This window comes from Georgenia deserti, assembly GCF_042680605.1.
In the GTDB taxonomy this organism is placed as follows: domain Bacteria; phylum Actinomycetota; class Actinomycetes; order Actinomycetales; family Actinomycetaceae; genus Allobogoriella; species Allobogoriella deserti.
Genome location: NZ_JBHUEE010000005.1, coordinates 110,469 through 164,636, shown reverse-complemented (window position 1 = coordinate 164,636; position 54,168 = coordinate 110,469). Strand labels below are relative to the sequence as shown.

The 54,168-nt window shown below is 70.4% G+C and carries 60 protein-coding genes and 1 tRNA gene (2 of these 61 running past the window's edge); 30 read left to right on the top strand and 31 right to left on the bottom strand.

Annotated features, from left to right (window positions below):
* Nucleotides 1-394 carry the final stretch of an aminodeoxychorismate synthase component I gene (gene pabB / locus ACFSE6_RS10900; protein WP_388006451.1) on the top strand. 1,409 nt of this gene lie to the left of the window's left edge, so 394 of the gene's 1,803 nt are visible here — the last part of the coding sequence; the start codon falls outside the window, past its left edge; it ends in the stop codon at nt 392-394.
* On the opposite strand, the gene ACFSE6_RS10895 is transcribed toward pabB, so the two are convergent.
* Nucleotides 378-1,325 (bottom strand): NAD(P)-dependent alcohol dehydrogenase, encoded by a 948-nt coding sequence (locus tag ACFSE6_RS10895; RefSeq protein ID WP_388006448.1) that lies wholly within the window; start codon nt 1,323-1,325, stop codon nt 378-380. The genes pabB and ACFSE6_RS10895 overlap by 17 nt on opposite strands.
* 101 nt (nt 1,326-1,426) lie before the next feature.
* Between ACFSE6_RS10895 and ACFSE6_RS10890 the strand changes: the two genes are divergently transcribed.
* The 3 genes from ACFSE6_RS10890 (at nt 1,427) to ACFSE6_RS10880 (ending at nt 3,413) form a co-directional block, all read left to right on the top strand.
* Nucleotides 1,427-2,080 carry a TetR/AcrR family transcriptional regulator C-terminal domain-containing protein gene (locus ACFSE6_RS10890; protein WP_388006445.1) on the top strand — a complete coding sequence of 218 codons (654 nt, stop codon included), beginning with the start codon at nt 1,427-1,429 and terminating at the stop codon, nt 2,078-2,080.
* 89 nt (nt 2,081-2,169) lie between these two features.
* Nucleotides 2,170-2,760, top strand: coding sequence for a TetR/AcrR family transcriptional regulator (locus ACFSE6_RS10885; RefSeq protein ID WP_388006442.1), 591 nt, complete (start codon nt 2,170-2,172; stop codon nt 2,758-2,760).
* Nucleotides 2,757-3,413 (top strand): hypothetical protein, encoded by a 657-nt coding sequence (locus ACFSE6_RS10880; RefSeq protein ID WP_388006439.1) that lies wholly within the window; start codon nt 2,757-2,759, stop codon nt 3,411-3,413. The genes ACFSE6_RS10885 and ACFSE6_RS10880 overlap by 4 nt, the downstream gene beginning before the upstream one ends.
* 176 nt (nt 3,414-3,589) lie before the next feature.
* On the opposite strand, the gene ACFSE6_RS10875 is transcribed toward ACFSE6_RS10880, so the two are convergent.
* The gene (locus tag ACFSE6_RS10875; protein WP_388006436.1) at nt 3,590-4,336 is read right to left on the bottom strand and encodes an ABC transporter permease; all 747 of its coding nucleotides are present in this window, start codon (nt 4,334-4,336) and stop codon (nt 3,590-3,592) included.
* On the bottom strand, nt 4,333-5,256 hold the full coding sequence (locus ACFSE6_RS10870) for an ABC transporter ATP-binding protein (protein ID WP_388006433.1): 924 nt from the start codon (nt 5,254-5,256) through the stop codon (nt 4,333-4,335). The genes ACFSE6_RS10875 and ACFSE6_RS10870 overlap by 4 nt, the downstream gene beginning before the upstream one ends.
* Before the next feature lie 103 nt (nt 5,257-5,359).
* Here ACFSE6_RS10870 and ACFSE6_RS10865 point away from each other — a divergent pair, with 103 nt between their 5' ends.
* Entirely contained in the window at nt 5,360-5,998 is a 639-nt protein-coding gene (locus ACFSE6_RS10865; protein ID WP_388006430.1) for a TetR/AcrR family transcriptional regulator, read from the top strand.
* Nucleotides 5,999-6,070: 72 nt separating this feature from the next.
* On the opposite strand, the gene ACFSE6_RS10860 is transcribed toward ACFSE6_RS10865, so the two are convergent.
* Nucleotides 6,071-6,143: transfer RNA gene (locus ACFSE6_RS10860), tRNA-Ala, on the bottom strand.
* Nucleotides 6,144-6,293: 150 nt separating this feature from the next.
* On the opposite strand from ACFSE6_RS10860, the gene ACFSE6_RS10855 reads away from it, so the two are divergent.
* Together ACFSE6_RS10855 and ACFSE6_RS10850 are read left to right on the top strand one after the other, a co-directional pair.
* The gene (locus ACFSE6_RS10855) at nt 6,294-7,007 is read left to right on the top strand and encodes an SOS response-associated peptidase (protein WP_388006427.1); all 714 of its coding nucleotides are present in this window, start codon (nt 6,294-6,296) and stop codon (nt 7,005-7,007) included.
* 168 nt (nt 7,008-7,175) lie between these two features.
* Nucleotides 7,176-7,607 (top strand): DUF4383 domain-containing protein, encoded by a 432-nt coding sequence (locus ACFSE6_RS10850; RefSeq protein ID WP_388006424.1) that lies wholly within the window; start codon nt 7,176-7,178, stop codon nt 7,605-7,607.
* Nucleotides 7,608-7,715: 108 nt separating this feature from the next.
* On the opposite strand, the gene ACFSE6_RS10845 is transcribed toward ACFSE6_RS10850, so the two are convergent.
* The 5 genes from ACFSE6_RS10845 to ACFSE6_RS10825 all read right to left on the bottom strand — a co-directional run bounded on the left by ACFSE6_RS10845 (nt 7,716) and on the right by ACFSE6_RS10825 (nt 11,405).
* Nucleotides 7,716-7,964, bottom strand: coding sequence for an acyl carrier protein (locus ACFSE6_RS10845; protein WP_388006421.1), 249 nt, complete (start codon nt 7,962-7,964; stop codon nt 7,716-7,718).
* A 43-nt stretch (nt 7,965-8,007) separates the two neighbouring features.
* Nucleotides 8,008-8,751 (bottom strand): MBL fold metallo-hydrolase, encoded by a 744-nt coding sequence (locus ACFSE6_RS10840; RefSeq protein WP_388006418.1) that lies wholly within the window; start codon nt 8,749-8,751, stop codon nt 8,008-8,010.
* A 6-nt stretch (nt 8,752-8,757) separates the two neighbouring features.
* Nucleotides 8,758-9,639 (bottom strand): manganese catalase, encoded by an 882-nt coding sequence (locus ACFSE6_RS10835; RefSeq protein ID WP_388006415.1) that lies wholly within the window; start codon nt 9,637-9,639, stop codon nt 8,758-8,760.
* Between the two features lie 225 nt (nt 9,640-9,864).
* Nucleotides 9,865-10,926: a cation diffusion facilitator family transporter gene (locus tag ACFSE6_RS10830; RefSeq protein ID WP_388006412.1), complete on the bottom strand. Its 1,062-nt coding sequence runs from the start codon at nt 10,924-10,926 to the stop codon at nt 9,865-9,867.
* On the bottom strand, nt 10,923-11,405 hold the full coding sequence (locus ACFSE6_RS10825; protein ID WP_388006409.1) for a transporter substrate-binding domain-containing protein: 483 nt from the start codon (nt 11,403-11,405) through the stop codon (nt 10,923-10,925). Before ACFSE6_RS10825 ends, ACFSE6_RS10830 begins: the two co-directional genes overlap by 4 nt.
* 115 nt (nt 11,406-11,520) lie before the next feature.
* Here ACFSE6_RS10825 and ACFSE6_RS10820 point away from each other — a divergent pair, with 115 nt between their 5' ends.
* The 7 genes from ACFSE6_RS10820 (at nt 11,521) to ACFSE6_RS10790 (ending at nt 18,862) form a co-directional block, all read left to right on the top strand.
* On the top strand, nt 11,521-11,925 hold the full coding sequence (locus tag ACFSE6_RS10820; protein WP_388006406.1) for an ankyrin repeat domain-containing protein: 405 nt from the start codon (nt 11,521-11,523) through the stop codon (nt 11,923-11,925).
* A gap of 231 nt (nt 11,926-12,156) precedes the next feature.
* The gene (locus tag ACFSE6_RS10815) at nt 12,157-13,494 is read left to right on the top strand and encodes an extracellular solute-binding protein (RefSeq protein WP_388006403.1); all 1,338 of its coding nucleotides are present in this window, start codon (nt 12,157-12,159) and stop codon (nt 13,492-13,494) included.
* A gap of 111 nt (nt 13,495-13,605) precedes the next feature.
* A complete protein-coding gene (locus ACFSE6_RS10810; protein WP_388006400.1) occupies nt 13,606-14,742 on the top strand; it encodes a carbohydrate ABC transporter permease in 1,137 nt (378 codons plus the stop codon).
* Nucleotides 14,739-15,650, top strand: a complete 912-nt coding sequence (locus ACFSE6_RS10805; RefSeq protein WP_388006397.1) for a carbohydrate ABC transporter permease — start codon at nt 14,739-14,741, stop codon at nt 15,648-15,650. Before ACFSE6_RS10810 ends, ACFSE6_RS10805 begins: the two co-directional genes overlap by 4 nt.
* A gap of 83 nt (nt 15,651-15,733) precedes the next feature.
* Complete coding sequence (locus ACFSE6_RS10800) at nt 15,734-17,278, top strand: glycoside hydrolase family 1 protein (RefSeq protein WP_388006394.1); 1,545 nt, start codon at nt 15,734-15,736, stop codon at nt 17,276-17,278.
* Between the two features lie 28 nt (nt 17,279-17,306).
* Nucleotides 17,307-18,320: a LacI family DNA-binding transcriptional regulator gene (locus tag ACFSE6_RS10795; RefSeq protein ID WP_388006391.1), complete on the top strand. Its 1,014-nt coding sequence runs from the start codon at nt 17,307-17,309 to the stop codon at nt 18,318-18,320.
* Between the two features lie 86 nt (nt 18,321-18,406).
* The gene (locus ACFSE6_RS10790; protein ID WP_388006388.1) at nt 18,407-18,862 is read left to right on the top strand and encodes a DUF6098 family protein; all 456 of its coding nucleotides are present in this window, start codon (nt 18,407-18,409) and stop codon (nt 18,860-18,862) included.
* A 12-nt stretch (nt 18,863-18,874) separates the two neighbouring features.
* On the opposite strand, the gene ACFSE6_RS10785 is transcribed toward ACFSE6_RS10790, so the two are convergent.
* Genes ACFSE6_RS10785 through ACFSE6_RS10765 form a run of 5 tightly spaced genes read right to left on the bottom strand, consistent with a single transcriptional unit; the run spans nt 18,875 to nt 22,273 of the window.
* Nucleotides 18,875-19,492, bottom strand: a complete 618-nt coding sequence (locus ACFSE6_RS10785; protein WP_388006385.1) for a histidine phosphatase family protein — start codon at nt 19,490-19,492, stop codon at nt 18,875-18,877.
* Nucleotides 19,489-19,887, bottom strand: coding sequence for a ribosome silencing factor (gene rsfS / locus ACFSE6_RS10780; RefSeq protein WP_388006382.1), 399 nt, complete (start codon nt 19,885-19,887; stop codon nt 19,489-19,491). Before rsfS ends, ACFSE6_RS10785 begins: the two co-directional genes overlap by 4 nt.
* Nucleotides 19,888-19,921: 34 nt before the next feature.
* The gene (locus tag ACFSE6_RS10775; protein WP_388006379.1) at nt 19,922-21,391 is read right to left on the bottom strand and encodes a hypothetical protein; all 1,470 of its coding nucleotides are present in this window, start codon (nt 21,389-21,391) and stop codon (nt 19,922-19,924) included.
* The gene (nadD, locus tag ACFSE6_RS10770) at nt 21,388-22,095 is read right to left on the bottom strand and encodes a nicotinate-nucleotide adenylyltransferase (RefSeq protein ID WP_465254142.1); all 708 of its coding nucleotides are present in this window, start codon (nt 22,093-22,095) and stop codon (nt 21,388-21,390) included. Before nadD ends, ACFSE6_RS10775 begins: the two co-directional genes overlap by 4 nt.
* 10 nt (nt 22,096-22,105) lie before the next feature.
* Nucleotides 22,106-22,273: a hypothetical protein gene (locus tag ACFSE6_RS10765; RefSeq protein ID WP_388006374.1), complete on the bottom strand. Its 168-nt coding sequence runs from the start codon at nt 22,271-22,273 to the stop codon at nt 22,106-22,108.
* 235 nt (nt 22,274-22,508) lie between these two features.
* Between ACFSE6_RS10765 and ACFSE6_RS10760 the strand changes: the two genes are divergently transcribed.
* On the top strand, nt 22,509-22,928 hold the full coding sequence (locus tag ACFSE6_RS10760; RefSeq protein ID WP_388006371.1) for a pyridoxamine 5'-phosphate oxidase family protein: 420 nt from the start codon (nt 22,509-22,511) through the stop codon (nt 22,926-22,928).
* Nucleotides 22,929-22,942: 14 nt separating this feature from the next.
* Here ACFSE6_RS10760 and ACFSE6_RS10755 read toward each other — a convergent pair whose 3' ends face one another.
* A complete protein-coding gene (locus ACFSE6_RS10755; RefSeq protein WP_388006368.1) occupies nt 22,943-23,509 on the bottom strand; it encodes a winged helix-turn-helix transcriptional regulator in 567 nt (188 codons plus the stop codon).
* 54 nt (nt 23,510-23,563) lie between these two features.
* On the opposite strand from ACFSE6_RS10755, the gene ACFSE6_RS10750 reads away from it, so the two are divergent.
* Together ACFSE6_RS10750 and ACFSE6_RS10745 are read left to right on the top strand one after the other, a co-directional pair.
* Entirely contained in the window at nt 23,564-23,980 is a 417-nt protein-coding gene (locus tag ACFSE6_RS10750) for a nuclear transport factor 2-like protein (protein WP_388006365.1), read from the top strand.
* A 70-nt stretch (nt 23,981-24,050) separates the two neighbouring features.
* Nucleotides 24,051-25,181, top strand: coding sequence for a DNA glycosylase AlkZ-like family protein (locus ACFSE6_RS10745; protein WP_388006362.1), 1,131 nt, complete (start codon nt 24,051-24,053; stop codon nt 25,179-25,181).
* Nucleotides 25,182-25,212: 31 nt separating this feature from the next.
* On the opposite strand, the gene ACFSE6_RS10740 is transcribed toward ACFSE6_RS10745, so the two are convergent.
* The 3 genes from ACFSE6_RS10740 to ACFSE6_RS10730 form a co-directional block, all read right to left on the bottom strand.
* The gene (locus ACFSE6_RS10740; protein WP_388006359.1) at nt 25,213-25,983 is read right to left on the bottom strand and encodes an LLM class F420-dependent oxidoreductase; all 771 of its coding nucleotides are present in this window, start codon (nt 25,981-25,983) and stop codon (nt 25,213-25,215) included.
* 128 nt (nt 25,984-26,111) lie between these two features.
* Nucleotides 26,112-27,266, bottom strand: a complete 1,155-nt coding sequence (locus tag ACFSE6_RS10735; RefSeq protein WP_465254144.1) for an MFS transporter — start codon at nt 27,264-27,266, stop codon at nt 26,112-26,114.
* Between the two features lie 52 nt (nt 27,267-27,318).
* A complete protein-coding gene (locus ACFSE6_RS10730; RefSeq protein WP_388006353.1) occupies nt 27,319-27,819 on the bottom strand; it encodes a MarR family winged helix-turn-helix transcriptional regulator in 501 nt (166 codons plus the stop codon).
* Between the two features lie 576 nt (nt 27,820-28,395).
* On the opposite strand from ACFSE6_RS10730, the gene ACFSE6_RS10725 reads away from it, so the two are divergent.
* Together ACFSE6_RS10725 and ACFSE6_RS10720 are read left to right on the top strand one after the other, a co-directional pair.
* Nucleotides 28,396-30,090, top strand: coding sequence for a sensor histidine kinase (locus ACFSE6_RS10725; protein WP_388006350.1), 1,695 nt, complete (start codon nt 28,396-28,398; stop codon nt 30,088-30,090).
* A complete protein-coding gene (locus ACFSE6_RS10720; RefSeq protein WP_388006347.1) occupies nt 30,087-30,752 on the top strand; it encodes a response regulator transcription factor in 666 nt (221 codons plus the stop codon). The genes ACFSE6_RS10725 and ACFSE6_RS10720 overlap by 4 nt, the downstream gene beginning before the upstream one ends.
* A 55-nt stretch (nt 30,753-30,807) precedes the next feature.
* Here the strand turns inward: ACFSE6_RS10720 and ACFSE6_RS10715 are convergent, their stop codons facing one another.
* From ACFSE6_RS10715 to soxR, 4 genes are all read right to left on the bottom strand, one after another.
* A complete protein-coding gene (locus tag ACFSE6_RS10715; RefSeq protein WP_388006344.1) occupies nt 30,808-31,644 on the bottom strand; it encodes an SDR family oxidoreductase in 837 nt (278 codons plus the stop codon).
* Complete coding sequence (locus ACFSE6_RS10710; RefSeq protein WP_388006341.1) at nt 31,641-31,919, bottom strand: hypothetical protein; 279 nt, start codon at nt 31,917-31,919, stop codon at nt 31,641-31,643. The genes ACFSE6_RS10715 and ACFSE6_RS10710 overlap by 4 nt, the downstream gene beginning before the upstream one ends.
* Before the next feature lie 68 nt (nt 31,920-31,987).
* Nucleotides 31,988-32,317: a DUF3140 domain-containing protein gene (locus ACFSE6_RS10705; protein WP_388006338.1), complete on the bottom strand. Its 330-nt coding sequence runs from the start codon at nt 32,315-32,317 to the stop codon at nt 31,988-31,990.
* An 80-nt stretch (nt 32,318-32,397) separates the two neighbouring features.
* Complete coding sequence (gene soxR / locus ACFSE6_RS10700) at nt 32,398-32,868, bottom strand: redox-sensitive transcriptional activator SoxR (RefSeq protein WP_388006335.1); 471 nt, start codon at nt 32,866-32,868, stop codon at nt 32,398-32,400.
* A 54-nt stretch (nt 32,869-32,922) separates the two neighbouring features.
* On the opposite strand from soxR, the gene ACFSE6_RS10695 reads away from it, so the two are divergent.
* Nucleotides 32,923-33,948 (top strand): zinc-binding dehydrogenase, encoded by a 1,026-nt coding sequence (locus ACFSE6_RS10695; protein ID WP_388006332.1) that lies wholly within the window; start codon nt 32,923-32,925, stop codon nt 33,946-33,948.
* An 18-nt stretch (nt 33,949-33,966) separates the two neighbouring features.
* Here the strand turns inward: ACFSE6_RS10695 and ACFSE6_RS10690 are convergent, their stop codons facing one another.
* Entirely contained in the window at nt 33,967-34,401 is a 435-nt protein-coding gene (locus ACFSE6_RS10690) for a VOC family protein (protein WP_388006329.1), read from the bottom strand.
* Between the two features lie 242 nt (nt 34,402-34,643).
* On the opposite strand from ACFSE6_RS10690, the gene ACFSE6_RS10685 reads away from it, so the two are divergent.
* The 4 genes from ACFSE6_RS10685 (at nt 34,644) to ACFSE6_RS10670 (ending at nt 38,747) form a co-directional block, all read left to right on the top strand.
* Nucleotides 34,644-36,479 (top strand): glycoside hydrolase family 3 protein, encoded by a 1,836-nt coding sequence (locus ACFSE6_RS10685; RefSeq protein ID WP_388006326.1) that lies wholly within the window; start codon nt 34,644-34,646, stop codon nt 36,477-36,479.
* 21 nt (nt 36,480-36,500) lie between these two features.
* Nucleotides 36,501-37,850, top strand: coding sequence for an exo-beta-N-acetylmuramidase NamZ family protein (locus ACFSE6_RS10680; protein WP_388006323.1), 1,350 nt, complete (start codon nt 36,501-36,503; stop codon nt 37,848-37,850).
* Between the two features lie 67 nt (nt 37,851-37,917).
* Nucleotides 37,918-38,583, top strand: coding sequence for a DsbA family oxidoreductase (locus ACFSE6_RS10675; protein ID WP_388006320.1), 666 nt, complete (start codon nt 37,918-37,920; stop codon nt 38,581-38,583).
* Nucleotides 38,580-38,747: a hypothetical protein gene (locus ACFSE6_RS10670; RefSeq protein WP_388006317.1), complete on the top strand. Its 168-nt coding sequence runs from the start codon at nt 38,580-38,582 to the stop codon at nt 38,745-38,747. The genes ACFSE6_RS10675 and ACFSE6_RS10670 overlap by 4 nt, the downstream gene beginning before the upstream one ends.
* Before the next feature lie 30 nt (nt 38,748-38,777).
* Here ACFSE6_RS10670 and ACFSE6_RS10665 read toward each other — a convergent pair whose 3' ends face one another.
* From ACFSE6_RS10665 to ACFSE6_RS10655, 3 genes are all read right to left on the bottom strand, one after another.
* The gene (locus ACFSE6_RS10665) at nt 38,778-39,191 is read right to left on the bottom strand and encodes a VOC family protein (protein ID WP_388006314.1); all 414 of its coding nucleotides are present in this window, start codon (nt 39,189-39,191) and stop codon (nt 38,778-38,780) included.
* Nucleotides 39,192-39,322: 131 nt separating this feature from the next.
* On the bottom strand, nt 39,323-41,857 hold the full coding sequence (locus tag ACFSE6_RS10660; RefSeq protein ID WP_388006311.1) for a polysaccharide lyase family 8 super-sandwich domain-containing protein: 2,535 nt from the start codon (nt 41,855-41,857) through the stop codon (nt 39,323-39,325).
* A 94-nt stretch (nt 41,858-41,951) separates the two neighbouring features.
* Nucleotides 41,952-42,248, bottom strand: a complete 297-nt coding sequence (locus ACFSE6_RS10655; protein ID WP_388006308.1) for a UBP-type zinc finger domain-containing protein — start codon at nt 42,246-42,248, stop codon at nt 41,952-41,954.
* A 168-nt stretch (nt 42,249-42,416) separates the two neighbouring features.
* Here ACFSE6_RS10655 and ACFSE6_RS10650 point away from each other — a divergent pair, with 168 nt between their 5' ends.
* Complete coding sequence (locus ACFSE6_RS10650; protein ID WP_388006305.1) at nt 42,417-43,202, top strand: maleylpyruvate isomerase family mycothiol-dependent enzyme; 786 nt, start codon at nt 42,417-42,419, stop codon at nt 43,200-43,202.
* Nucleotides 43,203-43,229: 27 nt separating this feature from the next.
* Here ACFSE6_RS10650 and ACFSE6_RS10645 read toward each other — a convergent pair whose 3' ends face one another.
* The 3 genes from ACFSE6_RS10645 to ACFSE6_RS10635 all read right to left on the bottom strand — a co-directional run bounded on the left by ACFSE6_RS10645 (nt 43,230) and on the right by ACFSE6_RS10635 (nt 46,480).
* Nucleotides 43,230-44,450: a hypothetical protein gene (locus ACFSE6_RS10645; protein ID WP_388006302.1), complete on the bottom strand. Its 1,221-nt coding sequence runs from the start codon at nt 44,448-44,450 to the stop codon at nt 43,230-43,232.
* A 23-nt stretch (nt 44,451-44,473) separates the two neighbouring features.
* The gene (locus tag ACFSE6_RS10640) at nt 44,474-45,079 is read right to left on the bottom strand and encodes an rRNA adenine N-6-methyltransferase family protein (protein ID WP_388006299.1); all 606 of its coding nucleotides are present in this window, start codon (nt 45,077-45,079) and stop codon (nt 44,474-44,476) included.
* 111 nt (nt 45,080-45,190) lie between these two features.
* On the bottom strand, nt 45,191-46,480 hold the full coding sequence (locus ACFSE6_RS10635) for a glutamate-5-semialdehyde dehydrogenase (RefSeq protein ID WP_388006296.1): 1,290 nt from the start codon (nt 46,478-46,480) through the stop codon (nt 45,191-45,193).
* 129 nt (nt 46,481-46,609) lie between these two features.
* Between ACFSE6_RS10635 and trxA the strand changes: the two genes are divergently transcribed.
* On the top strand, nt 46,610-46,981 hold the full coding sequence (trxA, locus tag ACFSE6_RS10630; protein WP_388006293.1) for a thioredoxin: 372 nt from the start codon (nt 46,610-46,612) through the stop codon (nt 46,979-46,981).
* 109 nt (nt 46,982-47,090) lie between these two features.
* Here the strand turns inward: trxA and ACFSE6_RS10625 are convergent, their stop codons facing one another.
* Nucleotides 47,091-47,615, bottom strand: coding sequence for a CGNR zinc finger domain-containing protein (locus ACFSE6_RS10625; RefSeq protein ID WP_388006290.1), 525 nt, complete (start codon nt 47,613-47,615; stop codon nt 47,091-47,093).
* A gap of 114 nt (nt 47,616-47,729) precedes the next feature.
* On the opposite strand from ACFSE6_RS10625, the gene ACFSE6_RS10620 reads away from it, so the two are divergent.
* Both ACFSE6_RS10620 and ACFSE6_RS10615 read left to right on the top strand, forming a co-directional pair.
* Complete coding sequence (locus ACFSE6_RS10620) at nt 47,730-48,965, top strand: MFS transporter (RefSeq protein WP_388006287.1); 1,236 nt, start codon at nt 47,730-47,732, stop codon at nt 48,963-48,965.
* Nucleotides 48,966-49,251: 286 nt separating this feature from the next.
* Nucleotides 49,252-49,422 (top strand): hypothetical protein, encoded by a 171-nt coding sequence (locus ACFSE6_RS10615; RefSeq protein ID WP_388006284.1) that lies wholly within the window; start codon nt 49,252-49,254, stop codon nt 49,420-49,422.
* An 86-nt stretch (nt 49,423-49,508) separates the two neighbouring features.
* On the opposite strand, the gene ACFSE6_RS10610 is transcribed toward ACFSE6_RS10615, so the two are convergent.
* Entirely contained in the window at nt 49,509-52,073 is a 2,565-nt protein-coding gene (locus ACFSE6_RS10610) for an ATP-dependent DNA ligase (protein ID WP_388006281.1), read from the bottom strand.
* A gap of 270 nt (nt 52,074-52,343) precedes the next feature.
* Between ACFSE6_RS10610 and ACFSE6_RS10605 the strand changes: the two genes are divergently transcribed.
* Nucleotides 52,344-53,984, top strand: coding sequence for an ABC transporter substrate-binding protein (locus ACFSE6_RS10605; RefSeq protein ID WP_388006278.1), 1,641 nt, complete (start codon nt 52,344-52,346; stop codon nt 53,982-53,984).
* Between the two features lie 94 nt (nt 53,985-54,078).
* Nucleotides 54,079-54,168 carry the beginning of an ABC transporter permease gene (locus ACFSE6_RS10600; protein WP_388006886.1) on the top strand. 978 nt of this gene lie beyond the right edge of the window, so the window shows 90 of its 1,068 coding nt (coding positions 1-90); the start codon lies at nt 54,079-54,081; the stop codon falls past the right edge of the window.

Sequence of the window (54,168 nt, the reverse complement as noted above, 5' to 3'; positions counted from 1 at the left end):
CGACACCGTGCCGATCGACCCCGGCTCGCGCTTCGTGCACCACAAGACGACGGTGCGAGACGCCTACGACGCCGCCCGGCGGCGCCACCCGGACGTCGACGACGTCGTCCTCGTCAACCCGGACGGCCGGGTAACGGAGACGACCGTGGCCAACCTGGCGGCGCAGCTCGACGGCGTCTGGGTCACCCCGCCGCTCGAGGACGGCTGTCTGCCCGGCGTGGGCCGGGAGATGCTCCTCGAGCAGGGCGTGCTGACCGAGCGGTCGCTGACCGTGGCCGAGCTCCGCGCGGCGGAGGCGGTGGCCCTGGTCAGCTCCGCCCGGGGCTGGCGCCGGGCACGGGTAACGCCTGCGGGAACCGGGGCCCCGGTGCGGCCGGTCACGGACGGACGATGACGTTGCCGACCTTGTGCCCGGTGTCGACGCGGGCGTGGGCGCGGGCGATGTCGGCGAGGTCGTACGTCGAGTCCACGACGACGCGCAGCGTCCCCGCGGCGACCAGACGGAGGAGCTCCTCGACGTCCTCGACCCGCTCGGGCGCGGAGCCTGCGATCACCTGACCGCGGGCCCGGACGAACTCACCCAGTCCGCCCACCACCAGCAGCAGCACACCCGCGTCCGTCAGCATGGCGCGCCCGGCGGCGATCGGGATGGTCCCGACGGCGTCCATCACGACGTCGAACCGCTGCCCCAGCTCGCGCACATCCGTCCTGGTGTGGTCGATCACCTCCGCCGCGCCCAGCTGCCGGACGAGGTCAGCGTTCGGCCCGCTCGTCACCGCGGTCACGACCGCGCCGGCGTGCGCGGCGAGCTGGACGGCGTTGGACCCGACCGCACCGGACGCGCCGTTGACGAGCACCCGCTTTCCGCTCGACAGGCGCGCCTTGTCGCGGAGGAAGTACAACGCCGTCGTCCCGCCGAAGAGGACCCCGGCGGCGTCAGAATCACTGACGCCTGCCGGCCGCCGAACAAGGCGCGAAGCAGGCACGACCACCAGGTCCGCGTGGCATCCGAACCGCGCCCCGGTCATCGCGCAGACGGCATCGCCGGGCTGCAGCCCGGTCACGCCCGGACCGACGCGTTCGACAACACCCGAGACGGCCGCGCCGAGGACATCGCGACGCGGCCCGCGAATTCCGAAGCCCAACCGGGCGACCACTCCGAAGCCGGGTGGAAACCGCCCCGCGCGGATGCGCGCGTCGCCGGCGGTGACCGCCGTGGCACGCATCCGCACCACGACCTCGCCCTTCCCCGGTCGGGGCTCGGGGCGATCGAGCACCCGAACGCTCTCGGGCGGCCCGTAACGGCTGACGACTGCGGCTCTCATGGGCACCTCTCGCAGTTCGGTGCCACGGCTGGGGCGGCGTGGCGCACACGGACATCCTAGCCTTACGGCTGTAAGATGAACAGCATGGTGGAGATCGATCCATGAGCAGGACCCCACGGCTGACCCGCGAGGCGATCGTCGATGCCGCGGTCGCCGTCGCCGACCAGGGTGGTGTGCCGCAGGTGAGCATGCGCAACGTCGGGCGACGACTGGGCGTCGAGGCGATGTCGCTCTACCACCACGTCCACGGCAAGGACGAGCTGCTCGACGCGTTGGCGGACTGGTTCTACACCCGCATCGACGTGCCGGATCCGCGGCGCCCGTGGCGGACGAGCATGCGGGAGCGCGCGCTGTCGGCACGCGCCGTCCTGGCCGACCATCCGTGGGGAGTGGGACTCATCGAGTCCCGAGGCAACCCGGGTCCCGCACTGCTGCGCCACCACGAGGCCGTGCTCGCATGCCTGCGCCAGAACGGCTTCTCCGTGCCCCTCGCGGCGCACGCATTCTCGGTGCTCGACGCTTACGTGTACGGCTTCGTGGTCTCCGAGGCCGGCCTCCCTGTCGGCGCGGACGGCATGGAGCCGGTCCTGGACCATATGGAGGATGTGCTTCCCGAGGGCGAGTACCCCCACCTGCGCGAACTCATGGCCTTCCACATGCGCGGGCGCGACTATCGATACGGCGAGGAGTTCGAGCCCGGTCTGGAGCTCATCCTGGACGGACTGGAGCAACGCCTCGGTCACGGGAGCGCGTGATCGCACCGGAGTAGGCGCGGGCACCCGCAGGCCTGGCCGGGACACTCTTCCCTATCCTGGCTATGCCTATTAGCCTGGAAGCTATGGCTATGAGCCGACCCTCCGACCGCGCCCGACCGCCCCGGGCCGGACTGTCCACCGGAAAGGTGGTCCGCACGGCTCTCGACCTGCTCGACGACGGCGCAGAGCTCACGCTCTCCTCGGTCGCCGCCAGGCTCGGCGTGGCGACGCCGTCGCTCTACAAGCACGTGAAGGGCCTCGAACACCTGCGCGAGCTCGTGGCCGAACGCTGCCTACGGGACATGACGGCGACGCTCGGCCGTGCCGCGGTCGGCCGTAGCGGACCAGATGCCGTCGCGGCCCTGCTGCACGCCTACCGCGACTACGTGCTGACCCACCCCCACCGGTACGCCGCGATCCCACGCGACCCGCTCAGCCGACCCGTACTGGCGGCGGCGGGGCAGGCCCAACTCGACCTGTGCGCCACCGCCCTGCGCAGTTTCCACCTGGAGCAGGACGAACTCATCCACCAGCTCCGGCTGCTGCGAGCCGCCGTCCACGGGTTCGCCTCGCTCGAGGCCGCCGGCGGCTTCGGTCTACCGCAGGACGTGGACGAGTCGTTCACCCGCCTCGTCCAGCTCCATCTCGCCGACCTGACCCGACGAACGGAACCGTCATGACCGCAGCGGCACGCTGGGGAGCGGTGTGCTTCGCCGTCGCCGCCCCGTTGTTCGTCCTCTATCCCCTCACCCGCCCGTGGCACGACGAGGCCACGGCAACCGGCGCCGTGGCGGCGATGGGCTCGCCGTGGTGGCTGGCCTCGCACACCTTCGCGATGGCCGGCTTCGTCCTCGTGGCACTCGGGCTGTTCTGCCTGCGCGAGCTTCTCGTCACCACGCCCGCGCAGCGTGCGGCCGGCGCCGCCATGATCGCCGGGTGGATCGGTACCGGGCTCGCGCTGCCGTACTACGGCGCCGAGACCTTCGGCCTGCACACCATGGCTCTGACCGACGTTCCCGATCCCGTGACGTTCAGCGAGACGTTCCGCCAAGGCACCGTGGCGATGTCGATGTTCGGCCTCGGACTAGCCCTGCTCGCCGCTGCGGGAATCCTCGCAGCGGTCGCGATCGCCCGGTCGAACTCACTCCCGCGCTCGAGCGGCACCGTGGCAGCGCTGGGCCTGGTCCTGTTCCTCCCGCAGTTCTTCGCTCCCCCGGGCTTGCGCATCGCCCACGGCGTCCTGCTCGGGCTCGGCCTGCTCTGGATGGCCCTCATCCTTGCCCGCGCCGGCCGATCGGCGGGCCGGCCGACGCGAACCGGTCACGGCCGGTGAGGCGACCGGGGCACCCGCCCCGGGCGGCGGGCGGAGCCGTGCACGATCGAGTGACAGACGACGTCGGCACAGATCCACCAGCCTCATAGAAGTGCGGAGATACGGTCAGCGCCGGGTGCACAAGGGACGTGGCCACCGGGACTCGCGGTTGTCCCGCCGCGGGACGAGCAGCGGTCCTACGATCGCCTCGACATCAGGACCAGAGTCAGGGCGGTCGCTCCGAACCCCCAGCCGGCCAGGACGAGAGCCTGGGAGACGTCGGCCGCGTACGACTCGGGGGCCAGTTGCGCTCGCAACAGATCGGCCATGGGCTCCAACGGCATCCAGCGGTGCGCGGCGGCGAGCCAGTCCGGGAGGACCTCGGCGGCGAACGTGATCGGACTGAAGAGCAGGATCACGAACACCAGCACCTGCGTGAGCAGCTGTGCGAACCGTGGCGGCAAAGCGGTGGCGATCGCGTAGCCCACCATTGCTGCTGTGGCGGCCACCGCAAGCGCCACCGGTGCCGCCCACGGCGCCGGTGCCAGGTTCAGGTCGTACCGGATGGAGGCGACGAAGAGCGCGAGCAGGACGCCGGGCAGGCTGATGACGGTCCACATCGTGATGTCGGCGAGCAAGAACGCGGACCGTGGGGCCGGAAGCGCGCGGAACCAGTCGTAGCTTCCTTGCTGCTTCATCGTGCCGACCACCTGGGGGACCAGGACCAGCCCGGTGGTCAGCAGCAGGACGGTCGGTGCACCGGTCGCCAGGAAGAGAGCGACCTCAGGATCCGTGACCGGTGCGAGGAACCCGAAGCCGATGACGATCCCCACCGCCAGCATCATCTGCACGACCAGGGAGAGCGGCAGAATAATCTTCGACGACGCCGCATTCCACCGCAGCAGCAGCCACCAGGTGCGGAACCAGTTGCCCAGGTCGCTCATCCGGCTGCCTCCTCGGCGACGGCTGCGGTGAGTTGGACGTAGGCGTCCTCGAGGGAGGCCGGCTGGATCGCGAAAGTCTCGATCTCACCGTTGCGCTGTGCGGCACGGGCCCAGGACATGACGTGCTCGGCATCGTCGGCACTGACGGTGGCGTTGAGCAGTCCGTCACGAGCGTCGTTCACCTCGACTCCGGGCGGAGGCGCGGGCCTTCGCCCGGGCGAGGAGCGCAGTTCGAGTCGCAACCGGTCGCGCAATCCTGCGGTGAGCTGGCTGGGGGTGCCCTGGGTGAGGACGCGTCCGCCTTCCAGGACGACCAGGCGGTCCACGGCATGTTCGGCCTCGTGCACGTTGTGGGTGACGAGCAGGACCGCAGCTCCGGAGTCTGCTTCGCGTCGGATCTCCTGCCACAGCAGGCGCCGGCGGACGGGATCGACATCGTTGGTCGGCTCATCCAGGACGACCACGGGTGTGGGGACAGCCACGGCCAGGCAGTACGCCACCAGCCGCTTCACTCCCCCGGAGAGCTTGTCCGTGGGTCGGTCCTTCCACGCGGTCATGTCGAGGCGTTCGAAACGCGCGGCGGCCCGTCCGCGCACGTCCGCCTTGTTCCCGCCGCGGATCCGACCGACGAGTTCGACGGCGAGTGCCGGCGTCAGGCCGTCGATCGGCACGCTGGCCTGGGCTTGGACGGCACAGTGCCGTCGCGCCTGCTCGGGGCGTGCCACCGCGTCCAGGCCGTCGACCGTGATGGAGCCGCTGTCGGGTCTGGCAATCCCGACCACCTGGTTCACCAGCGTGGTCTTTCCCGCCCCGTTGTGACCCAGCAGGCCCACCACTTCCCCGCTGCGGACCACCAGCGAGACGTCCTCGTTCGCCGCGATCGTGCCGTACCGCTTCGTCACCTCATGTACCGCGAGCATGCCGATCCCCTTCGGCCACCAAGCACAACCCAGATACCGACCGGTATCTGGCATGCTCACGCTACTCAGATACTCACCGGTATGTCAACGGTAGGATGCAGCCGTGGCCGATGATCGACGTGCGAAGCAGCAAGCCCGAACGCGTCAGGATCTCCTGGACGCCGCGGGGAGAGTCTTCGGCGCCTCGGGATTCGACCGAGCCTCCGTGGACGCGATCGCGCGGGAGGCCGGATACACCAAAGGGGCGGTCTATGCGAACTTCGCGAACAAGGAGGAGCTCTTCCTCGCGATGGTCGACCGCCGGATGGAACTGCAGCGCGACGCCCCACACCTGCGCCCCGACGCCGAGGCCGGCGCTTCCGGGGCCCCGGAGGACTCGGAGGATCTCACCCGGTTCCTGCAGAATGCGTTCGACCTCGACTGGGCTCTGCTGGCCATGGAGACCCTGCTCTACGCCGTGCGTCACGCCCCGGAGTTGACCCGACACCTGGCCGATCGGTACCGGCAGTTGGACCACGCCACGAGCGCGGCGCTTCAGCAGACCGGTGCTGCACGTGGCGAGGACCTCGAGGATCTCGACGACCTCGCGGTGGCCCACAGCGCCCTCGGCGAGGGCTTGATGCTCCGCCGACTGATCGACCCGGAGGCTTTCCCTCCAGAGCGACTGGGCCGGATCTTCAGCATGGTGTTCGGCGACGATGACCAGAAGGACGATCAGAAGCCGGAGCCCCCGGGCGGATGACCCGACACACAGGCCATCACATGCAAAAAGCGTCGGGACACCGAACCAGCGGTGTCCCGACATTTCACGACGTGGAGCTAGAGGGATTCGAACCCTCGACCTCTTCCATGCCATGGAAGCGCGCTACCAACTGCGCCATAGCCCCGCTGCCCGATTGGGCGAAGACCACAATAGGTCATCGGCGGCCCGGAGAGCCAACTCTACCGCCGCCGTGCGTCCGTGAACCTCGCCACTCTGCGTCCGGTCATGCCGACTCGCTCGCGCCGGTGTCAGCCGGGCGCGAGAGACTGTCCCCATGTGCGGCCGATACGCGAACGCCCGCCGGGACGCCGACCTCATCGACGCCTTCGACGTGACCGACGTCGTCGGCGAGGATCTTCCGCCGTCGTGGAACGTCGCCCCCACCGACGATGTCCGTACCGTGCTCGAGCGCGCACCGCGTGAGGACCCCGAGGGCGAGCCGCGCAGGCAGCTGCGCACCGTTCGGTGGGGTCTTGTGCCGTCCTGGGCCAAGGACCCCAGGGGCGGTGCTCGGTTGATCAACGCACGCTCGGAGTCGGTCACCGACAAGCCCGCGTTCAAGAAGGCCGCCGCACGCCGCCGTTGCGTGGTGGCCGCGGACGGCTACTACGAGTGGGAGAAGCTCCCGGGCGGAGGCAAGCAGCCGTACTTCCTGCACGGTGACGGCATGCTCGCCTTCGCTGGCCTCTACGAGCTGTGGCCGGACCCGGACCTTCCGGACGATCACCCGGACAAGTGGTTGTGGACCATGACGATCATGACCACGACGGCGGCGGACGCGCTCGGGCACATCCACGACCGGTCCCCGGTGATCGTCCCGCCGGACATGGTCTCCGACTGGCTCGACCCCGCCACCACCGAGCCGGGTGACGTGCGAGAGATGATCGAGGCGATGCCGTCCCCCGCGCTCTCGCCCCGCCCGGTCAGCCGCGCCGTGGGCAACGTCCAGAACGACGGGCCCCACCTCGTCGAGCCTGTCGAGCTCTGACCACACCGTCACACTTCGCGGGCCGCCGCTCTACGGGCGCCCTCGTGCATGCTCACGCAGCTGACCGCTATCGGCCGCCGGGGTCTTCGGACGCGGTTCAGCGTGCGCAACGGGACGGCTGGCTCCATTGTGGTGTGACCTGGTACTTCTCACTTCCCTGGAGCTGACATGACGGCATCGACGACCGGGCGGCGCACCGCGGCCCATCAATGGTTGGCACTCGTCATCGGCGTCGTCTACCTGCTGGTGGGCGTCGTCGGATTCTTCATCACCGGTTTCGACGGGTGGCTCGAGCACGACCACTCCCAGACGTTGCTGGGATTTGCCATCAACCCGCTGCACAACGTGGTCCACGTGCTCATCGGACTACTCGGCGTGCTCATGTGGTCCCGTCCCGGGAGTGCCCGCCTCTTCGGCTGGATCCTGCTGGTCGGTTACGGCGCCGCAGCGATATACGGATTCGTGGTGGTGGACGATCCGGACCTCAACGTCCTGAACATCAATACGGCGGACAACTGGCTGCATGTGGTCAGCGCCCTCGCCGGGCTCGCCATCGCGGTGTGGCCCGACCGGGATCGCCGGGACCGCGCTGAGGCGTAGCCACCGGGCACAAGCAGCAAGCGGCACAGCAGTGGTCCCCGGGTGTGTGCACCCGGGGACCACTGCTGTTCGCCGCCACTCGCCGCATGGGGCAAGGGCAGACTCACGTCATGCCGGGCCTTGCTGCGGTTGGGTGTTGTCCGTCCCGCCGAGCTGGCGCAAGAACTCGTGGCACTGCTTGGCGCGCGCAGAGTCCTCGGCCATCACCTGCTCGAAGAAGGCGGCGATCTCATCCTGACCCGCGTTCCGTGCATCGCGGACATACTGACCGTAGTCGTGCCCGGCCTTGAGCGCGTGGTACTGCACGGAAATCAGGTCGAACGTGACGTCGTCGAATCCTGTCTCGCCTGTGGCCATCGTGATGCTCCTTCGTGTGTTCTTGTTCTGCTCCGGCCGGTGATCAGCTCGGCCCGGCGTCGCGAGCAGCCGTGACAGCCGGACCGAGTCCTTCGAACCAGGGCAGACCGTGCCCTGGAAGTGCAGTGCCTGCCCTCGTCTCGACCAGGAGGTCCAGAGCGTCCAACGCAGCCGACGAGTCCGCCGTGGCCGCGCCGGCCACGATCCGCGGGCCCCGCTGTCCGGTGTACGGGTCGAGGGTCACAAGGGCGTCACCCGTGAGTACGGCGTCGCGGTCAGGAAGGTGCAAGGCGCAATGGCCGTCGGTGTGTCCCGGCGTCAGGAGCACGCGCGGGGACCCGGGCACGTCCAGGACGTCGCCATCGGCCATGGAACGCAGCCCAGTCACACCTCGCACCCTGAGCGCACCGGCGGCGACCATACGGGCCAGGATCGGCACCGAGCGGGGGTGCCGCACTGGATAGACGCTACGAACGTTCTCGTGCGCATAGCGGTACGGATGCCCAGCCAGCCCGCGGTCCGCGGCATGCACCCACACTGGCACACCGCGTGCCTGCAGCCGCCAAACGACCCCCAGGTGATCGAAGTGCGCGTGCGTGAGAACGACGGCCGCGACGTCAGAGGGGCGGTGGCCGATCTCCCGGATCGCCCGGCCGAGCAGCGGCCAGAGGGTGGGCAACCCGGCATCAACCACCGTGAGTGCGCCCGTCTCGCTCTCGACGAGGTAGCAGTTGACGTGCGCATGCTCAAGGCGGTGCACCCCTGGGGCGACGTCGCGGTCCAGCATCGGCAGTTACTCGGTGCCGAGTTTGTCCTGGACCGCACCGGCGGCCTTCTCCACGGCGTTCGGGAGTTCGGTCGTGCCGTAGAAGCGGGAGTCCGGGCGCGTCGGCGGCGGCATGGGGGCCGACGTCGTCGGACCATCGTGGTAGGAGAACTCGCCGTTACCGTCCAGGCTCGGGCCCGCAGCCCACGGACCGTCCCCGGCCTGCTCGCCGTCGGAGAAGTTGAGGTACTGGTACGAGACCGGGGTGTGCTCCTTGTTCTGCGGGAAGTTGCTCGGGACGGGCAGCTCCTCCAGGCCGTCCTCCTTGAGCTGCTCGATGGCACGCAGCCACTGGTTCTGGTGCATGGTGTCGCGCGCGAGCAGGAACGAGAGCATCTCCCGGACACCGGGGTCATCGGTCATGTGGTACAGGCGAGCGACCTGCGTGCGGCCTTGCATCTCGGCGTTGGCGTTCGCGGTGAAGTCGGCGAGCAGGTTGCCACTTGCCGTGACGTAGGAGCCCTGCCAGGGGTTGCCGTTGGAGTCGACCGGCCGGGCTCCGGCGCCGGCGACGATGGCGTGCTGGACGTCCGTGCCGCCGACGATCGCGGCAACCGTCGGGTCGTCCTGCACGGCGTCCTCCGTGACGCCGAGCGGGGCCTTCTCGAGGAGCTGGGCGATCATGGTCGCGAGCATCTCGACGTGGCCGAACTCCTCGGCTCCGATGCCGAAGACCAGGTCCCGGTACTTGCCCGGGATATGCATGTTCCACGCCTGGAACATGTATTGCATCGCCACGGTGATCTCGCCGTACTGGCCGCCCAGGACCTCCTGCAGCTTGCGGGCATAGATCGCGTCGGGCCGTTCCGGGGTCGCGCTGAACTGCAGTTCCTGCCGGTGGAAGAACATCACGTCTCCTCTCCGCCCGTGGGCGGCTGATGTGTTGTGTCCGGCGTCTCCGGGGCCCGGGGAGCACGGCCGGGATTGACTGGGATGTTCGAGCTCGGTGCAGAGCCGGCGCCGCTGCGCTGGCGAGGTGACGCCGGCCACGTGACCACTATCGAGGCCGGTTCCCGACGCCGCATCTCGAGCCGGCGTCAGCGCGTCGATGCGGTGGCCCTGCGCCGCTGCGGGTCAGTGGTCTGCGTCGTGCCGGTGCGCCATCTCTTCTCCCACACCTGGAAGAAGCTTGTCGGGCAGCTGCTCGGAGGGGACGAGGACGACGTCGTCCAGCTTCCAGTCCAGTGCCACGACGGCCTCGCGCGCCTCGACGAGCTCGTGCATCGTCGGAGTGTGTCCCGTGACGGGCACGACGAAGGCCTCGACGTGGAAGACGTGCCCCTCGTCGCGCACGCGTGACCGGGCCCGGCTGATCCAGGGCACTTCCTCGAGGCGTTCGTCGATTCGCCGCACGAGCGGATGCACGTCGGCGCCGTCGTAGGTGGTCGCCCGGGCGTCCATGAGGGCGGCCACGGCCGTTCTCAGGTTGCGCACGCCGTCGGACAGGATGCTCCCGGAGACGACGAGCGCCGCCACGGCATCGGCCCACCACAGACCGACACCGATGCCGAGCACTCCGACGATGGTGGCGACGGCGGTCATCCAGTCGGCCTTGTTCATGTCGGCGTCGGCGAACAGCACCCGGTCATGCAATTGCTCCGAGACCGGCATCTTGGCGCGCCCGAGGAGCACCGGCGGCACGGCGGACCAGGCCATCACGGCGATCATGAGCCAGCCGGACCACACCTGCCAGCCACCGACCTCGATCAGCCCGACGGGTGGATGCTCTCCGCCGAGCAGGCTCGAGCCTGAGTCGAGGACGAGCAGGGCCCCCATGACGAGCAGGGCGGTCGCAGCGACCAGATGGCCGACGCCGACGGACCGGTGATAGCCGTACGGATGCTTCGCGCTCGGGCGCCGACGGGTGATCCGGACCGCCACGAGGAAAGCAACCGGGGGGATGAAGGACAGCGCATCCTCGACGAATGCCGCCTTCATGGCCTGCGAGCTGCCCATGACCAGGTACACGAGCGTCACCGTGACGGCGAGGAACGCGATCGTCACCCATTCCAGCCGGATCGCGCGGCGCAACGCGCGCTCCTGCGGGTCCGGCAGATCCGTGTGCCCGAACCGGGCACGAGACCCGGGCCGACCGTGCCCGGTAACCGCGCTGCTGCGCGACTCGTCGCCGTTCATCGCGGCAGCCCCTGGTCGAGTAGGAAATCCTCCAGTTCGACGAGGAACGCGTTCTCCCCCATCGGGACCGCCATCACATGCTGCTCCTGCGTGCCGTGCGCGTCCTCGGTGATGGTGTACCGGTACGTCGCCGCGATCCGGTCCGCCCAGGGTGTCCGGGCCGTGAGCCCGCCGATGAGAAGATCGATCTCCCCGTGCTCGAGGGCGGTGACCAGCTCTTCCTCCCCGCCGGGCTCCCACTGCACCTGGGCGCCCAGCCGGTCGGCGGCGAACTGTTCGACGAGCTCCACCTCGGTGCCGGTGGGGTCGGCGTCCGTGCCCTCGGGCAGGTCAGTCCACGGTGGGTTGACCGAGACACCGACCCGCAGCGTCCCGCCCCGGACGCGGTCCAGAGTCCCGTCCGGATCGGTGGGGATCGTCAGTCCGCAACCGCTCAGGGCCACCAGCAGCGCCACGGCGGCAGGGAGTGTGCGCCTCATGAGTCGCAGTGAACGCGCTCAGCGCCGATGGTGCACGCCGACAGCCCGACGGCCCGGCGAACAGTAGATCTGCGCTGCCTGCGCATCCGGGTACCCGCAGTCGTAGCCTGGCCTCGTGACCACTCCGGATGAGGGCGCCGTCGCGTTGGCGCACAAGCTGCTCGATCTGGCCCGTTCGGGCGGTACGGCGGACCTGACGGCCTACCTGGACGCCGGCGCGCCGGTGAACCTCACCGACCACAAGGGCGACACGCTGCTCATCCTCGCCGCCTACCACGAGCACGAGGAGACCGTGGCCGCGCTTCTCGATCGTGATGCCGACGTCGAACGACTGAACGATCGCGGACAGAACGCGTTGATCTGCGCCGTCTTCCGACAGAACCATGCCATCACCCGTCGCCTGCTCGCGGCCGGGGCCGACCCGGACGCCGGGAACCCGAGCGCCCGCGCCACCGCGCAGTACTTCCACCTGCCCGAGATGACCGCCCTCCTCGACGGCAACACTCCGCCCCACATCTGACGCCGTACACTGCTCGTGACGTCACAATCCGGTCACGCACGGCCCAGCGCCGAGCCTCTGACCTGGACGGATGCACCGAGATTGCGTCGTCTCGACGAATAGGGCGGCCCGTCTGCTTGACGGAGCACCCGTGCGCCATGAACGATCAGCAGCGCGTGGGAGCGCTACCACGGCGCCTGTGGGAGCGCTACCACGAACCGAACCTCCGCTCCACCAGACAAGGGAGTCCTCATGGCCACCACCACCCGACTGCACCGGGCGCCCCGGCTGACCGCCGCCACGGTCGGCGCGGCTGCGGGCGCGATGCTGCTCGCCGCCTGCGGCGGCGCCGACGCCGACACCGAGTCCGGCGGCGGCTCAGGTTCCGGCGACGAGGAGATCACGCTGACCGTCGCCACGTTCAACAACTTCGGCTACACCGACGAGATCCTCGCGCAGTACAGCGAGGAGCACCCGAACGTCACGGTCGAACACGTGACAGCAGCGACCTCGGAGGAGGCGCGGACCAACCTGACCACGAAGCTCGCCTCCGGCGGTGAGGGGCTGGCGGACATCGAGGCCATCGAGGTCGACTGGCTGCCCGAGCTCATGCAGTATCCCGACAACTTCGTCGATCTCAGCGACTCCGAGTTGGACGGCCGATGGAACGAGTGGACGGTCCAGCAGGCCACTACCCCGGACGGGCAGCTCCTCGGCTACGCCACCGACGTCGGCCCCGAGGCGATCTGCTACCGGTCGGATCTGTTCGAGGAGGCCGGCCTTCCCACCGATCGCGAGGAGGTCGCTGAGCTCCTCGGCGGCGAGGACGCCACCTGGGAGGACTACTTCGCCGCTGGACGCGAGTTCACCGCCAATTCCGACGCCGCCTGGTACGACAGCGCCATGGCGACGTATCAGGGCATGGTCAACCAGCTCGACGGCGCCTACGAGGACCCGGAGACCGGCGAGCCGAAGGACCTGGCCACCAACTCGGCGGTCAAGGACCTCTACGACCAGGTCGCCGCGGCCTCCATCGACGACGGCCTGTCGGCCCACCTCGAACAGTGGACCTCCGACTGGGAGGCCGGCTTCCAGAACAACGCCTTCGCCACCATGCTCTGCCCCGCCTGGATGACCGGACCCATCGAGCAGAACTCCGGCGGCGTCGAGGGATGGGATGTCGCCAACGTCTTCCCGGGTGGCGGTGGCAACTGGGGCGGGTCGTTCCTCACCGTCCCCGCCTCGGGCGAGAACACCGAGGCGGCCCAGGAGCTGGCCGCGTGGCTGACCGCTCCGGAACAGCAGACGCAGTTCTTCCAGGAGGCGGGCACCTTCCCCTCGCAGATCGAGGCGCAGCAGTCCGAGGAGGTCCAGTCCTTCACGAACGACTTCTTCAATGAGGCGCCGGTGGGACAGATCTTCGCCGACCGCGCTGCCGCGATCGAGGGCGCCCCGTTCAAGGGAGCCAACTACTTCGCCATCCACCAGGGCGTGCAGGACGCCCTCAACCGCGCCGACGTCGAGGGTTCCCAGGATCCTGAGACGAGCTGGGAGGGCGCCGTCCAGAACTACCAGGACCTGGGCCTGTAGGTCGGTGACGCGCCACCGCGCCGTCGCCACCTGCTGACGCCGTGCCGGCCGGGCCACCCCTCCCGGCCGGCACGGCCCCCAGACCCGCCGTCCTGCTCACGAGAGATCCTCATGGCCACGCTCTCCCGCACGCCGTCCGCCACGGCGTCCACCCCGTCCCCCGCCGGCCCGCCCCGTCGCGTCGGCTTCTCCCAGCGCCTCAGCCGCTGGGACGTCAAGGTCTCGCCGTACCTGTACATCTCCCCGTTCTTCGTCCTCTTCGCCATCACCGGGCTGTTCCCACTCGCCTACACCGCCTTCGTCTCCGTGCACGAGTGGAACCTCCTCGGGGGCCAGGGGGATTTCGTCGGGCTGGCCAACTACGCCGACGTCCTCGCCCAGCCGACGTTCTGGCGCTCGCTGGTCAACACCTTCTCGATCTTCGTCTTCTCCGCGTTCCCCCAGCTCGCGCTGGCGCTGCTCATCGCGGCGCTGCTGGACCAGAACCTCCGGTCGGCCACATTCTGGCGGATGGGCGTGCTGGTGCCCTACGTCGTGGCTCCGGTGGCGGTGTCGATGATCTTCGGCCGCCTCTTCGCCGACCAGTACGGACTGATCAACGAGCTGCTCGGCCTCGTCGGCCTCGACCCGATCGCCTGGCACGGCGACCGGGTGGCCAGCCACGTCGCCATCGCCTCGATCGTCAACTACCGCTGGACGGGCTACAACGCCCTCATCCTGCTCGCCGCGATGCAGGCGGTCCCCCGCGAGCTGTACGAGGCGGCGGTCATCGACGGCGCGAGCAGGGTCCGGCAGTTCTTCTCGGTCACCGTGCCGCAGATCCGGGCCACGGTGATCTTCGTGGTCATCACCGCCACCATCGGCAACCTGCAGATCTTCGACGAGGTCCGCATGTTCGACGCCCAGGGCCTCGGTGGACCGAGCCGCAACTGGATGACCACGGTGCTGTACCTCTACGACGTCGCCTGGGGCAATCAGAAGAACTTCGGCCGTGCTGCCGCCGTCGCGTGGATGCTGTTCCTGCTCATCGTCGTCATCGGCGCGCTCAACTACTTCCTCACCCGCCGTATCTCGACCTCGGCGCCCGACCGGCCCGCTCGCGCGCGCCGTCGCCGGGGCGGCGGAACGGATGACACCACCGGCGCGACAGTCTCCGCGGCGCCCCGGGCGCGGCCCGGTGCACCACCACCGGGCACCTCCGGACCCGGTCACCCACCCACCGTCCCGATCCCCCCGGAGGAACGATGAACTCCGTCGCCGTCACCGCGCAGACCGCCGGCCCGGGGGCAGCCCGGGCCGCGGCTCGCCGCCGTGCTCGCTCCGGGGGCGTGACCCAGCGTCCACGCTGGATCGTCTACGTCCTGCTCGGCCTGGCGCTGCTGATCTCGGCCTTCCCGCTGTACTTCACGCTAGTCCTCGGCTCGTCCACACCGGAGGAGATCGCCCAGCGGGCCGTGCCGCAGTGGCTGCCCGATCTCAGCCTGTTCGACCGGTTCGCGACAGTCGTGGGCGCGAGCGAGATCAATTTCTGGTTGGCCTTGCTCAACTCGGTGGTCATCTCGGTGATCTCGGCCTTCTCGGTGGTGCTCTTCTCCACCCTGGCCGGATTCTCCTTCGCCAAGCTGCGCTTCCGCGGCCGCGGGCCCCTGCTGGTGTTCGTCATCGCGACCATGGCCGTGCCCACCCAACTCGGTGTGATCCCGCTGTACATCCTCATGTCGGACATCGGGTGGATCGGCCAGATCCAGGCCGTCATCCTGCCCGCGATCGTCAACGCGTTCGGTGTGTTCTGGATGACGCAGTACCTCTCCGAGGCGTTGCCCTACGAGCTCATCGAGGCCGCCCGTGTCGACGGGGCCTCCATGATCCGCACGTTCTGGTCCGTGGCGCTGCCGACGGCCCGCCCGGCTGCGGCGATGCTGGGTCTGTTCATCCTCGTCAAGGAGTGGACGAACTTCTTCTGGCCCTCGATCGTCCTCAACCAGTCCAACCCGACACTGCCGCTGGTCATCCAGTCGCTGCAGTCCAACTACTTCGTCGACTACTCGCTGGTCATGGGCGGAGTGTTCCTCGTGACACTGCCGCTGCTGATCATCTTCGTGTTCGTCGGCCGTCAGCTCGTCGCCGGAATCATGGCCGGCGCCGTCAAGGGCTGAGGTCTCGTGCCCGCCCTGCGGCACGACCCGCCCGACGGCCGGCCCGACCACCCGTACCCTGATCGCCCGATAGGAGTTCTCCCATGACCGTCCGCCCCGCGACACCCGCCGAGGCCACGACGGCGCCGCGCACAGCCGTTGCGTTCGTCCCCTCCGCGCCACTGGCCTCCCCCGGGCCGAACGCCACCGGCCCGGTGCACTTCCCGGCCGAGTTCCGCTGGGGCAGCGCCACCGCGGCGTACCAGGTCGAAGGGGCGGCCGCCGAGGGAGGTCGCGGGGAGTCGATCTGGGACGTCTTCTGCCGCGTCCCCGGTGCGGTCCACAACGGCGACGACGGCGCGGTGGCCTGCGACCACTACCACCGCTACCAGGAGGACGTCGCGCTCATGCGCGACCTCAACCTCGACACGTACCGGTTCTCCACGTCCTGGGCACGCGTGATGCCTGACGGTCGCACCGTCAACCCGGCCGGTCTCGACTTCTACTCCCGGCTCGTCGACGAGTTGCTCGGAGCCGGCGTCGCACCATGGTTGACGCTCTACCACTGGGACCTGCCACAGGCCCTGGAAGACGCCGGAGGCTGGCCGTCGCGCGAGACGGCCTACCGCTTCGCCGACTACGCCGCCGCCATGCACGACGCGCTCGGCGACCGGGTAGACGTCTGGACCACCCTCAACGAACCCTGGTGCTCGGCGTTCCTCGGCTACACCGGCGGCGAGCACGCCCCAGGACGCCAGTCGCCGGTCGACGGCGTCGCCGCCGCGCATCACCTTCTGCTGGGCCACGGCCTCGCCCTCGACGCGCTACGCAGCCGAGCACCGGAGGCCACGCTCGGCATCACCCTGAACTTCACCGTCGCCGACCCGGCGGACCCGGCTGACCCGGCCGATCTCGAGGCGGCACGCAAGGAGGACGGGATCTTCAACCGGATGTTCGTCGAGCCGATCATGCGGGGCGTCTACCCGCCGGATATCGTCGAGGACATCGCCCACCTCGGGTTCGCCGACCACATCTGCGAAGGGGACCTCGACCTCATCAGCGCGCCGATCGACGTCCTGGGAGTCAACTACTACAACGGCGGTGCCGTGGCAGGTACGCCGGAGCAGAACCTGGAGGACGGATTCGGACGGCCGGACGGTGTCCGCGAGGAGACGGCGGAGCCGGTGCGGCAGACGAGATCTCCCAACCCGTTGCCGGATATCCACCCGCGCAGCCGCGGTCTTCCGCGCACCGACATGGGCTGGGAGGTCCAGCCGGAAGGGCTGACCCGGCTGCTCACCCGGCTGCAGCGGGACTACACCGGCCCGCGTGGCACGGCACTGGTCGTCACCGAGAACGGTGCCGCCTACCCCGACGTCGTCGGCCCGGACGGACAGATCGAGGACACCGACCGACTGCACTACATCGACCAGCACCTGCGCGCCGTCAAGGACGCCATGGACGCCGGCGCGGATGTCCGCGGATACCTCGTGTGGTCGCTGATGGACAACTTCGAGTGGGCGCTGGGCTACTCCAAGCGCTTCGGCGTCGTGCGCGTCGACTACGAGACCCAGCAGCGTACGGTCAAAGCGTCCGGGAGCTGGTACGCGCAGGTCGCCGCGAGCGGAACCGTGCCGGGTGAGCACTGAGACGGCGCGTCCGCATACCCTTCGTCGGGTGACCGGTCCTCAGACGAGCCCCACCCTCGACGACGTCGCCCGTGCGGCCGGCGTGTCACGCTCGACCGCGTCTCGGGCGATCAACGGCGGCAGCCGCGTCTCCCCGGAGGCGCAGGCCGCCGTCGACGACGCCATCGCGCGGCTCGGCTACGCCCCCAACCGCGCGGCCCGATCCCTGGTCACGCGCCGGACCGGGTCGATCGCGCTGGTCGTGCCCGAACCCGACGCCCGCATCCTCACCGACCCCTTCCTCGCGGGCGTCCTGCGCGGGGTGAGCCAGGCACTCGTCGGCACCGATCTGCAGCTCGTGCTGCTCATCGCGCGTCCGGACGAACGGCCGGGCGGCCCCGCGCGTTACCTGCGCAGCGGGCACGTGGACGGCGCCGTGGTGGCCTCGCACCACCGCGAGGACCGGTTGGAGGATCAGCTGGCCGATGGACGCCTGCCGGTGGTGTTCGTCGGCAGGCCGTTCGACGACCGGAATCTGCCGTATGTGGACGTGGACAACGTGGCCGGGGGCAGGACGGCCGCCGAACGGCTGCTGGGGCGCGGTTGCCGGAGTATCGCGACGATCACCGGACCGCTCGACATGACCGCCGCGCTGGACCGGTTGGACGGGTGGCGTGCGGCGCTGGAGGAGGCCGGGCTCGCCGCGGACCTCGTCGCGGATGGTGACTTCACCGTCGAGGGCGGTGCCCGAGCCATGGATCGGCTGCTGGCCGAGCATCCGCAGATCGACGGCGTCTTCGCGGCGTCCGACCTCATGGCCACCGGGGCCATGCAGGTGCTCCAGGCCGCCGGCCGGCGTATCCCGGAGGACGTCGCCGTCGTGGGCTACGACGCGCTGGGTGCGGCCGAACGGACCTCGCCGCGGCTGACCACCTTGCGTAACCCGGTGGTCGAGATGGTCTCCGCCGCGACGGCCGTGCTGCTCGATGCGGTCGAAGGGCACCCCGCGCCGGCCGCGCCGCGGATCCTCGTCCCCGAGCTGGTCGAGGGCGGCACGGCGTAGCGGCCTCGCCTTCGGCCGGTGACGCCGCCCCGCCCGAGGCGCCGCTCGGCGAGCGCACGCTCCCCGCACGGACGTACTCTCTGGCCATGACGGATGCGGAGACCGCGGAGGTCGCCCACCTGGTGGCGACGTCGAACGACCTACCGCTGCTGGACCGGCTCGAGGACGTCGTCAACCTCCAGCGCTCGCTCGGCGAGCTGTATGTCCGCTACAGCGCCGGACCGCAGGACGATTCGCCCGAGGAGAGCGAGGACAAGGAGAGCGGCTGCCGGCTTCCGGGGCTGAGTACCAACCCGATCACGCCGGAGCCGTGGTGGAACCGACCGGCGGTGGAGTGGGTGGCCCGGCAGCTGTGCCAGTACGGCCACCTCAGCGAGCGTCCCGGTGTCGTGGGGTGGCTGCTCACCGGGTCACTCGTCGGTCGTGGGCCCGACAGCGAGCCGCTGCTCGCGGACGTCAGGCCGCAGGCCGTGATCTCGCCGGACTGCCAGCGCGCCGCCGCCGAACTGTACGAGGCCGCGTTCGAGCCGGGTAGGCACTGACCGCCCGCTGGGTCAGTCCAGTCCGAGGTTGTAGGCGCTGAGGCGCCAGGCCGGTTGCCGGCCGGGGTTCGGGTGCATGAGCGCCCATCCGCAGTTCTCCAGGCCGGTCAGGCCGAACCACTCCGACGGGTCCAGTCCCAGGAGAATCGTCTGTCCGAGCGTGATCGCCGCACCGTGGCTGACGACGACGAGTACGTCGTCCTCGTCGAGTTCCGCGGCCGCCTCTTCGACCGCGGCCGCGACGCGGTGGCCGCACTCCGGACGGGTCTCGGCGCCCACGCCCTCGGGCTCACGACCGTGGCGCCACTGCACGAACGCATCCGGCCACGATTCCCGGATCTCCTCCTGCGTCAGGCCTTCCCAGCGACCGAAGGCGCGCTCGCGCAGGCGTGCGTCGACCTCCGGCTGGACGCCGGTGCGGTTGGCGAGCGCGTCGGCGGTCTGGACGGCCCGGACGAGGTCGGAGGTGATGATGCGCGCAGGCTCGAATGTGGCGAGCGCGGTGGCCGAGAGGTCGGCCTGGCGAATGCCGGCGTCGTTGAGCCGGATGTCCGACTGCCCCTGGAGGCGGCGTGCCGCGTTGAACTCGGTCTGGCCGTGACGCCAGAGCACGACGGTACCCGCGGTCATGCGCTGACGTCGCCGGTGGCGTCGGCCGGGCCGTACAGGTCGGCCGGGAGCTCGATCTCCGGGCAGTCCTTCCAGAGCCGCTCGAGCGCGTAGTACTCGCGGTCTTCGTCGTGCTGGACGTGGACGACGATGTCGCCGTAATCGAGCAGCACCCAGCGGGCCTCGTCGAGCCCCTCCTTGCGCGCCGCCTTGGCCCCGACCTTGTGCAGGGCCTCGTCGACGCCGTCGACGATCGATCGGACCTGCCGTTCGTTGTCGCCGGAGGCGACGAGGAACGCATCGGTGAGGACGAGTCGCTCGGAGACGTCGAGCGCAATGATCTCGTGGGCCTTCTTGTCCGCGGCCGCGCGCGCCGCGACCACGGCACGGGTCCGGGCTGTCTCGTCTGCTACCACGGGTCTCCTCTGCGGCGGATACGTCCCCGCGATCCTACGACGTGAGACCGCACGGGACCTGGGAGATCGCCGCGACGGTCGCCGCCGTGTGACCGGCGACACCCGCGGCGCCGTCGTCGCCCTGGTTGATGACGAGCAGCATGATCAGCGCGCCGATGACGACGGCCGCGAGCACCAACGCGAGGATACGGACGACCGAGGCAGCCGTGCTGCGCGAGCCACGGGCCTCCTCGACCGTCGGGCCCGCCGGTTCGGCGTCCGGCTCGTCGGCTGCCGCGCGATCGCGCCAGGATCGCCGTTCCGGCTGTTGCGGCACCTCGCCGGAGGATGGCGAGGCGACCGACAGGGGCGACCATCGTGGCCGCTCGTCCTCCTCGTCGACGTCGTCGCCGTCTCGGCCGTCGGACTCCTCGTCGGCCGACAAGGCCGCCGCGGCCACCGCTTCCGGCCCGGCCGCCGGCTCGGCGCTGCCGGCAGAGTCGGCGGTCAGCCAGCGGGGAACCGCCCGCCGGCTCCGGCCCTCTGCCGCGGGTGGCGGCGGGGCAGGGCTCGCCAGGTCCCCGGACGGCACCTCGTCGACTCGCTCCGGCGCGTTCTCGGCCGGCTCGGGCGTGTCCTGGTCCTGCGCCGGCGAGGCGTCAGCAGCCTCGTCCGGCGAGACGACGGCGGACCAGGCACTCGGATCGGTCGTGGCCTCCGGACGCGGATCAGCTTCGGGCGCCGGGTCCTCGGGGACGGGCGGCGTGACCGGCTGGACACCGGTCAGCTCGCCGCTGGAGTCGAGCGACCGGATACCGCTCGCGGTGCGAGGTGCACGCACCACGGGCCGTCGGCCCGTTCCGGTGCGCTCCCCGGGACTCTCGGCATCGTCCCTGGCCGCTTCGGCCTCCCTCGCCCGCCGACGGAGGGACCGGCGGGTCGGCACGCCGACCCCGGGGGTGTAGGGCGTGGCTGCCGACGGGGCCGAGCCGGAGGTGCCGGCCGAACCGGTGGACGCCGTCGAAGCCGAGCCGGCCGTCGCAGCCGAGCCGGACGCGTCGGAACTCGCCGCCGTCGTCGAACCGGCTGCCGCGGAACTCGCCGCCGTCGTCGAACCGACAGTCGGCGCAGAGGCCGCCGATCCTGCCCTTGCGGGGGGCGGGGTGGTCGGACCGGCGACCGCGGGCTCGCCCGGACCTGCGGTCTCCGGCTCGTCGGCAGCGAGGCTCGCGGGCCGCTCAGAGGCCTGGGTCGCCGAAGCGCGGCGGCCGTTTCCGCTGCGCTGCTCGAGTCCCGCGGCCGCGTTCGGGTCGAGGGGGTTGCCCTCCTCGTCGAGTAGCGGCAACTCGCCGGTGGCGATCGCCTCCAGCCGCGCCTCCTCCTCGAGCTGACGACGCCGCAGCTCGCGGCGGGTCAGCGGCTGTCCGGCCCGCTCGGCCGCCGCCTCGGCCCGCCGCCGGGCCTCACGCCGTCGGCGTCGCTCGCCGATCGTGTGCTGCTGACCGGTCGTCTCCTGGTCGCTCACTGCCCTGCTCCCACGGCCCGCGGTGGCAGCGCGGTCCGCGCCGTCGTCCCTTCGTTCACGGCTCGCCCACGCCGCTCGGCGACGTCGTCCACCCGTGCCGTCTCCGGGCGGTAGAGCCCGTGCTTGGCGATGTACTGCACGACGCCGTCCGGCACGAGATACCAGACAGGCTTACCGTCGACCACGCGGGCGCGGCAGTCCGTCGAAGAGATCGCCATCGCAGGGACCTCCAGTAGCGACAGTCCCGTCTCCGGCAGGCCGGTGCGGTCCAGCGTGTGCCCGGGACGCGTCACGCCGATGAAGTGCGCGAGCGACCACAGCTCGTCGGCGTCCTTCCAGGTGAGGATCTGCGGCAGGACGTCCGCTCCGGTGATGAAGAAGAGATCGGCACCAGGCAATTGACGCTTGAGCTCACGCAAGGTGTCGATCGTGTAGGACTTGCCCGGCCGGTCAATCTCCATGCGCGAGACCGTGAAGCGCGGGTTCGACGCCGTCGCCACAACGGTCATGAGGTAACGGTGCTCGGCGGGTGTGACGCGCCGATGCTCCTTGAACGGCTGCTCTCCCGTCGGCACGAAGATGACCTCGTCCAGCGAGAAGGACTCCATCACCTCACTCGCCGACACAAGGTGTCCGTGATGCACCGGGTCGAAGGTGCCACCCATGACACCGACCCGCCGCCTCGGTCCTGCGCCCCAACGCATGCGCACCCCGTCAGAGGCGATGCGCGACGTGCCGGAACGAGAACGTCAGCACCAGCAACGTCAACAGCACGAGCAACGCGAGCCCGCCCAGCAGGTACGGATTGACGACCGCCCCCTCGGCCGCCCCGGCGTGCTCCGCCTCCTGCTCGGCGGCGAAGATCACGAGCGAGGTCTTCATGCGCGTCCTTCCTGAGGTCCTGCCGATACCAGGGAACAGTCTCGCACGATCGACTCCGTCCGCTCACACAGCGGACGTCGGGAACGCGGAGAGCAAGGTCACGGGCCTCCCGACGCCGAGATCGCCCGCTCGGTCGGTTGCGTCACGACCGCAACAGCGGTCTCGGCGCGGGTCGCCTTGTCAGTGGCGAGGGCTACGTTGCCGGTGACGAGCACACAAGCAAAGAGGAGGACGTATGCCGCTGACGAAGCAGGACCGCGAGGAGTTCCTCGCCGAGAAGCGGATCGGCGCACTATCCGTGACCGGTGAGCCGGGTCGCGGTCCGGTGACCGTGCCGATCTGGTACCACTACACGCCCGGTGGGCAACTGTGGATCCTGACCGAGGCCGCCTCGCGCAAGGTCGCGCTCATCCGCGCGGCCGGCCGTTTCACACTCATGGTCGAGCGGGTCAAGCCAAGTATCCGGTACGTCTCCGTCGAGGGTCCGGTGACGCGCATCGACCCGGCGACCGACGAGGACCGGCGCACGATGACCTACCGCTACCTCTCGGGCGAGGCCGCGGAGCGGTATCTCGAGTTCGCCGCGCAGCACATGGGCGAGGAGGTCGTGGTCGAGATGCGGCCGGAACGCTGGTTGAGCGCCGATCTCGGCTGAGCACTCGTCCAGTGTCAGCCGTCGTCTCCGAGCTCACCCGGGGTCTGGTCAACCGGCCCGTGGCGGCTGGCGCCACGCCGGTCGGCACGGGCGGCGAGAGCGGCACCGATGAGTGTGGTTCCGGGGCCGGCCGCTCCCCCGGGCCCCGGCACGGGACGCGTGTTCTCGGCCGTCATCTCCTCGCCACAGCAACTGCACACGGTGCGTGCCGTCGCGTGCGACCCGCAGGACTCGTGCAGCAACCGAGCCGGTGGGCCGGCATCCGTCGCCTGCCAACGGTCGCCCCAAGCGATGATCGTCGCGAGGACCTGGAAGAGCTCCCGGCCCTTGTCCGTCAGCAGGTACTCGTGACGCACCGGCCGGTCCTGGTACGCCCGGCGACGAATCACCGCGTTGCGCTCGAGCTTGTCGAGCCGAGCCGCCAGGATGTTCGGCGCCACGCCGAGATCCCGGCGCAGGTCCTCGAAGCGGTTCAGGCCGGCGAAGAGATCGCGCAGGACCAACGGCGTCCATCGTTCGCCGACGATGTCGACGGTCCGCGCCACGGAGCACGCCATGTCGGCCAAGGAGCTTCGAGCCATGGCCACACCGTAGTCCATTGCTTTTTGCAACGGACTACGCCTAGCGTGGCGTCCGTGACCACGCTCGTCCCGGACTTCTGTGCCGCGGCCGGCCGCCACGATGTCGACGCCATGCTCGACACGCTGGCGCCCGGAGCCACGCTCACCTCACCGCTCGTGGGTGGGGCTGTCTTCAGCGGCAGCGCAGACCTCAAGGTCCTCCTCGGCGCGGTCTACGGTGCGCTCCGGGACCTGCGGTGGGACGAACCGATCGGGGTCGGTCGCCGTCGGCTCGCGATCAGCGTCGGCCGGATCGGCAGAGTCGAGATCATCGATGCACTGGTTGTCGATCTGGACGAGACCGGCCGGATCACCGGCTTGTTTCCGCACCTTCGGCCGTGGGTGGGCGCTACCGTGTTGGCGGCCCGCCTGGCACCCACCCTCGTACGGCATCCGGCAATGCTCCGCCGGGCACAGCGGCGGGCCGGCTGACAAGCCGTCCGGCCCCTGCGCTCTCGAAGCGCCCACCGGAGCCGCCGCAGCGGTCCGACGGAGGAGGCTCATGGTCCACGAGCTGTCCCGCACCGACGCCCGCCGCGTCGCGGTGCGTGCCCAACTGCTGGCCAACCCGCGCCCCACCGATCTGCTCGAGATGGTGCGGCACCTGACCGTCCTCCAGCGAGACCCGACCGCGACCGTCGCACCCAACGCCGACCTGGTGGCGTGGAGCCGGCTCGGCGACGCCTTCGCGCCCGTGGACCTGGACGCGGCCATCGAGGCCGGCGAGCTCGTCGAGCTCGAGGGCTTCCTGCGACCCGCCACGGATCTGAGGCTGTTCCGGGCGGAGATGGCCCGGTGGCGCGGAGAGGGCGGCGAGCTCGCGAACTGGCAGGAAGCCGCACTGGAGTGGGTCGAGGTCAACGACGAGTGCCGTCGCGACATCCTCGACCGGCTGCGCGACGAAGGGCCGCTGCCCACCCGCGACCTTCCGGACACCACCGTGGTGCCCTGGCGGTCGAGCGGGTGGAACGAGGGGCGGAACGTACGCCTGATGGTTGAACAGCTGGTGCGGCGAGGAGAGGTCGCCGTGGCCGGGCGCGACGGCCGTGCCCCGCTGTGGGACCTGGCCGAGCGCGTCTATCCCGACACCGAGACCGTGCCGTGGCCGGAGGCGGTCCGGATCCGCGCACAACGACGACTGCGTGCGCTCGGCATCGCGCGGCCAAAGAGCACCGCCGTCCCCGGCGAGCCGAACGACGTCGGCGAGACCGGAGAGCCCGCAACCGTCGAGGGTCTGCGTGGGACGTGGCGCGTGGATCCGGTCTACCTCGAGGAACTCGAGAACAGCAACGATCCCTCGGACGTCTTCCCGGGTCGTACAGTGCTGCTCTCGCCTCTCGACCGGCTGGTCTTCGACCGGAAGCGGATGGCCGACCTGTTCGACTTCGACTACCAGCTCGAGATGTACAAGCCGGCCGCGAAACGGCGATGGGGCTACTGGGCCCTGCCGGTCCTCCACGGTGATCGACTCGTGGGAAAGGTCGACGCGCAGGCAGACCTCGATGCCGGGCTGCTCCGCGTCCACGCGATCCACGAGGACGGCGGATGGCCCCCGGCGATCCGCACCGCCGTGCACCGCGAGATCCGCGCACTGGCCCACTGGCTCGAACTCGAGCCGGATCTGCCGAACTGAGAATTCGTCAGGGACGAACCTCCGCGGAACCTCAGCGGGCGTCGCGCCAGGCGACCCACTGCCGGACGAGGTCGAGGTCGAAATCCGGACCGTCGAGCCCGATCGTGAACAGGCTCGCCCCGGCACCGACCAGTCCGGCACCGATCTCCTCGGGCGGACGGGCGACGCCGACGGAGCGCTCGATCTCACCGGGATCGCGGCCGACGTCGGCACAGTGCCGCTCCAGCACGGCGTTCTTGTGCCTGAGCGTCTCGACGTCGGCGAACCCGTGCCAGATGGTGGCGTGCTCGGCCGTGTAGCGCAGGGTCTTCTTCTCCCCACCACCACCGATGAGGATCGGGATCTCGCGGGTCGGTGCCGGATTCAGTTCGGCCCAGCGGCCCTTGATCCGCGGCAACGCCCGGGAGAGGTCGTTCAGGCGAGACCCGGCGGTGCCGAACTCATAGCCGTACTCGTCGTAGTCCCGTTCGAACCACCCGGCCCCGATGCCGAGGATGAGGCGCCCACCGCTCATGTGGTCGACCGTGCGGGCCATGTCCGCCAGCAGATCCGGGTTCCGGTACGAGTTACAGGTGACGAGGGCGCCGATCTCGACGCGGCTGGTCTGCTCGGCCCAGGCGCCGAGCATGGTCCAGCACTCGAAGTGCTTGCCGTCCGGTTCACCGCTGAGCGGGAAGAAGTGGTCCCAGTTGAAGACGATGTCCACGCCGGCGTCCTCGGCGCGCGCAACCGCGTCGCGGATCTGGGCGTAATCGGCGTGCTGGGGCTTGATTTGGACTCCGATGCGAATGGGTCGGCTCATGACGGTGAGCGTATGGCCGCGCGTCGTGGCCCGCCCACGGGCCGTTCGCATGCCGGACCCCTGGGCCCTGGCGGGCCTCACGCCGGATTCGCGTCGGTGATCGCCTCGGCCTCGGCGCCGCTGCGCCGCTACGGGGTGCGCCCGCCGAGTCCGAGGAATCGGCGCCCCAGGAGCATGACCCCGGCCGCCACCGACACGGCTGCGGCACCGACCCAGAACGGTAGATGGACGCTGATCTCCTCCCCGAGCTTGCCGGCGAGGAACGGCGCGACCGCGCCGCCCGAGAAACGAACGAAGGAGTAGGCGGCCGAGGCCACGGGCCGGTCGACCGGTGCGGCAACCATCACCGCTTCGGTGATCACCGTGTTGTTCACGCCCAGGAACGCCCCGGCCAGGATCACGCCGACGGCCAGCGCCGGCTTGCTCTCGGTGAGGACGGCCATCATCACCAGGTCGAGGGCGAAGAGGACCAAGGCCCCCACGATGGTCGCGACGGTTCCGAAGCGGCGCTTGAGGACCGGCGCCACCCAGACGGAGGTGACGGCGAGGAGGACGCCCCACCCGAAGAAGATGAGTCCGACCTCCTTGGCTCCGAGGTTCAGCGGGAACGGGGTGAACGCGAGGAGGGTGAAGAACCCGAAGTTGTACAGCAGAGCCGTCACAGCGACGGTGAGCAGGCCCGGGTACCGGAGCGCCTTGAACGGGTCAGCCAACGAGGTGCGCCGACCGGCCGGACGCGTCGTCGGTAGCAGCACGCTCGTGGCGACGAGCGCGACGACCATCAGAGCCGCCACACCGAAGAACGGGGCGCGCCAGGTCAGCTCCCCCAGTGCGCCGCCGACGAGCGGTCCGACGGCGATGCCCAACCCCAGCGCCGCTTCGTAGAGGATGACCGCCTGGGCCGTGGACCCGCGGGCGGAGACCACGATGGTCGACAGCGCCGTCGCCACGAACAGGGCGTTCCCGAGACCCCAACCGGCGCGGAAGCCGACGATGCCGCCGACGGTGTCGGAGGTACCGGCGAGGGCGGCGAAGGCGATGATCAGGACGAGCCCGAGCAGCAACGTTCGTTTGGCACCGATCCGGGTCGAGACCACACCGGTGATGAGCATGGCGACGCCCATGATCGCCATGTAGCTGGTGAACAGCAGCGAGACCTGGCTCGCGCTCGCCCCGAGCTGGTCGGCGATCGGCTTGAGGATCGGATCGACGAGCCCGATTCCCATGAACGCGATCACGCAGGCGAAGGCGACGGCCCATACGGCACGGGGCTGCCGCAGCAGTGAGGCAGGCTCGTCCGGCGCCGCGTCCTCGGCTGCTCTCGTACGCTCGGTCTCACTCGTCACTGACTGGTCGCCTCCCGGTGTCGTCGGCGTTGGGGTTGTCTGAGGTCTGTACGCCGTCCGCCGGCGCGTCGGCGAGCGCCGCCCGCAGAACGTCCACGGCGGTGCGCAGTGCGGCTGAGTCCGGAGCTCCCGCGCGCCGGAGGCGTGCGGCGACCATCGCGCCGTTCAACCGGCGCAGCTCGGCGAGCTCACGGCGGCCCGCCTCGGTCAGCTCCACCACGGTGCTGCGCCGGTCGCTCGGATCCGTCCGTTTCGCGACCATGCCCCGCTCGACGAGGTCAGCGACGGCGACCGAGACCGTCGGCTGCGCCGAACGATCCGCGGCGGCCAGGGCGCTGACGCCGAGCGAGCCGTGCTCATCCAGCAGGGACAGCATGCGTGACCACGCCGGAAGCTGATTCTCCCGACGGACGAGTCGGACGAGTCGTGCCGCCTCGACCACCAGATCACTGGCCAGGCGGTCGACCTCGACGGGGTGACGTGCAGACACCGGAGCACTATATATAGGGACCCTATGCATCTGTCGAGATGAGAGTTCTTTCATCCGAGCTTCACGTGCGAATCATGACGGGCGGTCACCCTGGGGACATGAGCGTGATCAGACGCGTGCTGTTGGTACTGGCGATCGTGGCTGTGCCGGTGACCCTCGTGGTCACCAGTCAGGCCCTGAGCAGCCGTGCCGTCGACCCGACCCTCGATCAGAACTCGGTCGACGTCGAGATCGAGTCCGGCTCGCCGGCGGACACCGAGCCGCCGTCTCGCTCACCGTCGTCGTCGCCGTCGCCATCCCCCAGCTCGTCGCCCTCCCCCTCCGAGGACGACGAGGGCGGCGGCGACGACTCCGGATCCAAGGGCTCGGGTGGTTCCGGGAGCTCGAGTGGCTCCGGCGGCTCAGGAGGTTCGGGTGCCTCCGGAGGGTCAGGAGGCTCCGGCGGCTCAGGAGGTTCGGGTGGCTCCGGAGCGTCAGGAGGCTCGGGTGGCTCCGGGAGCTCAGGCGGTTCAGTTCCCAACGAACCGAGCCAGGCGCCCCCGCCGCCGTCGTCGTACGACGATGATGATGACGACGATGACGACTGGGACGACGATGATGATGACGATGACGATGACGATGGGGACGATGACGACGACGATGACTGAGTCGCGCCCCGAACGCGCGTCGTCGTCCGAGCCTTCCCGTCAGCGCGAGGAATCGCCGTCCGCCACCTCGACCGGCCGTCCCGACCGTGATCCCCGCAGGTGGGGCGGGCGCGGTTCGCGTGTCCCGGCCCGGTGGCGTATCGCGGCCTGGATCGTCCTGACCACCGGCATCACGCTGGCCACAGTTCTGCTGATCATGCGCTCCCTCCTCATCAGCGACGTCCAGACCGCGGCCAACGCGGCCATTCAGCAGGAGGCCGAGGAGTTCACGACGTTCGCCGACGTCGGCGTCGACCCCGCCACAGGCCAGCCGTTCACCAGTCTCGACGGCATGCTCGAGACCTATCTCGAGCGTCAGCACCCGGATCAGGGCGAAGTCCTGATCGGGGTCGGTGAGAGTGTCTGGCACTCCGACAACGCGCGACTGCGGACGGTGGACGGCGAGCCGTACCTCCTCGGTGAGGACGCCGGAACGCTGCGCCGGATCATCGACGCCCCAGGCAGCGGCGGAGTCCTGGACACCGAGCACGGTCAGTTGCGATGGGGCAAGCTCGACGTGAGCACCGACGCCGGGGCCGGGATGTTCGTCGTCGGGGAGTTCGTGCGGCCACACATGGAGGCCAACGACCGCATCCTGCGGATGACGGCGCTGGTGGCGATCGGTGGCCTGCTTCTCACTGCGGGCATCAGCTATCTCGTCGCCGGCCGCATCCTCGCACCGGTGCGTGCCATCGGGCGGGCGGCGTCGGAGATCTCCGAGACGGACCTGTCCGTCCGCGTGCCGGTGCGCACCCGCGACGACCTCGGCGAGCTGGCGCAGTCGTTCAACAGCATGCTCGACCGGATCGAGAACGCCTACACCACTCAACGCCGTTTCATCGACGACGCGAGCCACGAGCTCCGCACCCCGATCACCGTCATCCGCGGTCACCTGGAACTGCTCGGCGAGGACCCGGGCGAGCGTGCTGCGACCCTCGCTGTGGTCGACCGCGAGCTCGGTCGGATGTCGCGACTGGTCACGGACCTGCTCATGCTGGCGAAGGCGGAGCGGCCGGACTTCCTGCACAAGGAGGACACCGACCTCGCGGAGCTCATGCTGCACGTCGAATCGACGATCCAGGCACTGGACGATCGGCCGTGGCTGTTGATGGAGGTCGCCGAAGGGCGAGCCCGGGTGGATCCGCAGCGGCTGACCCAGGCACTGTTGCAGTACGCCGCGAACGCCGTGCAGTACTCGCCGGAGGGGGCTCCGGTACGGTTCGGTTCCACGCTGGTCGAGGACGGCGACCGCCACCTGCTGCGGCTCTGGCTGGCCGACAACGGCCCGGGCATCAGCGAGGAGGACATGCCTCGCGTCTTCGAACGCTTCAACCGCGCGGTCTCCCCGACCGAGCACCAGCACGGCGTCGGGCTCGGGCTGTCGATCGTGCGGGCGATCGCCGACGCGCACGACGGTCAGGCGTGGGTGGAGTCGGCCTTCGGGCAGGGTGCAACGTTCGGCATCGACCTGCCGGTCGATCTGCTGCCGACGCCAGAGGAGGCGGGAACGACCGAGATGGAGACGGACGGCGGCGCCAATCCGTACCGAGCGGCGCTGCGCGGTCTGCGGGAGGGACGTCGATGAGCCGGATCCTGATCGCCGAAGACGACCACGGAATCGTCTCCTTCGTGCAGAAGGGACTGCGTTCGGCCGGGTACACCACCGTGGTCGCCGAGGACGGGCAGACGGCCCTACTCATGGCCCGCGTCGGCGAGTTCGACATGATCATCCTGGACATCGGACTGCCGCTCATGGACGGCTTCACCGTGTTGGAACGCCTCCGCGAGGAGGGCGTGGCCACGCCGGTGATCGTGCTGACGGCCCGCGACAGTGTCACCGACCGGGTCCACGGACTCGAAGGCGGCGCCAACGACTACATGACCAAACCGTTCCAGTTCGCGGAACTGCTGGCCCGGATCCGGCTCCGCCTGGAGGACCAGCCCTCCGCCACGGCAAGTGTGCTCCGCGCTGCCGGGATGACCCTGGACCTGCGCACCCGCCAGGTCGAGGTCGACGGACGCGCCGTGGACCTGTCGGGACGCGAGTTCGCGCTACTGGAAGTGTTCATGCGGCACGAGGGTCAGTTGCTCTCCCGGGAGCAAATCCTCGGACACGTCTGGGGCTACGACTTCGACCCTGCGTCGAACGTCGTCGACGTCTACGTGCGGGCGCTGCGGCGGAAGATCGGCGCAGACCGGGTCCAGACGATGCGCGGCTCGGGGTACCGCCTCCAAGCACCGGCGTGACCGTTGCCGTGTTCCGAACGGATGACACGGCCCCCGGCCACCGGGCGATCCGGGCCTACGGACGGCGCCAGTCGTGCGAGGTCAGGTGCGAGCCGGCCATCGGCCCCATGGTGAGCATGCCGCCGTCGACGGGCCACGAGGCGCCATTGACGTACCCTGCCTCGGGTCCACACAGGAACGCCACCGTGGCGGCGATCTCGCGCGCGTCGCCGGGACGCGCCACCGGGATGCCCGGGCGGTCCTTGTCGTCGCGGAGCACGGACTCGTCGCCCTGGCCGGTCATGGGCGTGGCGATCTCACCCGGGGCGACGGCGTTGACGGTGATACCGTGCTCGGCCAGTTCGAGGGCCGCGACCTTCACGAGCAGGCCGAGACCACCCTTGGCCGCGCAGTACGGACCGGCACCCACGCGGGGCGCGTGTTCGTGGACGCTGGTGATGGCGACGATCCGACCGCCCCGCCCGGCGTCGATCATTCGGCGGGCAGCCGCCTGCAGGCAGCAGAACGCCCCGTCCAGGTCGATCGAGACGACGTCGCGCCACTGGCCGTAGTCCATGTCGACGAGCAGTGTGGAACTCCCCGTGCCGGAGGACATCACCAGTGTGTCGACGCCTTCCATCTCGGCGGCGGCGTCCTCGACGAGCGCCGCACCGGACTGGGGGTCGCTGAGATCGAGATGACGGGCGTATGCCTCGGCGCCGGTAGCCCGGACCTCCTCGGCTGTGGCGCGGGCGCCCGCTTCGTCCCGGTTCCACGTCACGGTTACCCGGCGGCCTGGGGCGGCCAAGGCCACGGCCGTGGCCCTGCCGATGCCTGAGTCACCGCCGGTGACGACGATGCGGGTCGGCTCGAAGGCGGCCGGCCCCTCGGTCGGGCCGGATCCGGCGGTCATCGACTCACCAGCTTGTGGAAAGTGGAGTCCTCACCGTCGGCCTTGTGCTGCTGATACAGCAGGGCGAGCTTCTGGCTCTCGAACTTGGTGAACCACTCGGCCCAGTCGATGTGGTCGAGGTCGTCCTCGTCCGCACCGCCGGGGAAGTCGATCCGCAGCACGCCGGCCGCGTCGGACCCGGATGTCCCGCGGACCGTCGCCGGTCGGCCGCCGTGGTCCTCCACCCAGCGCCGGATCTCGTCGTGGTCGGTGGTCGTGGTGGTCTCGGATGCCATCTCGCTTCGTCCTCTCGGTGGTCGGGTCCGGTCCGGCGGTTCGATCTCGACTCGCGTTGGGGCCGAACTCACACCGGTTTCAGCGGGTCGTGACCCAGCGACATCAGCCGTCGCCGCCATCCGTCGTCGCCGGCCTTGGGCTCCGGTTCCGCACCGCGCGCGGCGCGGACCTCCTCGACGACGGCGCGCATCACGGTGGCGTCATCGGTGGTCAGATCGGTGCGACGCTTGCCGAGGATCTCCAGCACCTGCCGTGACCGGGCGGTACCCGCCTGGTCGGGCAAGGGCTCGGTCGACTCACCGGCCTCGTCGGTGGCCAGCCAAGCCTGCAGTTCCGCGGAGGACATGTTCACCACGCGGTGGAACTCGTCCCACAGCTCGTCGTCGACGGTGGCCATCACGCTTCCTCCTCACGCTCGGGTCCGGTCCTTGCCGCCGACGCTAGAACGGGCCCTGGCGCTCCGCACCCGGAGGAGGTTCAGGCCTCCAGGCCGTCGACCAGGAGGTTGCGCGGACCCGGCCCCTGCGCGGCGAGTGCGTCGCGGCCGTTGACGAGCTGGCATTTGCGCAGCGACAGACACCCGCACCCGATGCAGTCCGTCAAGTGGTCCCGGAGCGCCTGCAGCTGTTCGATCCTGGCGTCGAGGTCCGCCTGCCACGCCTGCGAGAGGCGCCTCCAGTCCTTGGCGGTCGGCGTACGGTCCCCGGGCAGCGCGGCGAGCGCCTCGCCGATTCGACGGAGCGGGATGCCGACGCGCTGGGAGACGCGGATGAACGCGACGCGGCGCAGGGTGGCCCGCGGGAATCGACGTTGGTTCCCTGAGGTGCGCCGGCTGCTGATCAGGCCCTGCCGTTCGTAGAAGTGCAGGGCGGAGACGGCGACGCCGCTACGGGCGGCCAACTCGCCGACGCTCAGTTCGTCGTGGTCCCAGGGGACGGTCTCGGCCACGTGATCACCTCGGGGCTTGAGCTCAACAATGGTTCAGGTACGAGGCTAGCCACCATGGATGCCGTCCGACACCACGCCTTCGGCCCTCCCGAGACCCTGGCCCTCGAGCAGGTCCCCGACCCGACCCCCGGCCACGGGCAGGTCCTCGTCGCGGTGAGTGCTCACGGGGTTCACCTCCTCGATACCGCCATCCGTCGCGGCGCGACCGTCGGGCCGGTGCCGCTGCCCACGTTGCCGGCGATTCCCGGCCGGGAGGTGGGCGGCACGATCGTCGATCTCGGAGCCGGGGTGGAGCACTCCTGGATGGGCGCCCGCGTCGCCGCCCACCTGGGTCCGCGCCCGGACGGCGGCGGCTATGCCCGCCACGCGGTCGTCGACGTCGACGCCCTGCACGACCTGCCAGCTCACCTCGCCACCGCGGACGGCGTGGCCATGATCGGGACCGGTCGAACCGCCGTGATGACCCTCGAAGTCGCGGCGATCACGGCGGCAGACACCGTGATCGTGACGGCCGCGGCGGGCGGAATGGGGTCGCTCCTGGTGCAAGCGGCACTGTCTGCCGGCGCCCGCGTGCTCGCCCTGGCCGGCGGCTCCGACAAAGTATCGCTCGTCGAGGATCTGGCAAGGCGGTCATACCCCGCCGCGCAGGACTGGCAGGGCTCCTGCGCAGTGGTCGACTATTCGGCTCCCGGCTGGCACGTCGACGCGCTGACCGCACTGCGAGGCCTCGGCGGCTCGGCCACGGCGGTCCTCGATGGCGTCGGCGGTGATCGCGGTAGTTCAGCGGCCCGACTGCTGCGACCTGACGGCCGACTGATCGTTCACGGATGGTCGTCCGGAGACCGGAACGAGTTCGACGACGACGAGGTGGCGCACGGGGCACGCATCACCGCACGCGCTGTCGTCGGGCCGCGCGCCGAGCCACCCGGAGACCTACGCAGATACCAAGAAGAGGCTCTCGCCCGCGCGGCGTCGGGACAATGGCGCATCCACACCCACCAGGTCCCTTTGGCAGAGGCTGCTCGAGCGCACCGCGATCTGGAGGAGCGCCGCACCACGGGCAAGGTGGTGCTTGTGTGAGTAGCACCCGCGGCCGGCTCAGTCGAGACAGAACTCGTTCCCCTCCGGGTCCTGCATGACGAGGTGTCCCGCGTCGATCGCGTCCGGCTCGAAGCGCTGGACGCGCGTGGCCCCGATCGCCACCAGCTCGGCCGCGCGCCTTTCGAGTTCGGCCATGCGGGGAGCGGACTCCAGACCGATCGCCGCACGGACATCGATGTGCAGGCGGTTCTTGGACGTCTTGGGCTCCGGAACCTTCTGGAAGAAGAGCCGTATCCCGGCGCCGTCAGGGTCCGCGAGTGCCGAGCGGTCGTTCCGGTTCTCGACCGGGACGCCCCAGGCATCGAGCGCCTCGTCCCACGTGGCGAAGCCGGCCGGCGGCGGCTCCAGCACGTAACCGACGACCTCGGCCCAGAAGCGAGCCAGCCGACCCGGATCTACGGCATCGAACGTGATCTGCATGGTTGCCGCCATAGCGTTCCTCCTCGATTCGGCCTCGAGCGACGTCTCTGGATCCCCAGTGGACCAGCACCCACCCACACTCGAAGCCCTGAAAGTCATTTTCAGGACCAGTAGGGTCGCATGGAAATTCTTGACAGCGAGGGCAGTCACTTCTAGCCTGCTTGGCCTGGCGCGGTCGCGGCGACGAAGCCGCGACGGGCGGACCGGCGCCGTCGGACCCGTCCGGACGAGGCGCCCGAGCGACGGGAGTATCCGTGAGAAGACCAGGATCGAGACGGCTCGCCGCCACGACGAGTGCCGCAGCCGCCGGATTGGTGCTCGCCGGCATGGCGCCCGCCGGCGCGGCGAACAGCGGTGACACCGACATCGACACCCTCATCGCGGGCATGACGCTCGAGCAGAAGATCGGGCAGATGACGTGGACGCATGTCTACGGGGCGTCGGCGCACGACACCTCCATGGCCGAGCAGAACCGAGCACGGTACGGCGTGGACACTCCCGCCGAGGTGGTCGAGAAGTACGACCTGGGCGGTGTGCTCTACTTCGCATGGTCGGGGAACACCAACGACCCCCAGCAGGTGGCCGGTCTCAGCAACGGCCTCCAGGAGGCGGCACTCGGGGACGGCGGGCCCGGCATCCCGCTGGCGGTCACCATCGACCAGGAAGGCGGACTCGTGGCGCGCATCGGCCCGCCCGCCACCGAACTGCCGGGAAACATGGCGCTCGGCGCGAGCGCCGACGCCGATCTGGCCCACGCCCAGGGGGAGATCCTCGGCTCGGAGATGCGCGCGATGGGCATCAACGTGGACTTCGCCCCGGTGCTCGATGTGAACACCAACCCGGAGAACCCCGTCATCGGCATCCGATCGATGGGCTCCGATCCCGCGGCCGTGAGCGAGCTCGGCGCGGCCCAGATCACGGGCATGCAACAGCACGTGGCAGCCACTGCGAAACACTTCCCGGGTCACGGGGACACCGAGACGGACTCGCACTACGGGCTGCCGCGCGTGACGTACGACCGGCAGACCCTCGAGCGGCACCTGGCCCCGTTCCGGTCGGCCATCGACGCGGGCGTCGACATGATCATGACGGCCCACATCATCGTCGACGCGATCGACCCGGAGCTGCCGGGAACCCTCTCCCCCGCCGTTCTGACCGGCCTGCTCCGCGAGGAGCTGGGCTTCGAGGGCCTCATCACCACAGACGCCCTCGACATGGACGCGCTGGCGGCGAACTGGAGCCAGGAAGAGATCGCCGTCCAGGCGATCCGCGCGGGCTCGGACATCCTGCTCAACTCCCCCGATGTCGACGCCTCGATCGCCGGCGTCCGGCAGGCGATCGACGACGGCGAGCTCACCGAGGACCGTCTCGACGAATCCGTCCGACGGATCCTCAGCTGGAAGGCCGAACGCGGCGTCCTCGACGACCCGTACGCCGACCCGGCAGCGGTCGAAGACGTCGTCGGCAGTGACGGACACCTCGAGACGGCGGCGACGATCGCCGACGCCTCGATCACGTTGCTACGCAACGAGGACCGGACGTTGCCCCTGGACCCGGGTGAGGACACGGTGTTGGTGGTCGGTGCCGGCAGTGCGTGGCCGGAGCGGCTGGGAGCGATGCTCGCCGACCGCGGTTTCGATGTGATCGAGGAGTACGAGAACGGACCGTCGCCCTCGGCCGGGTACCGCGAGCGCGCGGTCGCCGCGGCCGAGAACGCCGACGCCGTCGTCTTCACCTCGTACAACGCCAGCGGCAACCCAGCCCAGCAACAGATGGTCACGGCGCTGGCCGGGACGGGTACACCGGTGGCGGTCGTCGCGGCGCGCAATCCGTACGACATCAACGTGTTCGACGGCGCAGATGCGGTCCTGAACAGCTACGGATACGGCGCCGTCAACTACGCCGCCGTGGTGCGCGCCCTCGCGGGGGACCTGAATCCCCGCGGCACGCTTCCGGTCGCCGTCCCGACGGCCGACGGCAGCGAGACGCTGCTGCCGCTCGGGTACGGCCGGAGCTACCCCGGCCGTCCGGATCATGCCGGACCACCCGACCACGCCGGACCACCCGACCACGCCGGACCGAGGCGCTGAGCACACGAGAAAGGTCAGACGATGCGATCACTCTCCCGCCACGCCGCCGCCGTGGGCGCCGCCCTCGCCGTCGGCGTCGCCGGCTCGTTGGCCGCCGCCCATCCGGCCGACCGGACCGGCCCACCGACCGACCGTCCAGGCCCGCCGCCGGACCGCCCCGGGGGCCCACCGGGGCGGCAGCCACTGACCCTCGGCGTCGAAGCCCTGCTCGAGGACCTCGAGCCACTCCGGGGACAGCGGGTCGGGCTCATCACCAATCCGACAGGCGTCACGCAGGACCTCACACACGTGATCGACGCCCTGGTCGCCGGGCAGGAGTCCGGCGGCTACGAGGTCACCGCCCTCTACGGGCCCGAGCACGGAGTCCGTGGCGGTGTGCCGGCCGGCGAGTACGTCGAGTCCTACACGGACGAGCGCACGGGGCTGCCGGTGTATTCGCTCTACGGCGAGACCCGGAAGCCGACTGCGGAGATGCTCGCGAACGTCGACGTACTCCTCTTCGACATCCAGGACATCGGCGCGCGTTTCTACACCTACATCTGGACCATGTACTACGCCATGGAGGCCGCGGCCGAGAACGGCACGGGCTTCATGGTGCTCGACCGGCCGAATCCGTTGGGTGATCACATGGCCGGACCGGTCCTGGACTATCCGGAGCTCAGCTCGTTCGTCGGCCTGCGCGAGATCCCGCTCCAGCACGGGATGACGGTCGGCGAGCTCGCCCGGTACTTCAACGGTGAGCTGCTGGAGACCCCGGTCGATCTCGAGGTGGTCGAAATGTCCGGGTACAGCGCCGACGACATCGTCGAGGAGTGGGACCATCCGTGGGTCCTGCCCTCGCCGAACATCCCCACGCGCGCCACCGCGTTGGCATACCCCGGCACCGGACTCATCGAGTCCATCAACGTCTCCGAGGGCCGCGGGACCACCACGCCGTTCCTGTGGTTCGGTGCGCCGTTCATCGACGAGACCGAATCCTGGGCGCTCGCCGACGACCTCAACGCCCGCGGACTCGAGGGCGTGCGGTTCCGGCCCGCCTCGGCCACGCCGTCGGCCAGCAAGCACGCAGGCGAGTTCTCCGGCGGCCTGGAGATCCACATCACCGACCCCGGCGAGTACGCCTCCCTGCGGGTCGGTCTGCACGTCCTGGACGCCCTCTTCGACCGCATCGAGGAGGTCGAGTGGCGTGAAGGTGCACAGTGCCAGTCGCCGGAGGACGAGTGCTGGATCGACCTGCTCTCCGGCAGCAAGGACGTCCGTGCGCAGCTCGAGGCCGACGTCGACCCGGACGAAATCCTCGCCGGCTTCGAATCGGAGCTGGACGACTTCGCCGAGGAGGTGGCCCCCTACCGCCTCTATGACGCCGGATGACGCCACCGCGCCGAGGCAGCCACGGCCGGGACGGAATGTCCCCGACCCGGCCGAGGTTGTCCTGGGCATGAGCGAACCGATCGTCGTCGACGTGTGGTCCGACATCGCGTGCCCGTGGTGCTACGTCGGTAAGCGCCGCTTCGAGTCGGGTGTCCGGCAGTTCGGCGGCGACGTCGCCCTGACGTACCACTCCTTCGAGCTGGCACCGGACACCCCGGTCGACTTCGACGGATCCGAGGTCGACTTCCTCACCGGCTACAAGGGGATCTCCCGCGAGCAGGCCGAGCAGATGCTGGACCAGATGACCACGCTCGCCGCCGACGAGGGCCTCGCCTACGACTACGACGCGCTTCGGCACACCAACACCCTCAAGGCGCACGAGGTCCTGCACCTGGCCAAGGCCCGGGGCGTCCAGCTCGACCTCGTCGAGCAGCTCTTCTCTGCCTACTTCGAGCAGGGGCGACACCTCGGCGACGACGACGAGTTGGCCCGACTGGGTGCGGAGGTCGGACTCGACGAGGCGGAGGTCCGTCGTGCCCTCGCGGACGGCACGTTCCGCGAGGCCGTGCGGCAGGACATTGCTCAGGCGCGCGCGTACGGCATCGCCGGCGTGCCGTTCTACGTCATCGACGGGCGTTACGGCGTCTCCGGCGCGCAGCCGGCCGCGGTCTTCGCACAGGCGCTCGGCCAGGTCGCACAGGAAAGGCGCACGGCGGCGGAGGTAGCACGGTGAGCCGGATCGAAGACGATGCCCCCGAACCGGAGCAGCCGCCGGCACCAGCCCTACCCCTGACCCCCGTCCGCGGCCTGGAGGTATTCACCGGCGAAGCCATGGGCGTGTGCGGCCCCGACGGCTGCGCGGTGCCGGACGCACCCGAGGAGACCGGCGACCGGTAGGCCGCCAATCCCTGCTGATGCGTGCAGTCGTCACGGCACGAGCCGCTCGGTGAGTTCGCCCGGGGCCCAGGCCACCTCCCATCGGTAGCCGTCCGGGTCACCGAAGTATCCGGTGTAGCCGCCCCAGGCACGGGTCACGCCGTCCGTGACGGGATCGGCCCCGGCACGCCGGGCCGTCTCGAGCACGCCGTCGACCGCTTCGGGGCTGGCGACGTTATGGGCGAGCGTGATCGGCGCGAGGCCGCTGCCGCGCCGGACCGGACCGACCTCGGCCTCGAACTCGGATTCGTCCCAGAGCGAGAGCATCACGCGCTCACCGACCGGGATCATGACGACTCCGGGCGCCTCGACCCCTGGGCGCCATCCGAGTCCGTCCACGTAGAACCGGCGTGCGACGGCGACGTCGCGTACGGCCAGAGTCACGAAGGAGATTCGTTGATCCATGTCGCCACCCTGGCAGCTGCGACTGACATTGAGGTTGGCTGCATGGGTTCGCGGGCGGCCGCGTCGACGCGCCTTCGCGAGACGGACCGGGGCTCGCGGCGCCAAACCGGTCGGACGGGGCGGTCCCGCCGTCACACCAACGTCACGGTGCGACTTGCGCCGTACACCTGGTGGACGTCCGCCGTGACCTCGGTGCCGCCCGGAACCCGCCGAACCGTCACGCCGTCGACCTCGGTCTCGGCAGCACGGGCGCGCCCGCGCACCAGTACGGTCACGGCTTGCCTGTGCATCGTGGGATCCGAGATGGCGACGTCGAGACCACGACCACGGCGGCGGGCGATCACCGAGGCCGGGCCGTCGATCCGCAGGTTCGCCACCTGCTGTGCACCGTCGGCGAAGACGTTGGCGGCGAGGAGACCGAGCCGGTCGTGCCGGACGGCCTGCATGCGCTCGGTGTTGGCCAGCACGCTCAGCGGGCGGCTCGTGTAAGCGGCGAGCTGTTCCTCCCGGGCGTGCGGCACGATCGCATAGGCAAGCCCGGCAGGGCCGGTTCCGGCGGGATGCTCCACGGTCAACGTGAAGACGTTCTTCGTCACGGCGGTGTCCGGGTTCGACAGGCGCACCGCACGGCGACTGCGCGTCACATCCGTGAGCGTGACGGTGACATCCTGCTCGTCGAGCACCGCGTAGCCGACGGCGGTGCCGCGGGTGAGGTTGGCGTAGCGCGCCCAGGCGAGCCGACCGGCCCCCGGGCCGGACCAGCGTGTGCCGTCCTGCCACGTGCCGCTCACCCGGACCTCCTCGGACGGAGCCGCGATCCGGCTGTCCAACGTCGTGACCGCTCCCCGCCCGTCCCGACCATCGAGTCCGGCGGCCAGGACGACGATCTCCTCGTCGAGGAGGAACCACGACTTGGTGCCCGCGGCGTTGCGGTAGACAACGAAGTCCTCAGGGAGGACGCCGGCCTGCTTGTCGACGTAGGGCACGTCGTCGGAGAGCACCATGCCGGCTGCCCCGTACACACCCAGGACGGCGCCACCGGAGTGGCTGTTCGTCGCCCGCGGGAAGTAGACGTACGTGTTCTGGGACTGCGACGACGCGGTGAACTCCAACGGGTGGTCCGGGTTGTCGTACCAGAGCTCGCCGTACAGGTCCGGCACGGACCGACGCTCCTCGACCGGCGCCGTGACACCGGCAAGGCGGTCGGGCGCCACGGTCGTGTAGTGGTCGACCCCGTACGCCTGGCGTTGGTCCTCGCCCGCGAGGTAGAGCTGGTGCGCGCCGTCGCCCTGGAACCACGGCAGCAGGTTCTCGCCGTTCATGTACTCGTACTTGCTGATCCTGCTCGAGCTGCGGGCGAGGCTGAACGCGAAGCCCGGCCGCCGGTGCACGGTGCGGTCCATCGCGTTGTACGCGGCACAGTGCTCGTCGGGGCACAGGTCGGCCGCGTCCAGCCCGGGGTCCGCCACGATGTCGGCGAACCGCGCGACGGACACCGGCGAGACGAACCCGTCCGGATCCAGCGAGGTGGGCGAGGTGCGGTCGAGGTACTTCACGTAGGCCCGCAGGGCATGCGCGTCCGCCGCGCGTGCATAGTCGGCGAGATCGACGACGGCCTCGGCGACGATGCGCACGTCGACGTAGCCGCTGGTAGTGCGCGCGACGGCCCGTCCCTTGACCGCCTCCATCATCCAGCCCTCGTAGATCAGCGGCGCGAAGCCGTGCCGCACCCAGCCGACCACCACATCGACGAGGTCGGAGCCGACCCCGTCGGCGGCGCCGTCGACCATCGCGACGGTCTGCACCACGCGGGTCAGCAGGGTCTTGCCGTACGAACCGGTGTAGGCGACGGAATGGTGCTGGATGAACGACCCGTCTGCGTAGTACCCGTCCGTGACCCCGTGCTCGAGGTGATACGGATCGATCGTCTCGAACACCGTCGCCTGGTCCTCGACGGCCTTGGTGATCCGGCCGACGTCGCCCAACAGCGCACCCTGGAGAATTCGGTTCGTGGTGATGTCAGCGAGGTTGGCACCGGTGTGGAAGCGGGAGTCGAGGTCGACGTCACCGTCCACACCGTTGCGCAGATACGCGTCCCACGTGGCCACCACCGTGGCTGTCAGGTCGGGCCGGTAGGCCGCGATCTCGTCGGCGAGCAGCACCTGGGCCCGGGTGGCGTGCGTCGGCATGCCGATCTCCCAGTTGAACCAGTTGCCGTAGTAGCCGGCGTCCTGATCGGCGAGATAGTGCTCGTGCAGCCAGCCCAGCGCGTCGATGACCCGGTGCTGGACGGTCCTGTTCTCGACCAGGTCGGTGTCGACCCCTGCGGTGCGGGTGGCCAGTGCGATCTCGGACAGGTACTGGTGGGAGCGGGCCAGGGCGGCGTCGTCCGCTCCGAGGGGCATGCCGGCGAAGAGTTCGCCGTCACCGGCGGCGTCCATCGCCGCCAGGTGGTCACGTGCAGTGGCCTGGATCGCCTCGAGCTTCGAGGCCACCTCGGGCCGAGCGTTGGACGCGGCGGTTCCTGCCAGCATCGCCAGCGTGTTCTGCAGGATACGACCGGCGTCGGGCGGGTCGGCGGCGTAGGCACGAAGTGCCGGCGCCGCTGCGGCAAGCAGGCCGGCGGCCGGGACAGCAGCCATCATCTGGCGGCGGGTGAGCTGCATCGTTGCGAGGCCCCTTGGTCGGAGATCTGAACCGCTGTCGATTCAACCAGGCCCGCGGGCTCGGTGTGCTCGCAGCCGCCGAGGGCGCCGCAGGTCAGGCGTGGGTCGGCGCCGGCGGTGCCCCGGACAGCTCGAAGAGGAGGTCGTCCGGGTAGCAGTAGAACCAGTCCTCGTCCGGCTCGTACGCCCGCACGACGGGATGCCCGGTATCCATCACGTGCGCGCGCGCATGGCGGCTGGGCGAGGAGTCGCAGCAACCGATGTGGCCACAGGACTGGCAGGCCCGCAGCCGGACCCACCGGCCGCCGTCGGCCAAGCACTCCTCGCACCCTTCCGCATCCGGGTCGACCGCGTCGTAGTCGATCTGATCGAGATGGGTGCACAGGGTCATTGCCTTATCCCCTCGCAGGTTCACCCGCCACGTCAAGACCTCCGGACACCCGAGGTTCGCCGATCGTTCACTCGCGCCTCTGACGTCAACAGATTCCTCACCACATCGAGACGGTCGTCCCGGCCACGCCGGCCGTGGGATGCTGGCAGCCGACGGGAAGGAGCAGGTGTGCCTCACAGCTCTGACGAGAACACCGCCCTCGTGGACAGGGCGGTGCACGATTCGGCCGTCGCTCTGCGCACGGTGCTGGAGTCCATGGAACGCCTGGACGCCGACGCGCTCCGGGCGCCATCGGCCCTGCCGGGCTGGAGCCGCGGGCACGTCCTCGCCCATATCGACGGGGCCGGGAACGCCGCCGCCCGGCAGGCCGAGGCGGTCGCCCGCGGCGAGCGCGTCGAGTTCTACGACGGCGGGCGCCAGGGTCGTGATACTGCGATCGAGGCCCAGGCCGGCCGGACGCTCGAGGAGCATGCCGAGGCGCTGACCCGGCTGGCCGCGCGACTCGACGCCGCGTGGCCGGAACGCGGCTCCGAGCTCTGGGACCAGCCGACCTCCTACCGTGACAAGCCGCTGTCCGGGGTCGCGTTGATGTGGTGGCGCGAGGTCCGCATCCATCTCGTCGACCTGCAGGTGTCCGTGAGTCCGGGGTCGTGGGACGACGACCTGTGCCGGCATCTACTCGACTTCCTCAGTCCGCGCCTGTCCGGTGCGGGCCGGACTGACCTGGTCGCGGACGGGACAGAGCGGCGCTGGCCGGTCAACGACGACGCCCGGGCCGCCGGGAGCGACGGTGTGCTGACCGTTCGCGGGGAGCTGCGGGACATCGTCGCCTGGCTCGCCGGCCGCGAGCCGGAGACCCTGCCGACCGCGGCCCGCGCCGGGCAGCCGCAGCCCCTGCCGGAGCTGGGGCCGTGGCCGACGGTGAGCGAGCGCCCACGCCCGAGGGGGGACTGACCCCGCCGCCTCCAGCGCTCGCAGCCCTCAGCGCACCATCGCCACCTCGCCGTCGTCACGAACGAGCACGGCCTCACGACGACCGAGGACCTGCGCTTCACGCACGTCGGCACCGTCGGTCTGATACGTCGCGACCTCACGCCCGTCCGGACGGCGCAGCATGAGTGCCGGCCCGTCGGCGCCACCGACCGTTCGGGCCCACCATTCCGGCCGTGCGGGCGCCAGCACCGCGTCCGGGCCGACGGCGGGAAGCGTCCGTTCCGGCGGCCACGGCCCGGTCGCCACGGGTGACGAGGCGAGTTGGCCGGTGGCGGCGTCGCCGACGACGAGACCCGTGGGCGACGCCGCGGGCAGCCACCGACCGGCGTCGTGCAGGTACGGCCGGGTGGCCGCGTCCGCGGCGAGCGGGAGGGCCCGCATGCTGGCGCTTGCGAGGTCGAGCGCGAACAGCTGCGAGCGGTCGACCTCGACGTACGCGTACTCGCCCGCGGGGGCGGTCACGGTGCAGGCGCTCGCTTCGCCGGGTCCGTCCACCGGCACGACCTCTCCGCCCTGCCGGACGATCTGCAGATCACACCCGTCGTGGACAACGGCGGCGTCGCGACCGGTGCGGACGGTGGCGGTGGGCGAGGTGGCCCCGACCGCGGTCCCGTCCGCGACCCGGACGAGGGTGCGGCCGACCGTGCCGCGCAGCCGGGCCGCGACCAGGCTCCGAGGTTCCGTCGACGGACGGGCGATGCCGACGGCCGGGTGGGCCCAACGGTCCTCGCCGGTGCGGGCATCTCGTCCCAGGAGCATCTCGGTGGCGGCGTCGCGGAGCACCACGACGTCCCGGGCCGGCCCGACCGCCACGATCGAGCGGTCTGGCGTCTCCTCGCGCCAGGCCCATTCTCCGCCGTCAGTGACCACGCCGAGAGCGTCCGCACCGGAGACGAGGACCCCGCCGTCGACGAACGCGTAGTCGGCGGCAGTGACGTCCAGCTGCCGGTCCGCCCGGACGGTGCCGTCCCGCCGGTCCAGCACGGTGAAGCCGTCGTCCGTGGCGAGGAGCACGCGTCGCGCGTCGTGATCCGCGACCCGGACGACACCCGGGACGTGGGCCGTCCAGTCGGCTCCGCCGTCGGCCACGCTCCACCGCGCCCAGCCCACGACGGCGACGGCCACGACGGCGGCGATCGCGGCACAGGTCAGCACGAGGCGTGTGAGCCGGTGCCTGGGCCGCGCACGAACAACAGGACGCTCCCCCACGCTCCGGACGCTACCCGAGGCGGTCATCGTCGCCTCGTCCGGGGGCGCCTGCGGTTCCGGCCCGGGACGGCCCGCAGCACGAGGACGGCGCTCTCGTGCCGTGGCGGCGGCCGGAACGCCGACGCCGGCACGTGCGGCCCGACCTCGGCGGTGAAGCCGCGCGGTGGTCGCGCCAGGTAGCGGTTGACCTGCCACCGCGGGAGCACGAGATGCGCGGCACTCAGGGCTGTGCCGGGGGCGGTGAGGCGGCGCACGAGCGCCGCAGCGACCGCGTACGGCGGGTTCGACACCACCCGGAACGGCCGGCCCGGCAACGGAAAGCCGAGCACATCGTCCTCGAGGACGGTCACACCGGGAGGTACCCGCTGCCGCAGGCGTTCGGCGCGCCCGGGGTGCAGCTCGACGGCGACCACGCGCGAGCGTCGCTCGGTCAGCGGCAGGGTCAGCGCTCCTCGGCCGGCCCCGAGGTCGAGGACGAGCTCGCCCGGATCCGGCGCGGCCGCGGCGACCAGACGCCGCGCCCAACCGGGCCTCAGCTCATGAGAGCCCCACCGCCGGGTTGCGGTGGCCGGCGCCGAAGACGCTCGCCGTGCCGACGCTCGGCGCCCAGGGGCCCGCGCCCCGGACACGACGCACCATCACCATGATCATGGTGCGGGACGCTACGGGGGCGGAAGCCACGGCCTCAACGGATTTTTCGCTCCCCTGCGTACACACGCGGGGACCGCACAACGCCGGCTTTACTCCCGGATCTGGCCGGAGCCCTCCACGATCCAGGTGGTTGTCGTGAGCTCGGACAAACCCATGGGACCGCGAGCGTGCAGCTTCTGGGTGGAGATGCCGATCTCGGCGCCCAGGCCGAACTGACCACCGTCGGTGAACCGTGAGGAGGCGTTGACGATAAGCGCCGCGGCGTCGAGCTCGGTGGTGAACCGCTGGACCGATCGGGTGTCGGTGCTGCAGATCACCTCGGTGTGGCCGGAGCCGTAGGCACGGATGTGCTCGAGGGCCTCGTCGAGGGAGTCCACGACCTTCACGGCGAGGTCCTTCGAGAGGTACTCGGTGGACCAGTCCGCGTCGGTGGCGGGCTCGAACCGCAGGCCGGCCGGGACCGCTGCGGCGGCGCGATCGTCGCCGTGGACCACCACCTCCTCGGCCCTCATCGCCTCGAGCACCGCAGGCAGGAACGTGGATGCGGCGTCGCGGTGGACGAGCAGCGTCTCGGCGGCGTTGCACACCCCGACACGTTGGACCTTGGAGTTCACGGCGATCCGGACGGCCTGGTCGACGTCGACGGCGGCGTCGACATAGACATGGCAGTTCCCCACACCGGTCTCGATGACCGGCACCTGAGACTCGCGCACCACGGTCTGGATGAGGTCGGCGCCTCCGCGCGGGACGAGGACGTCAACCAGGCCGCGGGCGCGCATGAGCGCCACGGCGCCGGCACGGCCGTACCGGTCCACCGATTGCACGAGTTCGCCGGGCAACCCCTCGCGGGCGAGGGCGCGTCCGAGCACGTCGACGATGACCTCGTTGGAGCTCGCGGCGGCGGATCCTCCCCGGAGGACGACGGCGTTGCCCGACTTCAGTGCCAGGCCGGCGGCGTCCACGGTCACATTTGGGCGGGCCTCGTAGATCATGCCGACCACGCCCATCGGGACGCGTACCTGCCGCAGCCGCAGTCCGTTCGGCAGCGTGGATCCTCGTACCACCTCGCCGACCGGGTCCGGCAGCCCGGCGAGTTCGCGCAGCGCGTCGGCGATCGTCCCGAGGCGCGCCTCGTCGAGAGCGAGCCGGTCGATCAGCGATTCCTTCATGCCGCCGGCGCGTCCACGGTCGAGATCCTCGGCGTTGGCGGCCACGATCCGCGGCGCCTCGGCGACCAGGGCGTCGGCCATGGCGTGCAAGGCGGCGTCCTTCCTGGCGCGGGTGGCGGTGGCGAGTGCCCGCGAGGCGGTCTTGGCCGCCCGGGCGATCACGGCCACCCCGCTGTCGGCGTCGACCTCGGCGGCGATGGTGTCGGTCATGGCGAAAGCGTAGGACGCCGGGCGAGACCGCGGGAGGCCGCGTCCGGGGATCGGTCCGCAGACCGGCTCGGGAATGAATCACCCGGCGCGACGTTGCACCGGGTAGCACCAGCGATCAGGAGAGGAAGTATGGCCACCAAGAACATCACCACCGCGGAGTTCGAGAGCACGGTGAACGCCGACGGCATCACGCTGGTCGACTTCTGGGCGGACTGGTGTGGTCCGTGCAAGCGGTTCGCCCCCATCTACGAGAAGGCCTCTGAGGAGAACCCGGAGATCACCTTCGCGAAGGTGGACACCGAGGCCGAGCAGGACCTCGCCGCCCAGCTGCAGATCACCGCGATCCCGACGCTCATGGCCTTCCGCGACGGCATCATGGTCTTCAACCAGGCCGGCGCACTGCCGGCGAAGAGCCTCGACCAGCTCTTGGAGCAGGTCAAGGACTTGGACATGGACGAGGTGCGCAAGCAGGTCGCAGAGAACCAGGCCTCGCAAGGCTGAACAAGGCTGAACACCGCTCGCATCGAACTTCGAGTTCGCACCGAGCTTCGAGAGGGAGGATCTGGTCGCCCCGAGCGACCGGATCCTCCCTCTCGCCGGTTCGGGCCGATCAGGCCGTCTTCGCGCGCCGCCGATGCTCGGCGACCTTGTGCCGGTTGAGACACCCGTTGGAGCAGAAGATCTTCCGCCCCGACGGCGAGAGGTCGGCGAAGGCGTCGGCGCACCTGATCCCCCGGCAGATGCCGAGACGCTCTGCGCCGCGCGTGTGCAGCCAGTCCAGCAGGGTGATGCCGATGGCGGCCCGGAGAATCTGGTCGGAGTCGTCGACCTCCCAGGCGATGCCGCACTCGTCCGTGCACGTCGGCCTCGGAGCCGCGGCAGCCAGCATGACGTTGACGCAGGCCGCGACGTCACCGCCGTCCTGGGCCGCCACGAACACGCCGTAGGCCTCCGCGGCGAGCGCCTGCAACTCCCCCAGGTTGATGTCCGGGAACCGGTCGGGCGCCTCGCCGAGCACGGCAGTCAGCGCCGGGTAACCCTCGTGCTCGTCCTCCGCGGCGCGACGCGGAGTGACGGCGTAGTAGTTGACGACGGCGAGCAGCTCGGCCATGTCGAGCCTGGGAACTGCGACCATTCTCCCAGTGTAACCACTGATGCCGCCGGTACCGGTTATGGCGTCGGTCCGGTTCGGTCGACCAGCGCGTGAACCGCTCGGACCTGCATGGATACCACTGCGTAGGCTCCCGACATGCCCTTCTCCGAGCGCCCCGGCGGCGTTCCGTCCGAGGCACGCCGTGCCCGGGCGGCGGTCTCCGCCGTCTTCCTCACCAACGGCGCCCTCCTCGCGAACCTCGTCCCCCGCTACCCGGAGATCAAGGCGGCGCTCGATCTCAGCGACGCCGCGTACGGGGCCGCTCTCACCTCGCCCCCCATCGGCGCCCTGGTCGCCGGTCTGCTGGCGGCCACGTTCATCGGCCGGTTCGGATCCGGCCGGGTCGCCACCATCGGCATCGTCGCGCTGGCGGCCATGACTCTGGGGGTCTCACTCTCGCCCACCGTCCTGGTTCTCGTGGTCTTCCTCCTGGGGGCGGGGGCGGTCGACGCACTGGTCGACGTCTCGCAGAACGCCCATGCGCTGCGTGTCCAGCGGATCTATCGCCGATCGATCGTCAACTCCTTCCACGGCGTCTGGAGCATCGGTGCCGTCCTCGGCGGGCTGATGGGTTCGGCGGCCGCCGGGCTCGCCGTCCCACTCCCGGTCCACATCGCCGTCTCGGCCGCGGTCTTCTCCGCCGTGGCGCTGGTCTCGCTGCGGTACATGCTCTCCGGCCCGGAGGATGCCGAGCGGACCGCACCAGCGGCGGCGAGCGACCCGAACGCCTCGGCAGCGCCGCCGCCCCGCCGGTTCCCGGTTCGGCGCGCCACGGCCGCCATGCTCGCGATGCTGGGGGCCATCGCGGTCTGCGGTGCCTTCGTGGAGGACGTGGGGTCCTCGTGGGCGGCGCTGTACCTCGGCCGCGACCTCGGCGCCGACAGCGCGACGGCGGGTCTGGGCTTCGTCGCGTTGAACGTGGCCATGACACTGGGCCGTCTCACCGGCGACCGCTTCGTCGACCGGTTCGGTCAGGCCGCGGTGGCGCGAGCCGGCGGCCTCCTCATCGCCGTCGGCATGGGCACGGCCCTGTCCATCCCCAACGTGCCCCTGACCATCCTCGGCATGGCGGCCGCCGGGCTCGGCACCGCCACGCTCATCCCGGCGGCACTGCACGCCGGGGACGAGATCGAAGGGCTACGGCCGGGCGTGGGCCTGACCGTCATCAACTGGATCATGCGCGCCGGTTTCCTCGCCTCGCCGGCCATCGTCGGGGCCCTCGCCGAGGCCACCACCCTGCGCGTGGGCCTGCTGCTCGTGGTCGCCGGCGGTCTCGCGACAGTCGTGCTCTCCCGCGCCCTGGGTGGCCGGCGCCCGCCCGCGCGCCTGTGATCGGTCCATCCCAGACCTGGGCGAGGGCGTCCTCGCCGGGCCGGGGCGTCAGCGCGCCGGGGCACCCGACACCGCCCGCGAACCACGCAGCCAACCTCAATGTCAGTGGTCGGTGGTGGAGTACTCGGTGTGGGCGGGATGCATCGGGAGGCCACCGACGCGTAACCAGAAAAGCGTTGACAGCGGGTTACGCCATCGGTAACCTCCATCACACGTCGAACCAGTTACAGGGTCACGGATCGGCGTTCGAGGGACACAGGCGCAGAGGGACGAAGGGCACAGGATCATGAACAGCTATTACCCGTACATCGGCGAGCCGAACAGCGTGCTGGCGCGCATCCACCACGAGGAACTCCTCGCCCGGGCGGAGGAGGTCCACCGGCTGCGAGACTTCAAGCGCGAGGGACGCCTGGAGCGGCAGGCACGTCGGCGCCTGCGTCGCGACGGGCTGCTCTGAGCCGCTCGCCGCGTCATCTGGAACCGGTCGCCGGCGCTCCCCTCGTCCGGGCGACCTCGGCCTGACCGTCCCGCCCGGCGGGGCGGTCAGGCCTTTTTCGTGGTGCGAACGCGGGAGAAGTCCGAGCCGTCACCGCTCGCCGGCGGGCGGGGCTCGACGTCCGTGGGCGCCTTGTCCGGGCGCCAGCCCTTCCACCGGGGGTGACGCATCCGACCGTCGCGTGTCCAGGCGCCCAGCTCGACCTCGGCGACCTGGTCCGGGAGCACCCAGCGCGCGTCCCGGGCGTCGGGGCGTGGCACGTCCTCGACCGGCGCCTGCTTCCGGGATCTGCCCTCCATCTCGCGCCGCCACCGGACCGCCTCGTCGTGGGTGAACCCGGTGCCGACGCGGCCGGCGTAGTGGAGCGTGCCGTCCTGGTCGGGCACGGCGAGCAGCAGGGAACCGACGGCACCCTCACGGTTGCCCTGGCCCGGGCGGAACCCGATGACCACCGCCTCATGAGTGAGCGTGTGCTTGATCTTCACCCACGCACGTGACCGGCGACCGACCGCGTACCGCGAGTCCCGCCGCTTGGCGACGACGCCTTCCAGGCCCCATTGCCGGGACGCCTCCATGGCGGCGTCGAGATCGCCGTCGAAGGCCTCGGGGATCGCCACCCGGGTATCGGCCTTCAGGTCGAGGTGCTCTCGAAGGATCTCGCGCCGCCGGTCGTAGGTTTCGCCTACGGTCGAGGCGCCGTCGACCTCGAGGACGTCGAAGAGCATGAGGTGGACCGGAGCGGCGCGGCGGGCCCGGGCGATCTCGCTTGCATGGGTGAGGTTGAACCGTTGCTGGAGGTGCCCGAAGTCGGGCCTGCCACTGTCGTCGAGCGCGACGATCTCCCCGTCCAGCACGGCCGACTCCGCGCCGGCCAGACACCGATGGATCTCACCGAGCTCGGGATACAGGTGCGTGGTGTCGTTCCCGTTGCGACTGATGAGTCGCACGTGCTCGCCCTCGATGAGGACGATGGCGCGCACGCCGTCCCATTTCATCTCCAGCGACCAGTCCAGGTCCGGTGAGAGGTCGCGGCGGTCCCCCGTGATGGCCGTCATCGGTGCGCGCTGGTCGCCGTCTCGGGACCCCGCGGCCTTCCGGCCGTCACCCGCCGGAGCGCGCTGCACGCCTCGGGAACCGTCAGCCGATCCGGCACGCCCGCGGCCGCCGTGCTCAGCAGTGTCCCGGCGCGGGGCGACCGTTCGGCCGACGCGGCTGCCCTCCATCAGGTGACACAGCCAGTTCCTCTCCTCGCCTCCGTCCCGTCCGCCGGTCTGGATGAGCGCGATCTTCGCCACCTGGCCGGGCCCGTCCGGGCCCGCGAGGCCGCCGTCGTCCTGACCGGTGAGGGTGACAATGACTTCCCGGCCCTCGCGCCACTTCTCCACCTCGTAGGTGCCGGTGTCCCAGATGCTCATCTCGCCACCGCCGTACTCACCGGCGGGAATGGTGCCGGAGAAGGTGAGGTACTCCATCGGGTGGTCCTCGGTGTGCACCGCGAGGTGGTTCGTCCCGTCGGTGGGGATGTTCTTCGGGATGGCCCACGAGACCAGCACCCCACCGTGCGCGAGCCGGAGGTCCCAGTGCAGCCGGGTGGCGTGGTGCTCCTGGATCACGAAGGCGTTCGAGACGCTGGCCCGTCCTCCGCGCTCGAGCGGGTCGGGGACCGGTTCCGGGGTCCGCTCGGGGTCGCGCATCGAGCTGTACCTGCTCAGCGCGTCCCGGCCGTAGATCCCGGCCATCGGGTCACCGCGGCGTTCGACCAGCTCGAGGACCTCGTGGAACTCCAGGTGCCGTAGCTCGGGGTCGTCCAGCTCCTCCCAGGTGCGCGGGGCGGCGACGGTCGGCCGGGAGCGGCCGCGCAACGAGTACGGGGCGATGGTCGTCTTCGAGGAGTTGTTCTGCGACCAGTCGAGCAGCACCTTGCCCTGGCGCAGCGTCTTCTTCATGTCCGAGACCACCAGGTCGGGATGATCCGCCTCGAGGGCACGGGCCAGTTCGTGGGCAACCGCGCTGATGTCGTCGGAGGTGTGCGAGCCGTCGAGGCCCGCGTAAAGATGCAACCCCTTGGACCCCGAGGTCACAGGCATCGGCTCCAGGCCCATGCCCTGGAGCAGCGGGCGGACGAGTCGCGCGACCTCAGCGCACTCCGGCAGGCCGACGCCGGGCCCCGGATCGAGGTCGAGGACGATCCGGTCCGGATGGCGGGGACGGCCGTCGCTGCCGAAACGCCACTGGGGCACGTGGACCTCGAGGGCGGCGACCTGCCCGAGCCAGGCGAGTGTGGCGGCGTCGTCGACGACCGGGTAGGTCTTCGGGCCGCCGGAGTGTTCGATGTCACCGCGGACCACCCAGGTGGGCGCGCCCGCCTCGACATCCTTGATGAAGAAGAACTCACCCGGCTGCGCCTCGGTCCCGACGCCGTCGGGCCAGCGCTTCCGCGTGGCCGGCCGGCCCGCGGTGTGCGGCACCATGACCGGCGCGATCTCGGCGAGGTATCCCAGGACCTCGGCCTTGGTGGTGCCGGTCTCGGGGTAGAGCACCTTGCCGAGGTTGGACACGCGCAACCGCCGTCCGTCGATCTGCACGGTCTCGGGCTTCTCGCGCGCGGCCATGACAGACATCGTCGCGCACGAGCGCGACCGGCACCTGCTGTCCCACCGCGGGCGATGGCCCCGCCGGCCGATTCCCGCCAGTGGCGCCGAGCGTTGCGGCGACGTGTCGCGCTCGTTTCAGGCGTGGATCGTTCACCGGCCCAGCCACAGCCGGACTCGGATTACCGCCCGAACGTGTGTTAGACAAGGTGCCCACCGAATCCTGAGACAGGGTCCGGGGCACTCGGGTGCCCACCCTGAGCACCCGCACACAGCAGTGGAGGAATGACCATGCCCCTCGTTCGACAGCGACGCCGCACCCTGGGCGCGCTCGGCGCCGCGGCAACGGCCGCGCTCGTGCTCTCCGCCTGCGCGGACACCTCGGACATCGACGGCGGTGGCGGGGGTGGCGACGGCGACGGCGGCGGCCTCATCAGCGTCGGCACCACCGACGCCGTGACGAACCTGGACCCGGCCGGCTCCTACGACCACGGATCGACGGCGATCCACACCCAGGTGTTCCCGATGATCATGAACACCCCGTACGGGAGCCCCGACGTCGAGCCGGACATCGCCGAGTCCGCCGAGTTCACCTCACCCACGGAGTACACGGTCACTCTCAAGGAGGGCCTGACCTTCGCCAACGGCAACGAGCTCACGGCCTCGGACGTGAAGTTCTCCTTCGACCGCCAGCTCGAGATCGCCGACCCCAACGGCCCGTCGTCGCTGCTGTTCAATCTCGAGCAGGTCGAGGAGGTTGACGACCGCACGGTGGTCTTCCACCTCGGTAGCGAGAACGACCAGACGTTCCCCCAGGTGCTCTCCTCCCCTGCCGGCCCGATCGTGGACGAGGACGTCTTCTCCGCCACCGAACTCACCCCGGCCCAGGAGATCGTCGACGGCCAGGCGTTCGCCGGGCAGTACGCCATCACGGACTACACCGAGAACGAACTGGTCCAGTTCGAGCCGTTCGAGGACTACAACGGCGTCCTCGGCGAGGCGCAGAACGATGGCGTGAGCCTGTCCTACTACGCCGACGAGACCTCGTTGAAGCTGGCCGTGCAGGAGGGGGACGTCGACGTCGCGACCCGCTCGCTCAGCCCGACGGACCTGGAGGACCTCTCCCAGGACGAGAATCTCACCGTGCACGACGGTCCGGGCGGTGAGATCCGCTACATCGTCTTCAACTTCAACACCCAGCCCTACGGTGCCGAGACCGAGGACGCCGACCCCGAGCGCGCCCTGGCCGTGCGTCAGGCGGTCGCCGACCTCATCGACCGCGAGCCGCTGTCGGAGGAGATCTACTCCGGCGCCTACACCCCGCTGTACTCCTACGTGCCCGAGGGCCTGACCGGTGCCGCCGAGCCGCTGCGTGAGATGTACGGCGACGGCGAGGGCGGCCCGGACCCCGACCGCGCCCGGCAGCGGCTGGAGGACGCCGGCGTCGAGACCCCGGTCGAGCTGAACCTGCAGTACAACTCGGACCACTACGGCAACTCCTCGGACGAGGAGTACGCGATGATCGAGAACCAGCTCGAGGCGGACGGCCTGTTCGAGGTCAACCTGTCGCAGACGCTGTGGGACACCTACAACAGCGAGCGCACCCAGGACGCCTACCCCGCCTACCAGCTGGGCTGGTTCCCCGACTACTCGGACGCGGACAACTACCTGACGCCGTTCTTCCTGCCGGACAACTTCCTCGTCAACCACTACGAGGACGAGGAGGTCACCGACATGATCCACCAGCAGGCCTCCACCGAGGACGAGGACGAGCGGGCCGCACTCATCGAGGACATCCAGCACGCGGTGGCCGAGGACCTCTCCACCCTGCCGTTCCTCCAGGGGGCACAGGTCGCGGTCGCCCAGCAGGACATCCAGGACGTCACGCTCGACGCGTCGTTCAAGTTCCGGTTCGCCCCGCTGCACCGCTGAGCGTCCGCCAGCGAATCGTCGCAGGGACGCCGATGCCTCCACCGGTGGCGTCGGCGTCCCCCGCGCCCGAGACAAGGAGCCAGCACCGTTGACGATCGCCGACGAGCGAACCGTCGCAGGCAGCAAGGCCAAGACGCCCGGATCCGGGCTCGGCCGTTACGTCCTCGTCCGCTTCCTGCTCATC

Bases quoted from the DNA above. Each gene is read 5' to 3' on its own strand.
- ACFSE6_RS10895 (WP_388006448.1), bottom strand. From the start codon at position 1,325: ATGAGAGCCGCAGTCGTCAGCCGTTACGGGCCGCCCGAGAGCGTTCGG.
- ACFSE6_RS10890 (WP_388006445.1), top strand. From the start codon at position 1,427: ATGAGCAGGACCCCACGGCTGACCCGCGAGGCGATCGTCGATGCCGCG.
- ACFSE6_RS10885 (WP_388006442.1), top strand. From the start codon at position 2,170: ATGAGCCGACCCTCCGACCGCGCCCGACCGCCCCGGGCCGGACTGTCC.
- ACFSE6_RS10880 (WP_388006439.1), top strand. From the start codon at position 2,757: ATGACCGCAGCGGCACGCTGGGGAGCGGTGTGCTTCGCCGTCGCCGCC.
- ACFSE6_RS10875 (WP_388006436.1), bottom strand. From the start codon at position 4,336: ATGAGCGACCTGGGCAACTGGTTCCGCACCTGGTGGCTGCTGCTGCGG.
- ACFSE6_RS10870 (WP_388006433.1), bottom strand. From the start codon at position 5,256: ATGCTCGCGGTACATGAGGTGACGAAGCGGTACGGCACGATCGCGGCG.
- ACFSE6_RS10855 (WP_388006427.1), top strand. From the start codon at position 6,294: ATGTGCGGCCGATACGCGAACGCCCGCCGGGACGCCGACCTCATCGAC.
- ACFSE6_RS10850 (WP_388006424.1), top strand. From the start codon at position 7,176: ATGACGGCATCGACGACCGGGCGGCGCACCGCGGCCCATCAATGGTTG.
- ACFSE6_RS10845 (WP_388006421.1), bottom strand. From the start codon at position 7,964: ATGGCCACAGGCGAGACAGGATTCGACGACGTCACGTTCGACCTGATT.
- ACFSE6_RS10840 (WP_388006418.1), bottom strand. From the start codon at position 8,751: ATGCTGGACCGCGACGTCGCCCCAGGGGTGCACCGCCTTGAGCATGCG.
- ACFSE6_RS10835 (WP_388006415.1), bottom strand. From the start codon at position 9,639: ATGTTCTTCCACCGGCAGGAACTGCAGTTCAGCGCGACCCCGGAACGG.
- ACFSE6_RS10830 (WP_388006412.1), bottom strand. From the start codon at position 10,926: ATGAACGGCGACGAGTCGCGCAGCAGCGCGGTTACCGGGCACGGTCGG.
- ACFSE6_RS10825 (WP_388006409.1), bottom strand. From the start codon at position 11,405: ATGAGGCGCACACTCCCTGCCGCCGTGGCGCTGCTGGTGGCCCTGAGC.
- ACFSE6_RS10815 (WP_388006403.1), top strand. From the start codon at position 12,157: ATGGCCACCACCACCCGACTGCACCGGGCGCCCCGGCTGACCGCCGCC.
- ACFSE6_RS10810 (WP_388006400.1), top strand. From the start codon at position 13,606: ATGGCCACGCTCTCCCGCACGCCGTCCGCCACGGCGTCCACCCCGTCC.
- ACFSE6_RS10805 (WP_388006397.1), top strand. From the start codon at position 14,739: ATGAACTCCGTCGCCGTCACCGCGCAGACCGCCGGCCCGGGGGCAGCC.
- ACFSE6_RS10800 (WP_388006394.1), top strand. From the start codon at position 15,734: ATGACCGTCCGCCCCGCGACACCCGCCGAGGCCACGACGGCGCCGCGC.
- ACFSE6_RS10790 (WP_388006388.1), top strand. From the start codon at position 18,407: ATGACGGATGCGGAGACCGCGGAGGTCGCCCACCTGGTGGCGACGTCG.
- ACFSE6_RS10785 (WP_388006385.1), bottom strand. From the start codon at position 19,492: ATGACCGCGGGTACCGTCGTGCTCTGGCGTCACGGCCAGACCGAGTTC.
- nadD (WP_465254142.1), bottom strand. From the start codon at position 22,095: ATGCGTTGGGGCGCAGGACCGAGGCGGCGGGTCGGTGTCATGGGTGGC.
- ACFSE6_RS10765 (WP_388006374.1), bottom strand. From the start codon at position 22,273: ATGAAGACCTCGCTCGTGATCTTCGCCGCCGAGCAGGAGGCGGAGCAC.
- ACFSE6_RS10760 (WP_388006371.1), top strand. From the start codon at position 22,509: ATGCCGCTGACGAAGCAGGACCGCGAGGAGTTCCTCGCCGAGAAGCGG.
- ACFSE6_RS10755 (WP_388006368.1), bottom strand. From the start codon at position 23,509: ATGGCTCGAAGCTCCTTGGCCGACATGGCGTGCTCCGTGGCGCGGACC.
- ACFSE6_RS10745 (WP_388006362.1), top strand. From the start codon at position 24,051: ATGGTCCACGAGCTGTCCCGCACCGACGCCCGCCGCGTCGCGGTGCGT.
- ACFSE6_RS10740 (WP_388006359.1), bottom strand. From the start codon at position 25,983: ATGAGCCGACCCATTCGCATCGGAGTCCAAATCAAGCCCCAGCACGCC.
- ACFSE6_RS10725 (WP_388006350.1), top strand. From the start codon at position 28,396: ATGACGACTGGGACGACGATGATGATGACGATGACGATGACGATGGGG.
- ACFSE6_RS10720 (WP_388006347.1), top strand. From the start codon at position 30,087: ATGAGCCGGATCCTGATCGCCGAAGACGACCACGGAATCGTCTCCTTC.
- ACFSE6_RS10715 (WP_388006344.1), bottom strand. From the start codon at position 31,644: ATGACCGCCGGATCCGGCCCGACCGAGGGGCCGGCCGCCTTCGAGCCG.
- ACFSE6_RS10710 (WP_388006341.1), bottom strand. From the start codon at position 31,919: ATGGCATCCGAGACCACCACGACCACCGACCACGACGAGATCCGGCGC.
- ACFSE6_RS10705 (WP_388006338.1), bottom strand. From the start codon at position 32,317: ATGGCCACCGTCGACGACGAGCTGTGGGACGAGTTCCACCGCGTGGTG.
- ACFSE6_RS10695 (WP_388006332.1), top strand. From the start codon at position 32,923: ATGGATGCCGTCCGACACCACGCCTTCGGCCCTCCCGAGACCCTGGCC.
- ACFSE6_RS10690 (WP_388006329.1), bottom strand. From the start codon at position 34,401: ATGGCGGCAACCATGCAGATCACGTTCGATGCCGTAGATCCGGGTCGG.
- ACFSE6_RS10680 (WP_388006323.1), top strand. From the start codon at position 36,501: ATGCGATCACTCTCCCGCCACGCCGCCGCCGTGGGCGCCGCCCTCGCC.
- ACFSE6_RS10675 (WP_388006320.1), top strand. From the start codon at position 37,918: ATGAGCGAACCGATCGTCGTCGACGTGTGGTCCGACATCGCGTGCCCG.
- ACFSE6_RS10665 (WP_388006314.1), bottom strand. From the start codon at position 39,191: ATGGATCAACGAATCTCCTTCGTGACTCTGGCCGTACGCGACGTCGCC.
- ACFSE6_RS10660 (WP_388006311.1), bottom strand. From the start codon at position 41,857: ATGCAGCTCACCCGCCGCCAGATGATGGCTGCTGTCCCGGCCGCCGGC.
- ACFSE6_RS10655 (WP_388006308.1), bottom strand. From the start codon at position 42,248: ATGACCCTGTGCACCCATCTCGATCAGATCGACTACGACGCGGTCGAC.
- ACFSE6_RS10635 (WP_388006296.1), bottom strand. From the start codon at position 46,480: ATGACCGACACCATCGCCGCCGAGGTCGACGCCGACAGCGGGGTGGCC.
- trxA (WP_388006293.1), top strand. From the start codon at position 46,610: ATGGCCACCAAGAACATCACCACCGCGGAGTTCGAGAGCACGGTGAAC.
- ACFSE6_RS10625 (WP_388006290.1), bottom strand. From the start codon at position 47,615: ATGGTCGCAGTTCCCAGGCTCGACATGGCCGAGCTGCTCGCCGTCGTC.
- ACFSE6_RS10620 (WP_388006287.1), top strand. From the start codon at position 47,730: ATGCCCTTCTCCGAGCGCCCCGGCGGCGTTCCGTCCGAGGCACGCCGT.
- ACFSE6_RS10615 (WP_388006284.1), top strand. From the start codon at position 49,252: ATGAACAGCTATTACCCGTACATCGGCGAGCCGAACAGCGTGCTGGCG.
- ACFSE6_RS10610 (WP_388006281.1), bottom strand. From the start codon at position 52,073: ATGGCCGCGCGCGAGAAGCCCGAGACCGTGCAGATCGACGGACGGCGG.
- ACFSE6_RS10605 (WP_388006278.1), top strand. From the start codon at position 52,344: ATGCCCCTCGTTCGACAGCGACGCCGCACCCTGGGCGCGCTCGGCGCC.